General features: G+C 63.1%; 60 protein-coding genes (2 of these 60 cut by a window edge). 12 read left to right on the top strand and 48 right to left on the bottom strand.

The features are described from left to right. Both AC0L3S_RS21720 and AC0L3S_RS21725 read left to right on the top strand, forming a co-directional pair. A protein-coding gene (locus AC0L3S_RS21720; protein WP_473281168.1) for an OprO/OprP family phosphate-selective porin crosses the window boundary here: on the top strand, positions 1–4 show its final stretch. The gene continues 1,610 nt to the left of window position 1, outside the view; only the last 4 of its 1,614 coding nucleotides appear in the window; its start codon lies beyond the left edge, outside the window; the stop codon is at positions 2–4. 81 nt (positions 5–85) lie between these two features. Continuing rightward, on the top strand, positions 86–1,099 hold the full coding sequence (locus AC0L3S_RS21725) for a zinc-binding alcohol dehydrogenase family protein (RefSeq protein ID WP_473263977.1): 1,014 nt from the start codon (positions 86–88) through the stop codon (positions 1,097–1,099). A gap of 3 nt (positions 1,100–1,102) precedes the next feature. Here AC0L3S_RS21725 and AC0L3S_RS21730 read toward each other — a convergent pair whose 3' ends face one another. The 35 genes from AC0L3S_RS21730 to rpsL form a co-directional block, all read right to left on the bottom strand. After that, entirely contained in the window at positions 1,103–2,431 is a 1,329-nt protein-coding gene (locus AC0L3S_RS21730) for a chloride channel protein (protein WP_473281170.1), read from the bottom strand. 56 nt (positions 2,432–2,487) lie between these two features. Continuing rightward, the gene (locus AC0L3S_RS21735; RefSeq protein ID WP_473281172.1) at positions 2,488–2,784 is read right to left on the bottom strand and encodes a DUF1330 domain-containing protein; all 297 of its coding nucleotides are present in this window, start codon (positions 2,782–2,784) and stop codon (positions 2,488–2,490) included. Between the two features lie 9 nt (positions 2,785–2,793). Then, positions 2,794–3,582, bottom strand: a complete 789-nt coding sequence (locus AC0L3S_RS21740; protein ID WP_473263980.1) for an SDR family NAD(P)-dependent oxidoreductase — start codon at positions 3,580–3,582, stop codon at positions 2,794–2,796. 80 nt (positions 3,583–3,662) lie between these two features. Beyond that, entirely contained in the window at positions 3,663–4,502 is an 840-nt protein-coding gene (locus AC0L3S_RS21745) for a c-type cytochrome (protein ID WP_473263981.1), read from the bottom strand. A gap of 119 nt (positions 4,503–4,621) precedes the next feature. Continuing rightward, entirely contained in the window at positions 4,622–5,038 is a 417-nt protein-coding gene (gene rplQ / locus AC0L3S_RS21750; protein ID WP_456769435.1) for a 50S ribosomal protein L17, read from the bottom strand. Between the two features lie 121 nt (positions 5,039–5,159). Then, the gene (locus AC0L3S_RS21755; RefSeq protein ID WP_007603046.1) at positions 5,160–6,191 is read right to left on the bottom strand and encodes a DNA-directed RNA polymerase subunit alpha; all 1,032 of its coding nucleotides are present in this window, start codon (positions 6,189–6,191) and stop codon (positions 5,160–5,162) included. 111 nt (positions 6,192–6,302) lie between these two features. Beyond that, positions 6,303–6,692 (bottom strand): 30S ribosomal protein S11, encoded by a 390-nt coding sequence (gene rpsK / locus AC0L3S_RS21760; RefSeq protein WP_007603045.1) that lies wholly within the window; start codon positions 6,690–6,692, stop codon positions 6,303–6,305. Positions 6,693–6,815: 123 nt separating this feature from the next. Continuing rightward, positions 6,816–7,184 carry a 30S ribosomal protein S13 gene (gene rpsM / locus AC0L3S_RS21765; RefSeq protein WP_007611599.1) on the bottom strand — a complete coding sequence of 123 codons (369 nt, stop codon included), beginning with the start codon at positions 7,182–7,184 and terminating at the stop codon, positions 6,816–6,818. A 187-nt stretch (positions 7,185–7,371) separates the two neighbouring features. Then, positions 7,372–8,253: an adenylate kinase gene (locus AC0L3S_RS21770; protein ID WP_473281174.1), complete on the bottom strand. Its 882-nt coding sequence runs from the start codon at positions 8,251–8,253 to the stop codon at positions 7,372–7,374. A 279-nt stretch (positions 8,254–8,532) separates the two neighbouring features. Continuing rightward, positions 8,533–9,864 carry a preprotein translocase subunit SecY gene (gene secY, locus AC0L3S_RS21775; RefSeq protein ID WP_027518585.1) on the bottom strand — a complete coding sequence of 444 codons (1,332 nt, stop codon included), beginning with the start codon at positions 9,862–9,864 and terminating at the stop codon, positions 8,533–8,535. A 152-nt stretch (positions 9,865–10,016) separates the two neighbouring features. Then, positions 10,017–10,502 (bottom strand): 50S ribosomal protein L15, encoded by a 486-nt coding sequence (gene rplO, locus AC0L3S_RS21780; RefSeq protein ID WP_473281176.1) that lies wholly within the window; start codon positions 10,500–10,502, stop codon positions 10,017–10,019. Positions 10,503–10,575: 73 nt separating this feature from the next. Beyond that, complete coding sequence (gene rpmD, locus AC0L3S_RS21785) at positions 10,576–10,782, bottom strand: 50S ribosomal protein L30 (RefSeq protein WP_211399432.1); 207 nt, start codon at positions 10,780–10,782, stop codon at positions 10,576–10,578. A 25-nt stretch (positions 10,783–10,807) separates the two neighbouring features. Beyond that, the gene (rpsE, locus tag AC0L3S_RS21790; protein ID WP_007603037.1) at positions 10,808–11,395 is read right to left on the bottom strand and encodes a 30S ribosomal protein S5; all 588 of its coding nucleotides are present in this window, start codon (positions 11,393–11,395) and stop codon (positions 10,808–10,810) included. Between the two features lie 47 nt (positions 11,396–11,442). Next, entirely contained in the window at positions 11,443–11,805 is a 363-nt protein-coding gene (gene rplR / locus AC0L3S_RS21795) for a 50S ribosomal protein L18 (protein ID WP_007603036.1), read from the bottom strand. Positions 11,806–11,816: 11 nt separating this feature from the next. Next, a complete protein-coding gene (rplF, locus tag AC0L3S_RS21800; RefSeq protein WP_007603035.1) occupies positions 11,817–12,350 on the bottom strand; it encodes a 50S ribosomal protein L6 in 534 nt (177 codons plus the stop codon). A gap of 16 nt (positions 12,351–12,366) precedes the next feature. Continuing rightward, entirely contained in the window at positions 12,367–12,765 is a 399-nt protein-coding gene (rpsH, locus tag AC0L3S_RS21805; protein WP_007603034.1) for a 30S ribosomal protein S8, read from the bottom strand. Positions 12,766–12,779: 14 nt separating this feature from the next. Beyond that, complete coding sequence (gene rpsN, locus AC0L3S_RS21810) at positions 12,780–13,085, bottom strand: 30S ribosomal protein S14 (RefSeq protein ID WP_473263983.1); 306 nt, start codon at positions 13,083–13,085, stop codon at positions 12,780–12,782. Positions 13,086–13,131: 46 nt separating this feature from the next. Next, positions 13,132–13,689 (bottom strand): 50S ribosomal protein L5, encoded by a 558-nt coding sequence (rplE, locus tag AC0L3S_RS21815; protein WP_007603032.1) that lies wholly within the window; start codon positions 13,687–13,689, stop codon positions 13,132–13,134. Then, positions 13,682–13,996: a 50S ribosomal protein L24 gene (gene rplX, locus AC0L3S_RS21820; RefSeq protein ID WP_007603031.1), complete on the bottom strand. Its 315-nt coding sequence runs from the start codon at positions 13,994–13,996 to the stop codon at positions 13,682–13,684. Before rplX ends, rplE begins: the two co-directional genes overlap by 8 nt. Continuing rightward, a complete protein-coding gene (rplN, locus tag AC0L3S_RS21825; protein ID WP_007603030.1) occupies positions 13,996–14,364 on the bottom strand; it encodes a 50S ribosomal protein L14 in 369 nt (122 codons plus the stop codon). Before rplN ends, rplX begins: the two co-directional genes overlap by 1 nt. 83 nt (positions 14,365–14,447) lie before the next feature. Further along, positions 14,448–14,696 (bottom strand): 30S ribosomal protein S17, encoded by a 249-nt coding sequence (gene rpsQ, locus AC0L3S_RS21830; RefSeq protein ID WP_007603028.1) that lies wholly within the window; start codon positions 14,694–14,696, stop codon positions 14,448–14,450. 13 nt (positions 14,697–14,709) lie between these two features. Further along, complete coding sequence (rpmC, locus tag AC0L3S_RS21835) at positions 14,710–14,916, bottom strand: 50S ribosomal protein L29 (RefSeq protein ID WP_007603026.1); 207 nt, start codon at positions 14,914–14,916, stop codon at positions 14,710–14,712. A 5-nt stretch (positions 14,917–14,921) separates the two neighbouring features. Next, entirely contained in the window at positions 14,922–15,335 is a 414-nt protein-coding gene (gene rplP, locus AC0L3S_RS21840) for a 50S ribosomal protein L16 (RefSeq protein WP_007603024.1), read from the bottom strand. Between the two features lie 32 nt (positions 15,336–15,367). After that, complete coding sequence (rpsC, locus tag AC0L3S_RS21845; protein ID WP_247497528.1) at positions 15,368–16,093, bottom strand: 30S ribosomal protein S3; 726 nt, start codon at positions 16,091–16,093, stop codon at positions 15,368–15,370. 18 nt (positions 16,094–16,111) lie between these two features. Next, complete coding sequence (rplV, locus tag AC0L3S_RS21850; RefSeq protein WP_007603022.1) at positions 16,112–16,498, bottom strand: 50S ribosomal protein L22; 387 nt, start codon at positions 16,496–16,498, stop codon at positions 16,112–16,114. A gap of 10 nt (positions 16,499–16,508) precedes the next feature. Then, complete coding sequence (gene rpsS, locus AC0L3S_RS21855) at positions 16,509–16,787, bottom strand: 30S ribosomal protein S19 (RefSeq protein WP_007603021.1); 279 nt, start codon at positions 16,785–16,787, stop codon at positions 16,509–16,511. Positions 16,788–16,799: 12 nt separating this feature from the next. Then, positions 16,800–17,633, bottom strand: coding sequence for a 50S ribosomal protein L2 (rplB, locus tag AC0L3S_RS21860; protein WP_007603020.1), 834 nt, complete (start codon positions 17,631–17,633; stop codon positions 16,800–16,802). 12 nt (positions 17,634–17,645) lie between these two features. Next, entirely contained in the window at positions 17,646–17,948 is a 303-nt protein-coding gene (locus AC0L3S_RS21865; protein WP_007603019.1) for a 50S ribosomal protein L23, read from the bottom strand. Beyond that, positions 17,945–18,565 (bottom strand): 50S ribosomal protein L4, encoded by a 621-nt coding sequence (gene rplD / locus AC0L3S_RS21870; RefSeq protein ID WP_007603018.1) that lies wholly within the window; start codon positions 18,563–18,565, stop codon positions 17,945–17,947. The genes AC0L3S_RS21865 and rplD overlap by 4 nt, the downstream gene beginning before the upstream one ends. A gap of 1 nt (position 18,566) precedes the next feature. After that, positions 18,567–19,280: a 50S ribosomal protein L3 gene (gene rplC / locus AC0L3S_RS21875; protein WP_007603016.1), complete on the bottom strand. Its 714-nt coding sequence runs from the start codon at positions 19,278–19,280 to the stop codon at positions 18,567–18,569. A 53-nt stretch (positions 19,281–19,333) separates the two neighbouring features. Next, positions 19,334–19,642: a 30S ribosomal protein S10 gene (rpsJ, locus tag AC0L3S_RS21880; RefSeq protein ID WP_002712302.1), complete on the bottom strand. Its 309-nt coding sequence runs from the start codon at positions 19,640–19,642 to the stop codon at positions 19,334–19,336. Positions 19,643–19,724: 82 nt separating this feature from the next. Then, on the bottom strand, positions 19,725–20,915 hold the full coding sequence (gene tuf / locus AC0L3S_RS21885) for an elongation factor Tu (RefSeq protein WP_007603012.1): 1,191 nt from the start codon (positions 20,913–20,915) through the stop codon (positions 19,725–19,727). A gap of 40 nt (positions 20,916–20,955) precedes the next feature. Continuing rightward, the gene (gene fusA / locus AC0L3S_RS21890) at positions 20,956–23,028 is read right to left on the bottom strand and encodes an elongation factor G (protein WP_473263984.1); all 2,073 of its coding nucleotides are present in this window, start codon (positions 23,026–23,028) and stop codon (positions 20,956–20,958) included. Positions 23,029–23,058: 30 nt separating this feature from the next. Next, complete coding sequence (rpsG, locus tag AC0L3S_RS21895) at positions 23,059–23,529, bottom strand: 30S ribosomal protein S7 (RefSeq protein ID WP_007603009.1); 471 nt, start codon at positions 23,527–23,529, stop codon at positions 23,059–23,061. Between the two features lie 15 nt (positions 23,530–23,544). Further along, a complete protein-coding gene (gene rpsL, locus AC0L3S_RS21900) occupies positions 23,545–23,916 on the bottom strand; it encodes a 30S ribosomal protein S12 (RefSeq protein WP_007603006.1) in 372 nt (123 codons plus the stop codon). 642 nt (positions 23,917–24,558) lie between these two features. On the opposite strand from rpsL, the gene AC0L3S_RS21905 reads away from it, so the two are divergent. Continuing rightward, positions 24,559–25,797 (top strand): FAD-dependent oxidoreductase, encoded by a 1,239-nt coding sequence (locus tag AC0L3S_RS21905; RefSeq protein ID WP_473281178.1) that lies wholly within the window; start codon positions 24,559–24,561, stop codon positions 25,795–25,797. On the opposite strand, the gene AC0L3S_RS21910 is transcribed toward AC0L3S_RS21905, so the two are convergent. The 13 genes from AC0L3S_RS21910 to AC0L3S_RS21970 form a co-directional block, all read right to left on the bottom strand. Continuing rightward, entirely contained in the window at positions 25,725–27,746 is a 2,022-nt protein-coding gene (locus AC0L3S_RS21910; RefSeq protein WP_473281180.1) for an ABC transporter ATP-binding protein, read from the bottom strand. The two genes, AC0L3S_RS21905 and AC0L3S_RS21910, sit on opposite strands and share 73 nt — an antisense overlap. A gap of 132 nt (positions 27,747–27,878) precedes the next feature. After that, entirely contained in the window at positions 27,879–29,939 is a 2,061-nt protein-coding gene (locus tag AC0L3S_RS21915) for an FAD-dependent oxidoreductase (protein ID WP_473281182.1), read from the bottom strand. Between the two features lie 191 nt (positions 29,940–30,130). Beyond that, the gene (gene rpoC, locus AC0L3S_RS21920; protein ID WP_473263988.1) at positions 30,131–34,327 is read right to left on the bottom strand and encodes a DNA-directed RNA polymerase subunit beta'; all 4,197 of its coding nucleotides are present in this window, start codon (positions 34,325–34,327) and stop codon (positions 30,131–30,133) included. 128 nt (positions 34,328–34,455) lie between these two features. Continuing rightward, a complete protein-coding gene (gene rpoB, locus AC0L3S_RS21925; RefSeq protein ID WP_007602996.1) occupies positions 34,456–38,571 on the bottom strand; it encodes a DNA-directed RNA polymerase subunit beta in 4,116 nt (1,371 codons plus the stop codon). 483 nt (positions 38,572–39,054) lie between these two features. Continuing rightward, the gene (gene rplL, locus AC0L3S_RS21930) at positions 39,055–39,432 is read right to left on the bottom strand and encodes a 50S ribosomal protein L7/L12 (protein ID WP_007602994.1); all 378 of its coding nucleotides are present in this window, start codon (positions 39,430–39,432) and stop codon (positions 39,055–39,057) included. A 54-nt stretch (positions 39,433–39,486) separates the two neighbouring features. Continuing rightward, entirely contained in the window at positions 39,487–40,005 is a 519-nt protein-coding gene (gene rplJ / locus AC0L3S_RS21935) for a 50S ribosomal protein L10 (protein ID WP_275168107.1), read from the bottom strand. A 578-nt stretch (positions 40,006–40,583) separates the two neighbouring features. Further along, positions 40,584–41,531 (bottom strand): 2-hydroxyacid dehydrogenase, encoded by a 948-nt coding sequence (locus AC0L3S_RS21940; RefSeq protein WP_473281184.1) that lies wholly within the window; start codon positions 41,529–41,531, stop codon positions 40,584–40,586. Positions 41,532–41,621: 90 nt separating this feature from the next. Next, positions 41,622–42,314, bottom strand: coding sequence for a 50S ribosomal protein L1 (rplA, locus tag AC0L3S_RS21945; RefSeq protein ID WP_007602988.1), 693 nt, complete (start codon positions 42,312–42,314; stop codon positions 41,622–41,624). Positions 42,315–42,320: 6 nt separating this feature from the next. After that, a complete protein-coding gene (gene rplK, locus AC0L3S_RS21950; protein WP_007602986.1) occupies positions 42,321–42,749 on the bottom strand; it encodes a 50S ribosomal protein L11 in 429 nt (142 codons plus the stop codon). 130 nt (positions 42,750–42,879) lie between these two features. Then, on the bottom strand, positions 42,880–43,434 hold the full coding sequence (nusG, locus tag AC0L3S_RS21955) for a transcription termination/antitermination protein NusG (RefSeq protein WP_007602985.1): 555 nt from the start codon (positions 43,432–43,434) through the stop codon (positions 42,880–42,882). Next, complete coding sequence (secE, locus tag AC0L3S_RS21960) at positions 43,434–43,625, bottom strand: preprotein translocase subunit SecE (protein WP_007611620.1); 192 nt, start codon at positions 43,623–43,625, stop codon at positions 43,434–43,436. Before secE ends, nusG begins: the two co-directional genes overlap by 1 nt. Positions 43,626–43,999: 374 nt before the next feature. Further along, positions 44,000–45,268, bottom strand: coding sequence for a methyltransferase domain-containing protein (locus tag AC0L3S_RS21965; RefSeq protein ID WP_473263990.1), 1,269 nt, complete (start codon positions 45,266–45,268; stop codon positions 44,000–44,002). Between the two features lie 76 nt (positions 45,269–45,344). Next, positions 45,345–45,932 (bottom strand): SIS domain-containing protein, encoded by a 588-nt coding sequence (locus AC0L3S_RS21970; protein WP_473263991.1) that lies wholly within the window; start codon positions 45,930–45,932, stop codon positions 45,345–45,347. 161 nt (positions 45,933–46,093) lie between these two features. On the opposite strand from AC0L3S_RS21970, the gene AC0L3S_RS21975 reads away from it, so the two are divergent. From AC0L3S_RS21975 to AC0L3S_RS22015, 9 genes are all read left to right on the top strand, one after another. Further along, entirely contained in the window at positions 46,094–47,089 is a 996-nt protein-coding gene (locus tag AC0L3S_RS21975) for an SDR family oxidoreductase (RefSeq protein ID WP_473281186.1), read from the top strand. 116 nt (positions 47,090–47,205) lie between these two features. Next, entirely contained in the window at positions 47,206–48,777 is a 1,572-nt protein-coding gene (locus AC0L3S_RS21980; protein ID WP_473281187.1) for a PfkB family carbohydrate kinase, read from the top strand. A gap of 27 nt (positions 48,778–48,804) precedes the next feature. Beyond that, a complete protein-coding gene (locus tag AC0L3S_RS21985; RefSeq protein ID WP_473263994.1) occupies positions 48,805–49,806 on the top strand; it encodes an NAD-dependent epimerase/dehydratase family protein in 1,002 nt (333 codons plus the stop codon). A gap of 5 nt (positions 49,807–49,811) precedes the next feature. Then, on the top strand, positions 49,812–50,423 hold the full coding sequence (locus tag AC0L3S_RS21990) for an HAD family hydrolase (protein WP_473263995.1): 612 nt from the start codon (positions 49,812–49,814) through the stop codon (positions 50,421–50,423). Next, positions 50,420–51,448 carry an aminoglycoside phosphotransferase family protein gene (locus AC0L3S_RS21995; RefSeq protein ID WP_473281189.1) on the top strand — a complete coding sequence of 343 codons (1,029 nt, stop codon included), beginning with the start codon at positions 50,420–50,422 and terminating at the stop codon, positions 51,446–51,448. The genes AC0L3S_RS21990 and AC0L3S_RS21995 overlap by 4 nt, the downstream gene beginning before the upstream one ends. Continuing rightward, the gene (locus AC0L3S_RS22000) at positions 51,445–52,293 is read left to right on the top strand and encodes a transketolase (protein ID WP_473281191.1); all 849 of its coding nucleotides are present in this window, start codon (positions 51,445–51,447) and stop codon (positions 52,291–52,293) included. Before AC0L3S_RS21995 ends, AC0L3S_RS22000 begins: the two co-directional genes overlap by 4 nt. Positions 52,294–52,303: 10 nt before the next feature. Next, positions 52,304–53,263, top strand: a complete 960-nt coding sequence (locus AC0L3S_RS22005; RefSeq protein ID WP_473281193.1) for a transketolase family protein — start codon at positions 52,304–52,306, stop codon at positions 53,261–53,263. 8 nt (positions 53,264–53,271) lie between these two features. After that, complete coding sequence (locus AC0L3S_RS22010) at positions 53,272–54,378, top strand: DegT/DnrJ/EryC1/StrS family aminotransferase (protein WP_473281195.1); 1,107 nt, start codon at positions 53,272–53,274, stop codon at positions 54,376–54,378. Then, positions 54,368–55,067: the 5' portion of a DegT/DnrJ/EryC1/StrS family aminotransferase gene (locus tag AC0L3S_RS22015; protein WP_473281197.1), read on the top strand. The gene runs 419 nt beyond the window's last position; only the first 700 of its 1,119 coding nucleotides appear in the window; the start codon lies at positions 54,368–54,370; its stop codon lies beyond the right edge, outside the window. Before AC0L3S_RS22010 ends, AC0L3S_RS22015 begins: the two co-directional genes overlap by 11 nt.

Genomic DNA, 55,067 nt, shown 5'->3' on the forward strand with positions numbered 1-55,067 from the left:
CTAGGTCTCGCCTGTCGTCCCGGGGGCGCGCAAAAAACGCGAACCCGGGACCCAGCACCTGCAACACTTTCGAAGGAGACAAGCCATGAAGGCCGTCGGCTACAAGAAATCGCTTCCGATCGAGGATCAGGACGCGCTGTTCGATTTCGAGACCGCCAAGCCCGAACCCAAGGGCCGTGATATCCGCGTCGCCGTAAAGGCGATCTCGGCCAATCCGGTCGACTACAAGGTGCGCAAGCGCGCCGCCCCGCCCGAGGGCGAGACCAAGATTCTGGGCTATGACGCGGCAGGCGTGGTCGATGCCGTGGGGCCTGACGTCTCGCTGTTCAAGCCGGGCGATGAGGTATTTTACGCCGGCTCGATCCTGCGCCAGGGTACCAATTCCGAATTCCACCTTGTCGACGAGCGTATCGTCGGCAACAAGCCGAAGAGCCTGTCGTTCGCGCAGGCCGCCGCCCTTCCCCTCACCTCCATCACCGCCTGGGAGCTGTTGTTCGATCGGCTCGGTGCGGTGCCCGGCAAGAGTGTCGATCCGCGCACGCTCTTGATCACCGGCGGCGCCGGCGGCGTCGGCTCGATCCTGATCCAGCTCGCCCGCCGCCTCACCGGCCTCACGGTGGTCGCGACCGCGACGCGGCCGGAATCGCAAAAATGGTGCCTCGATCTCGGCGCGCATGCGGTGATCGACCACGGCCAACCGATGAAGGAGCAGATCGAGAAGCTCATGCTGCCGCCGGTCGCGCTGGTGGCGAGCCTCACCTTCACCGACCAGCACTACAAGAGCATTGCCGACTTCATGGCGCCGCAGGGCAGGTTCGGCCTGATCGACGATCCCCCGGAATTCACTGTGAGCGCGTTCAAGGGCAAGGCAATTTCGGTGCATTGGGAATCGATGTTCACGCGCTCCTCGTTCCAGACCGCCGACATGATCGCGCAGCATCATCTGCTCAATGACGTCGCCGACCTCATCGACAAGGGCGTGCTGCGCACGACGCTCGACCAGACCTTCGGCACGATCAACGCGGCCAATCTCAAGCGGGCCCACGCGCTGCTCGAGAGCGGCAAGTCGCGCGGCAAGATCGTGCTGGAGGGGTGGTAGGTCTTAGCTCGAAGCGGGCGCCGCATTCGTCTCAGGCGGACGCGTCGCCCGCTCGATAAAGCCCTTGGCGAGCGCGTGGTAGATCCCCTCCTTGCAGATCATCCGCGATGTGGCATGTGCAATCAGGGCGGCGGCCATCAACGGCACCACCATGGCGTGGTTGTCGGTCATCTCGGTCACGATGACGAAAGCGGTGATCGGCGCCTGCACCACACCGGCAAAATACGAGACCATGCCGAGCAGCATGATCGCGCCGAGCGGAGCGTCGTGGAAGAAGGACGCGATATTGCTGCCGAGGCCGGCCCCAACGGCGAGTGACGGCGAAAAGATTCCGCCGGGTATGCCACTGATTGCCGCGAAGGTGGTGGCGAGAAGCTTGAGGATGCCGAAGTCCTGCGGCAGCGGTGCGCCCTGCTCCAGGGCCGTCTTTACCTGCTGGTAGCCTGTGCCATAGATCGTATCGCCGGAGACGATGCCGCAGATCGCGACTGCGAAGCCGCACACGAGCGCAAACCACAACGGGTGGCGCTTGACCGAACGCCCTAGCGGATGGGCGAAGCCGCGCGCCATCACGATGACGATACGGCTGAAGACGCCGCCGGCCACGCCACCAACCACGCCACACACCGGAACCGCCAGCCAGTCGGCACCGGGGGCTAGCGACATCGCACTGCTGCCGAAATAGGCGTAATTGCCCATCAGCGCGAGCGAGGTCAGACCGGCCGCGATCACCGCTGCGATGATGAGACTGCTGGTACGTGTCTCGAAAGCACGGCTCATCTCCTCGATGCCGAAGACGATCCCCGCCAGCGGCGTGTTGAAGGCGGCCGCGACGCCGGCGGCCGCGCCGGCCAGGATCAATCCGGGCTGGCGGCGTGGCGAGACGCGTCCGAGCGCGAACATGATGGAAGCGCCGACTTGAACGCTCGGTCCTTCCCGGCCGACGGAGCCACCGCATAGCAGGCCGAACAAGGTGAGGATCACCTTTCCGATCGCGATTCGGATCGAGACCAGGCTCTCGCGCGCCGCCTGGTCGGTCAGATGCCGCGCGGCGATCGCCTGGGGAATGCCGCTGCCCTGTGCGTTCGGGAACAGCCGGGTGGTCAGATAGGCCGAAAGCATGAAGCCGAGAGGTGTCACCGCCAGCACGGCGTAGCGCGACTTGGCCAACACCAGCGCGAAGGCGTGCTGGGCCAGATCGGCGAGCTGGGCCAGCACCACCGCCGCGGCGCCCACCCCGATCCCACCGAGCACGAAGATTGCCCGCCGCTGCCATCGCGCGGATGTCAGCCTGAACAGGCGTTTGTGGCGGGTCGACAGGGGCCAGAGCATGAAGCCGAGGTTTAGCCGGTCCCGCCGCGAATTGAAGGGCTTATCGAGCAGACCAGCTAGACTGGAACCACGCCCTCGACGAACATCAAGCGTCGCTCCAGCGCCGTCTGCTGCAGCTTCAGCGCTTCGGCGTATTCCGCCGACGCGTACCATTCCTGCGCCCGCGCCATCGATGGGAACTCCACGACGATGATGGTCTTGGGCGGCGGGCCGCCCTCCACCACCTCAGTGGCGCCGCCGCGCACGAGATAGCGGCCGCCATATTGCGCGATGGTTGCCGCGGCCAACGTGCGATAGGCCTCAATCGCGGCTCTGTCGCGTACCTCGACCTCGGAGATCACATAGGCCGACATGCGCAGGCCTCAGGCAATCGTGTTGACGATGCCGCCTTCCGCGCGCAGCGCCGCACCGTTGGTCGCGGAGGCTTCCTTCGAAGCTGCATAGACCACCATGTTGGCGATCTCGTCGACGCTGGCAAAGCGCTGGAGCAGCGAGCTTGGGCGATGCTGCTTGACGAAATTGGCCGCGGCCTCATCGACCGACTGGCCGTTCTGCTTGGCAAGATCCTTCACGAACGTCTCGACACCTTCCGACATTGTCGGGCCTGGCAGCACGGAATTGACGGTGACGCCTGTGCCGCGTGTGAGCTGCGCCAGGCCGCGCGCGACCGAGAGCTGCGCCGTCTTGCTCATGCCGTAGTGGATCATCTCGACGGGAATGTTGAGCCCGGACTCCGAGGAGATGAAGACGATTCGGCCCCAGTTGCGCTTGAGCATGCCCTTCATGTACGCGCGCGAGAGGCGCACGCCGCTCATCACATTGACCTCGAAAAAGCGGCTCCAGTCCTCATCCGGAATGTCGAAGAAGTCCTTCGGCTCGAAGATGCCGGCATTGTTGATGAGGATGTCGACGTCTGGCAGCGCCGCGGTAAGCGCCTTGCAGCCGGCAGCGGTCGAGACATCGGCGGCGATGCCGCGGACCTTTCCGCCCGCTCCCTCCAGCTTGCGCACGGCCGCATCGACCTTGTCCTGGCCGCGTCCGTTGATCACGACGCTCGCACCCGAGCCGGCAAGGCCTCTGGCGATGGCGTGGCCGATGCCGGCGGTCGAGCCGGTCACGAGGGCGGTCTTTCCGGAAAGGTCGATCTTCATGCTATGTCTCCATTAGAGCTGACGGAGATATCGTGAGCTGCAAGGGCGCGTGCAATCGCTCCTCACCGACGCGTGAGGATTCAGTTGTGAGGCGGAAGCGTCCTGAGAAACGCGACGATGGCATCGAGATCCTGGGCCGTCATGCTGGCATAGGCAGCATAGGCCATCGGCGGCTTCAGTTTGTGGCCGTCGCGTGCAATGCCTTGTGTAATCGCACGTTTGATTTCGTCGTCGCTCCACCCGCCGATGCCCGCGGCTGTATCCGCGGTGATGTTGGGAGAGACGGATTCACCCCACGGCCCCTTGAACGTCCGACCGCCCTTGCCGCTTGCTCCGGCGAAATCGTGCACGGCGGACGGGCCGTCCGGCGTGTGGCATTCCAGGCAATGGGCGATGGTCAGGAGATAGCGCCCACGCGCGAGCTTGTCGGACAGCTCAGCCTCGCTCGCTTGCTTGCCGGCGTAGGTCGGCATCTCCGGCTTCAGCATGATGCGGTACTCCGGCGCCGGCGTCTCGTGATGCACCGACGGCACCGAGTGCAAATAAGCTGCGAGCGCGTCGAGATCGCGGGTGGTGAGCACGGTGTAGAACGCGGTCGGCATGATCGGCGCGACCCTGGTTCCGTTCGGCCTGACGCCGCTGACGAGAAACCGCCTCAGCTCCGCGTCGGTCCAATTGCCGATGCCGGTGTCCTTGTCCGGTGTGATGTTGGAGCCAGAGACCTTGAAGGCGGGCTCGTCAAAAACCTGGCTGCCGCCGGAGAGCGCGCGAGAGAGATCGAGCCCTTGCGGCCCTCGCGGCGTGTGGCAGTTGTGGCAAACCATCACGCTGTTGACGAGATAGGCGCCGCGCTCGACCAGCGTCTCGCCAGAGGCCGGCGACATCAGCAGCGCCAGCGCAATCCCTGACACAATCCTCATCGAGAGCCCCCCGGCCGGAATCGCGTTCAACGAAACGATGCGCGGTATGAGATGCAGCCGCGCCATACAAAAAAGCGGCGCCCGAAGGCGCCGCTTTCTGAAACTCTCCGCCAGTCGGATTACGCCGCCTCGGCTTCCTTTTCCTGCACCGGGCCGGAGTCCTGGCCCTTGGCATCGACGTCGCGATCGACGAACTCGATCACGGCCATCGGGGCGTTGTCGCCGTAGCGGAAGCCGGCCTTGATGATGCGGGTGTAGCCACCCTGGCGATCCTTGTAGCGGGGCGCGAGCGTGTCGAACAGCTTCCTGACCTGATCCTTGTCGCGCATCTCGGAGATGGCCTGGCGACGCATGGACAGGCCGCCCTTCTTGCCGAGGGTGATCAGCTTCTCGACGATCGGACGCAATTCCTTCGCCTTCGGCAGCGTGGTGACGATCTGCTCGTGCTTGATCAGCGCGGCGCACATGTTCGCGAACATCGCGCGGCGATGCTCGGCGGTGCGGTTGAGCTTGCGATGAACCTTGCCGTGACGCATTTTATCTATTCCTTGAATTTCATTCGTCGCGACGGTTCGTCGGACCAGTTGCTCAGGTGGGCTGCCTGCGTTCGCCCGCTAAGGCGCGATGAATTCGCGCCTCAGCCTGTCGTCGTTCGGATCAGTAGTGATCCTCGAAGCGCTTGGCGAGCTCGTCGATGTTCTCCGGCGGCCAGCCCGGCACTTCCATGCCGAGGTGCAGACCCATCTGGGCCAGCACTTCCTTGATCTCGTTCAGCGACTTGCGGCCGAAGTTCGGAGTGCGGAGCATTTCCGCTTCGCTCTTCTGCACGAGGTCGCCGATGTAGACGATGTTGTCGTTCTTCAAGCAGTTGGCCGAACGCACCGACAGCTCGAGCTCGTCCACCTTCTTGAGGAAGGCCGGGTTGAAGGCGAGGTCGGGGATGATCTCCTGGGCGACTTCCTTGCGCGGCTCTTCGAAGTTGACGAACACGTTGAGCTGATCCTGCAGGATGCGCGCAGCGTAGGCCACGGAATCATCCGGCGTCAGCGCGCCGTTGGTCTCGATCGTCATGGTCAGCTTGTCGTAGTCGAGGATCTGGCCCTCGCGGGTGTTCTCGACCTTGTAGGAGACCTTGCGGACCGGCGAGTACAGGCTGTCGACCGGGATCAGGCCGATCGGCGCGTCCTCGGGACGGTTGCGCTCGGCGGGCACGTAGCCCTTGCCGGTTGCGACCGTGAACTCCATGCGGATCTCGGCGCCCTCGTCGAGCGTGCAGATCTGCAGGTCGGGATTGAGCACGACGACGTCGCCCACGGTCTGGATGTCGCCAGCGGTGACGACGCCCGGGCCGGACTTCTTGACGACCATGCGCTTGGGGCCTTCGCCCTGCATCTTGATCGAGATGTCCTTGATGTTGAGCACGATGTCGGTGACGTCCTCACGGACGCCCGCGATCGAGGAGAACTCGTGCAGCACGCCGTCGATGTGCACCGACTGCACCGCCGCGCCCTGGAGCGAGGACAGCAGGATGCGGCGCAGCGCGTTGCCGAGCGTCTGGCCGAAACCGCGCTCGAGCGGCTCGGCGACGATGGTCGCGAAACGGGTCGGATCGCTGCCGGGCTGTACCTGCAGCTTGTTCGGCCGAATCAGTTCTTGCCAATTTTTCTGGATCGTCACTGTTTCACCCATACAGGCCAGTCAGACTGCTGTTGCAGGCACTGGCGTTGGAGAAAGGCCGCAGATCATTTCCACGGCTTTGCAAAAAGTAATCGCGGGCGCCAATGCGCCCGCAATCTGGTATCAAACGCGCCGACGCTTGCGGGGACGGCAACCGTTGTGCGGGATCGTGGTCACGTCGCGGATCGAGGTGACGGTGAAGCCCGCAGCCTGGAGCGCCCGAAGCGCCGATTCGCGGCCCGAACCGGGACCGGCGACTTCGACTTCCAGCGTGCGCATGCCGTGCTCCTGCGCCTTCTTGGACACGTCCTCGGCGGCAACCTGTGCGGCATACGGGGTCGACTTGCGCGAGCCCTTGAAGCCCATCGTGCCGGCGGAGGACCAGGCAATCGTGTTGCCCTGCGCGTCGGTGATGGTGATGGTCGTGTTGTTGAACGACGAGTTCACGTGCGCGACGCCGGAGGCGATGTTCTTGCGCTCACGACGACGAACGCGGGTGGCTTCCTTGCCCATAGACTACCTTTCCTGAAGATCTCAAACGCCGCCGTAATGCCAGCGGCTACACCTGTGGAACGAAAGGCGTGTGGCGAACGGGTCATCCCCGGGCCGCCACACGCCGTGATTGGATGCGAAAACTTACTTCTTCTTGCCGGCGATGGCCTTGGCCGGACCCTTGCGCGTACGCGCATTGGTGTGGGTACGCTGGCCACGCACCGGCAGACCGCGACGATGGCGCAGGCCGCGGTAGCAGCCGAGGTCCATCAGACGCTTGATGTTGATGCCAACCTCACGACGCAAATCGCCCTCGACGAGATAGTCGCGGTCGATCACTTCGCGGATCTGAAGCACTTCGGCGTCGCTGAGCTGATTGACCCGACGATCGTCTGGGATCTTGACCTTCTCCATGATCTCACCGGCGATCTTCTGACCGATGCCATGGATGTACTGGAGCGCGATCAGCACGCGCTTGTTGGTCGGGATGTTCACGCCGGCAATACGGGCCACGGCCTTCTCTCCTGTCGCCGATCCCTCGTCAGGAATCGTGCTTTAAGTGCTTGGTTTCTCGGGCAGGTGTTCACAAACGCGAACACGACGCCCACCCCTGGTCTTCCTGGGGCCCGGCATCGTTTGAAACTATCCGACTTGGATGCGGGGCTTATTAGGGGATTCAGGGGGCTTTCGTCAACCGCTGCTAGCGCTTAGCTCGCTTTTTCGTGACCTTTTTTGCGGCTCTTTTGGCACCTTTCTTGACAGCCTTCCTGGCGGTCTTTTTGGCTGCCTTCTTCTTCCCCGCCTCCTTGGCGGCTTTCTTGACGATTCTCTTGCCTGCCTTCGTAGCCTTCTTGGCCACCTTCTTGGATTTGGCGGCCTTTTTGGCCGTCTTCGCGGGCTTTTTGGCCGATTTCTTCGCCGCCTTGGCCTTTCTGGCCGGGGCCGCCTTTGTCGCACCCCGGGCGTGCGTCTTGCCATGCGTCTTGGGCTCGACCGCCCCGAGCGCCAGGAGCTGGCGATGGATGGCGCGGGTGACCTCGTCGATGGCCATCATACCATCGATGGTCGAGAGCTTCCGCCGCTCGGAATAGTAGTGAATCAGCGGTTCCGTCTGGCTGCGGTAGCTGGCTAACCGCTTGGTCAGGACTTCCGGGGTGTCGTCGAGCCGGACCTCCTCCCCCCGCTCGCGCATCTGGGCGACGCGAGTCTCGACGCGGTTCAGCAGCGCGCTCTCGTTAACGCGGAGCTCGATCACGGCGTCGAGCTTGAGGTGCTTGTGCTTGAGCAGCTCATCCAGCGCCTCGGCCTGCGGCACGGTCCGCGGGAAACCATCGAGGATGAAACCGTTTTTTGCATCCGGCTGATCGATCCGATCGGAGATGATTCCGACCACGACATCGTCTGGCACGAGACCGCCGCTGGCCATGATCTCCTTGGCCTTGAGCCCGACCGGCGTTCCGGCCGCCACCGCTGCACGCAACATCTCGCCGGTCGAGAGCTGGACGATGCCATAGCGCTGCACCAGCAGCTGCGCCTGGGTGCCCTTGCCCGATCCCGGTGGCCCCAGAAGTATAATTCTCATCGGCGTACGCCCCCCGATTGGTGCGCGATACGTCGCGCGCCTGTGTTTTGAAGTCCAGTTACAGTGCAAATCATAATCAGCGCCGCACCGCTACCCATATCATAGGGGAGCAAATGGCCGGACGCCAAGAAGCCTTTGAGATCAGTGCTTGGAGATCAGTGCTTGCACGACGGTAAGAGCGACTCCGCCGAGGCGACCGAATGGCCGGCTCGCCGTCCGCGCGCGCTGCACGCGCAGCGATTCGGCGGAGCAATCGCGCCGCCCGAGAGGACGCCGCGCTTAACGGCGGCGGCCGCGCAGCTTTGATTTCCGAATCAAGCCTTCGTACTGATGCGCCAGGAGATAGCCCTGCACCTGCGCCACCGTGTCCATGGTGACGCTGACGACGATCAGCAGCGACGTGCCGCCGAAGTAGAACGGCACCGACGCGTAGGAGATCAGGATTTCCGGGATCAAGCAGACGATCGCGAGATAGACCGCGCCGAGCACGGTGATGCGCGACAGCACGTAGTCGATATATTCCGCGGTACGCTCGCCGGGACGGATGCCCGGAATGAAGCCGCCGTGCTTCTTCAGATTGTCCGCGGTCTCGGTCGGATTGAACACGATCGCGGTGTAGAAGAAGGCGAAGAACACGATCAGCGCCAGATACATGATCAGGAACAGCGGACGGCCGTGGCCGAGCTGGGTGTTGATCCACTGGAACCATTCCGGTCCGCTGCCCGCGTTGAAGTTCGCAACCGTGGTCGGCAGCAGCAGCAGCGAGGACGCGAAGATCGGCGGGATCACGCCCGAGGTGTTGAGCTTGAGCGGCAGATGCGAGGACTGCCCCTCGAACATCTTGTTGCCGACTTGGCGCTTCGGATACTGGATCAAGAGCCGCCGCTGGGCGCGCTCCACGAACACGATGAAGGCGATCACGGCGACCGCCATGACGATGACGACCAGAATCAGGCCGGTCGACATCGCACCCTGACGGCCGAGCTCGAGCATGTTGGCGAGCGCCGCGGGCAGCTCGGCGACGATGCCGGAGAGAATGATCAGGGAAATGCCGTTGCCGATGCCGCGCGAGGTGATCTGCTCGCCCAGCCACATCAGGAACATGGTGCCCCCGGTCAGCGTGATCGCCGTGGACAGACGGAAGAACATGCCGGGGTCGCTGACGACGTTGCCGGCGCCTTCGAGGCCCACCGCGATGCCGTAGGACTGGAACGCCGCCAGGATCACCGTGAGATAGCGGGTGTACTGGTTCAGCAGCTTGCGGCCGGACTCGCCCTCCTTTTTCAGCGCCTCGAGCTGCGGCGAGACGGTGGTCAGGAGCTGGATGATGATGGAGGCCGAGATGTACGGCATGATGTTCAGCGCAAAGATCGCCATGCGGTGAATGCCGCCGCCGGCGAACATGTTGAACATGCCGAGGATGCCGCCCGCCTGCGAGCGGAACACCTGCTCCCAGATGTTGGGATCGATGCCCGGCAGCGGGATGTAGGTCCCGAGCCGATAAACGAGCAGCGCCCCCAGGGTGAACCAGATGCGCTTCTTCAGTTCGTCGGCCTTGGCAAACGCACCGAAATTGAGATTGGCTGCCAGTTGTTCCGCTGCAGAGGCCATCTTGGACTTTCTCCCGCCGCTTTTTGCGCCGTCATGCCCGCGGCCGGGCTACATTATACCGGACACCGGACATTATCTGGGGCTACGGCTTCGATAAGTCCATCGTCCCGCGTGCGTAAAGGCCCGCGAGCCGCGGGCCGATGACGCAGTTGTTACGCCGCCTCGCCTTCTTCCTTGGCAGGCGCGAGGATCTTCACCGAGCCGCCGGCCTTCTCGACTGCCGCGATCGCGGTCTTCGAGGCGCCGTGCACTTCGATGTTGAGCTTGGCCTTGAACTCGCCGCGGCCGAGCAGCCGCAGGCCACCCTTGGCGCGGCGCAGCACGCCGGCCTTGACCAGGGATTCGACGTTCACGACGCTGCCGGCGTCGATCTTCTTGGCATCGACCGCGTCTTGGAGCCGGTCGAGATTGATCTCGGCGAACTCGACGCGGAAGATGCTGTTGAAGCCGCGCTTGGGCAGACGGCGATGCAAGGGCATCTGGCCGCCTTCGAAACCCTTGATGCGCACGCCCGAACGCGCGGTCTGGCCCTTGCCACCGCGGCCGGCCTGCTTGCCCTTGCCCGAACCAATGCCGCGGCCGACACGCATACGCTTCTTGCGCGAGCCGGCATTGTCGGCGATATCGCTGAGCTTCATCGCCCTGCTCCTTGTTTCTTGCGCATGACCTTCACCGAAAACGGGTCTCCGCTTCGGGATGGTGCGCCTTTGCTTACTTCTCGTCGACGATGCGAACGAGATGGTGAACCTTCAAGATCATGCCACGGACCGCCGGGGTGTCCGGCAGTTCGCTGGTGCGGCCGATCTTGTTGAGCTTGAGGCCGATCAGCGTCGAACGCTGCGAGTGATGGCGGCGGATCGCGCTGCCGGTCTGCTCGAGTTTGATCGTCTTTGCGGTCGTAACGGCACTCTTGGCCATGGGCGTCTACTCCGAAAAGCTTCCGTTATTCGGCAACCGCCTCGGCGTCGCCACCGATACGGCGGGACTGGAGGGTGGACACCTTGATATTGCGGCGGGCAGCGACCGAGCGCGGTGAATCCTGATGCTTCAGCGCATCGAAGGTCGCGCGAACCATGTTGTACGGGTTCGACGAGCCGATCGACTTCGCAACCACGTCCTGGACGCCGAGCGTCTCGAACACGGCGCGCATCGGACCGCCAGCGATGATGCCGGTACCGGCCGGAGCTGCGCGCAGGTAAACACGGCCGGCGCCGTGACGGCCCGCGATGTCGTGATGCAGCGTACGCCCCTCGCGCAACGACACGCGGGTCAGGTTGCGCTTGGCGGATTCGGTTGCCTTGCGGATCGCCTCGGGCACTTCGCGCGCCTTGCCGTGACCGAAGCCGGCGCGGCCCTTCTGGTCGCCGATCACGACCAGCGCTGCGAAACCGAAGCGCTTGCCGCCCTTGACGACCTTGGCGACGCGATTGATGTGGACGAGCTTGTCGACGAACTCGCTGTCGCGCTCTTCCCTGCGTTCACGTCCGCCGCCGCGTTGATCGCGTCCACCACGTTGTTCGCGTTCTGCCATGGTTTTTCCAGTCCTTCAGAGGCTTACGCCTCAATCCTCAAATTCTGTTAGAAGCTCAGCCCGCTCTCACGCGCCGCGTCGGCGAGAGCCTTGACGCGCCCGTGATAGAGATAGCTGCCGCGATCGAACACGACTTCCTTGACACCCTTCTCGGCGGCGCGCTCGGCCAGCAGCTTGCCGACCGCCTTCGCCGCATCGATGTCGGCGCCGGTCTTGCCGCCATCGCGCATCGACTTCTCGAGCGACGAGGCAGAGGCCAGCGTCTCGCCCTTCAGGTCGTCGATGACCTGGGCGTAGATGTGCTTGGACGAGCGGAACACCGACAGGCGCGGACGGCCGCCACCCGAGCGGCGCAGCTTCAGTCGTACACTGCGCTTGCGCCGGGCATTCGTAACCTTGGCTTTCGACATGACCGGCTCCGTTACTTCTTCTTGCCTTCCTTGCGGAAGATGAATTCGCCAACATACTTCACGCCCTTGCCCTTATAGGGCTCCGGCGGACGATAGGAGCGAATCTCGGCGGCGACCTGGCCGACGCGCTGAATGTCGCTGCCGGTCACCGTGATCTCGGTCGGCTTCGGCACGGTGATCGTGATCCCCTCCGGGATCGCGTAGACCACGTCGTGGCTGTAGCCGAGCGCGAGCTGCAGGTTCTTGCCCTGCAGCGCAGCGCGGTAACCGACGCCGGTGATTTCGAGCTTCTTCTCGAAACCCTTGGTGACGCCTTCGACCAGATTCGCGACCTGGGCGCGAGCGGTCCCGTACAGGGCTCGCGCACGGTTGGTCTCGACCCGCGGGTTCACCTTGACCTGGCCGTTGTCGAGCTTCACCTCGACGTCGTTATGGACGACGAACTGAAGCTGGCCCTTCGGCCCCTTCATCTTGACGGTCTGCCCGTCGACGGTCGCGGTCACACCCGACGGCACCGCTACCGGCCTTTTGCCAACACGTGACATGGATCAAAAATCCTTCTCAGAACACCGTGAAGAGAACTTCGCCGCCCACGTTCGCTTCACGCGCACTGTGGTCGGCCATGATTCCCTTCGGCGTCGACAACACCGAAATGCCGAGTCCGTTATTGACCCGCGGCAGGTTCTTCACCGAGGCGTACACGCGACGCCCGGGCTTGGAGACACGCTCGATCTCGCGGATAACGGGCTCGCCGTCGAAATACTTCAGCTCGATCTCGATCTCGCTACGGCCCGAGGAGTGCTCGAGCGTGGCGTAACCGCGGATGTAGCCTTCGCTCTTCAGCACCTCGAGGACGTTCTCGCGCATCTTCGAACCAGGCGTGGAGACCTTGTTCTTGGAACGCATCTGCGCGTTACGGATGCGGGTGATCAGATCGCTGATTGGATCGTGCGTAGACATTTAAACGACCCTCCTTACCAGCTGGACTTCACGAGGCCCGGGACCATGCCCCGGGAGCCAAGGTCGCGCAGCGCGATACGGGACAGCTTGTTCTTGCGGTAGTTCGAGCGCGGGCGGCCCGTCAGCTCGCAACGCAGACGGATGCGGGTCGCCGACGAATTGCGCGGCATTTCCGCCAGCTTCAGGGTCGCGGCGAACCGCTCCTCCATCGGCAGCGTCTTGTCGGCGATGATCGCCTTCAACCGCTCGCGCTTCGGGGCGGCGTTCTTCGCCATCCGCTTGCGCCGGTTGTTCTTCTCGATTGAACTCTTCTTTGCCATGCTTGGCTCCTGGGTATCCGCGTTTGAGAGGCTTTAGGTCAGCGTCTCACTGCCGGAACGGGAAATTGAAAGCGGTCAACAAGGCCCTCGCCTCGTCGTCGGTCTTGGCCGTGGTGCAGACGGTGATGTCCATACCGCGGGATTCCGTGACCTTGTCGAAGTCGATCTCGGGGAAAATGATGTGTTCCTTGAGGCCGAGCGAGTAGTTGCCACGGCCGTCGAAGCTCTTCGGGTTCAAGCCGCGGAAGTCGCGGACGCGCGGCAGCGCGACCGTCACCAGGCGATCGATGAACTCGTACATGCGGGCCTTGCGCAGCGTGACTTTGCAGCCGATCGGCTGGTTCTCACGCAACTTGAAGGTCGCGATCGCGATGCGCGAATAGGTCACGATCGCCTTCTGGCCGGCGATCTGGGTCAATTCCGCAGCGGCGTTCTCGGCCTTCTTGCGGTCGTTGACGGAATCGCCAACGCCCATGTTCAGCACGACCTTGTCCAGGCGCGGAACCTGCATGACGTTCTCATAACCGAACTTCTCGGTCATTTCCGTCCGGATCTTCGCGTCGTATTCCGCGCGCAGGCGCGGCGTGTAAGCGGCCTCAGCCATCGATCTCAGCTCCCGAGCTCTTGGCGATGCGGACCTTCTTGCCGTCCGCCAGAATCTTGAATCCGACGCGGGTCGGCTTCCCGTCCTTGCCGACATACGCGATGTTGGACAGTTGGATCGGCGACTCTTTCGAGATGATGCCGCCCTCCTGGGCCTGCGTCTGCTTCTGGTGACGCTTGACCATGTTGATGCCGCGCACCAGCGCCGTACCGGCGTCGGGACGCACTTCGAACACCTCGCCGGTGCGGCCCTTGTCGCGGCCGGTCAGCACGACGACCTTATCGCCCTTGCGGATCTTCGCAGCCATCACAGCACCTCCGGCGCGAGCGAGATGATCTTCATGTGGTTCTTGGCGCGCAGCTCGCGCGGCACGGGCCCGAAGATACGGGTACCGACCGGCTCGGACTGATTGTTGATCAGAACGGCGGCGTTGCGGTCGAAGCGGATGACCGAACCGTCGGCGCGGCGGATGTCCTTGCGGACGCGCACCACGACGGCCTTCATCACGTCGCCCTTCTTCACCTTGCCACGCGGAATCGCTTCCTTGATCGAGACAACGATGATGTCGCCGATCGTGGCGTAGCGGCGCTTGGAGCCCCCGAGCACCTTGATACACATGACACGGCGTGCGCCAGAATTATCGGCCACGTCGAGGTTGGTCTGCATCTGAATCATTGATGCACCTCGTCCTCTTCTATTTGCGCCAGCCCAGCCGGCGCTCAACATTTCCCTGAAGTCAGTCGGCTAAAGCCAACAGATCAGGCGCTTTTCTTGTGTTCGCCCCGGATCACGACCCAGCGCTTCAACTTCGAAATCGGCTTCGATTCCTCGATCCACACCATGTCGCCCGGCTTGAACTCGTTGCTCTCGTCGTGCGCGTGGTAGTTCTTCGAACGGCGGATCGTCTTCTTGTAGATCGGGTGCGTAAAGCGGCGATCGACGCGCACCACGATGGTCTTGGCTTGCTTGTCGCTGACGACCACGCCCTGCAAAGTACGTTTCGGCATCTTCGTAAGCCTCTTACTTCTTCTTCGCGCGCGTCTGCGCGGCGACGGTCTTGATCCGGGCGATGTCACGGCGAGCCTCGCGCAGGCGCGAGGTGTTCTCGAGCTGCCCGGTGGCGCGCTGGAAGCGCAGGTTGAAGCGTTCCTTCTTCAGGTTCAGGATGGCGTCATCCTGCTGATCGGGGCTCAACGCGCGGATGTCTTCGATTTTCATCTGGGCCATGGCCATTACTCCGCAATGCGCTCGACGAAGCGCGTCTTGATCGGCAGCTTGGCTGCCGCCAGGGTCAGCGCTTCACGCGCCGTCTGGGTGTTGACGCCGTCGATCTCGAACAGCACCCGGCCCGGCTTGACGCGCGCGACCCACAATTCCGGCGCCCCCTTGCCGGAACCCATGCGGACTTCGGCGGGCTTCTTCGACACGGGAACGTCGGGGAAAATGCGGATCCAGACGCGGCCGGCGCGCTTCATGTGGCGGGTCAGTGCGCGGCGAGCGGCTTCGATCTGGCGCGCGGTGACGCGCTCAGGCTCGGTTGCCTTCAGACCGAACTGGCCGAACGCCAACGTCGCGCCCGAAGACGCAACGCCGTGGATACGGCCCTTATGCGCCTTCCGGAACTTCGTTTTCTTAGGTTGCATCATGGCTTCAAGCCCTCAAATTCTCTGTGCTGGCGTCAGGCTGCAGCGTTGTCCCGGCGCTGCCGGCCGCCGCGATCGCCGCCGCCACCAGTCTCGCCTTCGGCCATTCTCTTGTCCTGGGCCATCGGATCGTGCTCGAGGATCTCGCCCTTGAAGATCCAGACCTTGACACCGCAGGTGCCGAAGGTCGTGAACGCGGTCGCAACGCCGTAGTCGATGTCTGCGCGCAGCGTGTGCAGCGGCACGCGACCTTCGCGGTACCACTCCATGCGCGCGATTTCCGCACCGCCCAGACGTCCCGAGCAGTTGATGCGGATGCCTTCCGCGCCGAGACGCATCGCCGACTGGACGGCGCGCTTCATGGCGCGGCGGAACGCCACGCGGCGCTCCAGCTGCTGCGCGATCGACTCGGCCACCAGCGTCGCATCGAGCTCCGGCTTGCGGATCTCGACGATGTTGATGACGACGTCGGACGAGGTGATGTCCGCGACCTTCTTGCGCAGCTTGTCGATGTCGGCGCCCTTCTTGCCGATCACCACGCCCGGACGAGCCGAGTGGATGGTGACGCGGCACTTCTTGTGCGGACGCTCGATCACGATGCGGGCGACGGCCGCCTGCTTGAGCTCCTTGTGCAGGATCTCGCGGATCTTGACGTCCTCATGCAGCAGCTTGCCGTATTCCTGCTTGCCCGCGAACCAGCGGGAATCCCAGGTCCGGTTGATGCCAAGACGCAGACCGATCGGATTGATCTTTTGACCCATCGTGTTCTCCTGCGTCCCTTAAGCCGCTGCTGCGGCTTCGACCTGACGAACGATGATCGTCAGCTGTGAAAATGGTTTGTAGACACGGCCCGAGCGGCCACGCCCGCGGGCGGCAAAGCGCTTCATCACGAGGCCGTTGCCGACGAAGGCCTGGGCCACGACGAGATCGTCGACGTCGAGGTCGTGGTTGTTCTCGGCGTTGGCAATAGCCGATTCCAGGCACTTCTTCACGTCAACCGCGATCCGCTTGCGCGAAAACTGCAGGTCGGCGAGCGCAGCAGCCGCCTTCCGGCCGCGAATGAGCTGGGCGACCAGGTTGAGCTTCTGCGGGCTCACCCGCAGCATCCGGGCGACCGCCTTGGCCTCGTTCTCGGCGAGGCTCCGTTCGCGCTTAGGTTTGCTCATCGTTTAATCCTCAAGCCTTCTTGGCTTTCTTGTCCCCGGAGTGGCCATGGAAGGTACGGGTCGGCGAGAACTCGCCGAACTTGTGACCGACCATTTCCTCGTTGACGGCCACCGGCACGTGCTTCTGACCGTTGTAGACGCCGAAGGTCAGGCCGACGAATTGCGGCAGGATCGTCGAGCGACGGCTCCAGATCTTGATGACGTCGTGACGGCCGGACGAGCGCGCGGCATCTGCCTTCTTGAGCAGAGAACCCTCGACGAACGGGCCTTTCCAGACTGAACGAACCATGTCCGGCGTTCCTTACTTCTTCCGCTTGTGGCGGCTTAGGAGAATGAATTTGTTGGTCGACTTGTTCGAGCGGGTCTTCTTGCCCTTGGTCGGCTTGCCCCACGGAGTAACCGGGTGGCGACCGCCCGAGGTACGACCTTCACCACCGCCGTGCGGATGGTCGATGGGGTTCATCGAAACGCCGCGGTTGTGCGGTTTGCGGCCCAGCCAACGGTTGCGGCCGGCCTTGCCGATCGACGTGTTCATGTGATCCGGGTTCGACACCGCGCCGATCGTGGCGCGGCAACGGCCGTGCACCAGGCGCTGTTCGCCCGAGTTCAGGCGGACGATCACGTAGTCCTGGTCGCGACCGACGAGCTGGGCATAGGTGCCCGCGGAACGGGCGAGCTGGCCGCCCTTCCCGATCTTGACCTCGATGTTGTGGATGATCGTGCCGACCGGCATGTTGCCGAGCGGCATGACATTGCCCGGCTTCACGTCGACGTAGTTGCCGGCGACGACGGAATCACCGACGGCCAGGCGCTGCGGCGCCAGGATATAGGCCTGGGTGCCGTCTTCGTACTTGACCAGCGCGATGAACGCGGTGCGGTTCGGATCATATTCCAGCCGCTCGACCGTCGCGGGTGCATCGACCTTGTCGCGCTTGAAATCGACGGTACGCAACGTCCGCTTGTGGCCACCACCGCGGAATCGCACGGTGATGCGGCCGGTGTTGTTGCGGCCGCCAGAGGAGTGCTTGCCTTCGGTGAGCGCCTTGACCGGCTTGCCCTTGTAGAGGGCCGAACGATCGACCATGACCAGCTGGCGCTGGCCCGGCGTCGTGGGATTGAATGTCTTCAGTGCCATCGTCGTACGACCTTACAGACCGGTGGTCACGTCGATCCGGTGACCCTCTTCGAGAGTCACGATCGCGCGCTTGGAGTTCGACTGCGAGCCGAGATTGCCGCGGAAGATCTTGGTCTTGCCCTTGCGGACCAGCGTGTTGACGCTCTTGACCTTGACGTCGAACAACTTCTCGATCGCTTCCTTGATCTGCGGCTTGGTCGCCTTCGCGGCCACCTTGAACAGCACCTTGTTGTGCTCCGAGGCAATCGTGGCCTTTTCGGTCACGACCGGCGACAGGATCACGTCGTAATGGCGAGGCTCGATGTTCTTCGTCATTTGAAGCGCGCCTCCAGCGCATCGATGGCGGCCTTGGTCAGAACAAGCTTCCGACGGCGCAGGATGTCATAGACGTTGATGCCCTGGATCGGCAGCACGTCCATGTTCGGGATGTTGCGGGCCGCAGCGGCGAAGCCGTTGTTGAGCTCGGCGCCGTCGATGATCAGCGCGTTGGTCAAGCCCAGACCGGAGAAATGACCGAGCAGCGCCTTGGTCTTAGCAGCTTCCAGCGCGGCCTTGTCGATCACGATGAGATCGCCGTCCTTGGCCTTGGCCGAGAGCGCATGCTTGAGGGCGAGCGCACGGACCTTCTTCGGCAGGTCGGTGGCGTGCGAACGCACCACCGGACCGAAGGCACGGCCGCCGCCGCGGAACTGCGGCACGCGGGCCGAGCCGTGACGAGCACCACCGGTACCCTTCTGCTTGTACATCTTCTTGCCGGTGCGCCAGATCTCGGCGCGGCCCTTGGCCTTGTGCGTACCGGCCTGGCGCTTGTTGAGCTGCCACTGCACGCAACGTGCAATGATGTCCTGGCGCGGCTCGAGGCCGAAAATGGTATCGGAAAGCTGGACCGAGCCGGCTTCCTTACCTTCGAGGGTCGTGACCTTCAATTCCATCTCACGCCTCCTGCGCAGCCGGAGCAGCGTCCGCTTCGCCAGCAACCTTGAACTTGCCGGGCTTCGGAGCTTCCTTCGGCAGCGGCTTCTTGACGGCGTCGCGCACGCGGATCCAGCCGCCCTTGGAGCCGGGAACGGCGCCTTCGACGAGGATCAGACCGCGCTCGACATCGAGCTGGACGACCCGAAGGTTGAGCGTGGTGATGCGGTCAACGCCCATGTGACCGGGCATCTTCTTGTTCTTCCAGGTCTTGCCCGGGTCCTGACGGCCACCGGTCGAACCGATCGAACGATGCGAGACCGAGACGCCGTGAGTGGCGCGCAGACCGCCGAAGTTCCAGCGCTTCATGCCGCCGGCAAAACCCTTGCCGACCGAGGTGCCGGTGACGTCGACGAACTGACCGACGACAAAGTGGTCGGCCAGGATCTCGGCACCGACGGGGATCATCTGATCCGCGGAGACGCGGAATTCCTCGACCTGCCGCTTCGGTTCGACCTTGGCGACCGCGAACTGGCCGCGCTCCGCCTTGGGCATGTACACGGTCTTGCGGCTGCCAGAACCAAGCTGGAGCGCGACATAACCGTTTTTCTCTTCGGTGCGGTGGCCTACGACCTGGCAATTGCCGAGCTTCAGCACGGTCACGGGGATATGTTCACCGGCCTCTGTAAAGACCCGCGTCATCCCGACCTTTTGTGCGATCACTCCGGAGCGCATCGGCGTGCTTCCTGTTCTTTCTGTCCGCTAGTGGCGAACGTGATCCAAAAATCTTAGAGCTTGATCTCGACGTCGACACCAGCGGCCAGGTCGAGCTTCATCAAAGCATCGACGGTCTGCGGGGTCGGATCGACGATGTCGAGCAGGCGCTTGTGAGTGCGCATCTCGAACTGCTCGCGGCTCTTCTTGTCGACGTGCGGCGAACGGTTGACGGTGAACTTCTCGATGCGGGTGGGCAGCGGAATGGGTCCGCGGACCTGCGCGCCGGTGCGCTTCGCCGTGTTCACGATCTCGCGGGTCGACGTATCGAGGATACGATGGTCGAACGCCTTGAGACGGATGCGAATGTTTTGGCCGTTCATTGCCGTGGTCTTTCTTCAGTGGGGTGGCGAATAGCGAATAGCGAATGTCACATTCGCTATTCGCCGATCCCTATTCTCGTAATTACTCGATGATCGAGGCGACGACGCCGGCGCCGACGGTGCGGCCACCTTCGCGGATCGCGAAGCGGAGCTTCTCTTCCATCGCGATCGGCACGATCAGGTGCACTTCCATCGCGATGTTGTCGCCCGGCATCACCATCTCGGTACCTTCCGGCAGATGCACGACACCGGTCACGTCGGTGGTGCGGAAGTAGAACTGCGGACGGTAGTTGGTGAAGAACGGGGTGTGGCGGCCACCCTCTTCCTTGGTGAGGATGTAGGCCTCAGCCTTGAACTTGGTGTGCGGCTTGACCGAACCCGGCTTGCACAGCACCTGGCCGCGCTCGACGTCCTCGCGCTTGGTACCACGAAGCAGCGCACCGATGTTGTCGCCGGCCTGGCCCTGATCGAGCAGCTTGCGGAACATTTCGACGCCGGTAACCGTAGTCTTCTGCGTGGCGCGCAGACCGACGATCTCGATTTCCTCGCCGACCTTGACGATACCGCGCTCGACACGGCCGGTCACGACGGTGCCACGGCCCGAGATCGAGAACACGTCTTCGACCGGCATCAGGAACGGCAGGTCGACCGGACGCTCCGGCTGCGGAATGTAGGCGTCGACCTGCTTCATCAGCTCGAGGATCGCCTCATGGCCGAGGGTCTTGTCGGAATCTTCGAGGGCGGCGAGCGCCGAGCCCTTGATGATCGGGATGGTGTCGCCCGGGAATTCGTACTTCGAGAGCAGCTCGCGAACCTCGAGCTCGACCAGCTCGAGCAGTTCCGGATCGTCGACCATGTCGCACTTGTTGAGGAACACGACGAGCGCGGGAACGCCGACCTGGCGGGCGAGCAGGATGTGCTCGCGGGTCTGCGGCATCGGACCGTCAGCGGCCGACACGACCAGGATCGCACCGTCCATCTGGGCGGCGCCGGTGATCATGTTCTTCACGTAGTCGGCGTGGCCGGGGCAGTCGACGTGCGCGTAGTGGCGGTTCTTGGTCTCGTATTCGACGTGCGCCGTCGAGATCGTGATGCCGCGCGCCTTCTCTTCCGGCGCCTTGTCGATCTGGTCGTACGCCGTGAACGTCGCACCGCCGGCTTCGGCGAGGACCTTGGTGATCGCCGCGGTCAGCGACGTCTTGCCATGGTCGACGTGACCGATGGTGCCGATATTGCAGTGCGGCTTGTTACGTTCAAACTTTGCTTTGGCCATTTGACTCTCCGTTCAATCGTCAGTTCGAGACCGACGACAATCAGGCAAACTTCTTCTGGACTTCTGCCGACACGTTGGCCGGCGCTTCTGCGTAGTGGTCGAACTGCATGGTGAAGGTTGCGCGACCCTGGCTCATCGAGCGAAGGTTATTCACGTAACCGAACATGTTCATGAGCGGCACCATCGCATTGATGACGTTGGCATTGCCGCGCATGTCCTGACCCTGGATCTGACCGCGCCGGGAATTCAGGTCGCCGATGACCGAGCCGGTGTAATCTTCCGGGGTCACCACTTCGACCTTCATGATCGGCTCGAGCAGGACGGACTTGCCCTTCTGCAAGGCTTCGCGGAATGCAGCGCGCGAAGCGATTTCGAAGGCGAGCGCCGACGAGTCGACGTCGTGATACTTGCCATCGACGAGCTGAACCTTGACGTCGACCACGGGGAAGCCCGCGACGACACCAGAGCCCATCACGCTGTTGAGGCCCTTTTCGACGCCGGGGATGTATTCCTTCGGAACCGCACCGCCGACGATCTTGGACTCGAACTCGTAACCCTTGCCGGGCTCGTTCGGCTCGACCACGATCGACACTTCCGCGAACTGACCGGTACCGCCGGTCTGCTTCTTGTGGGTGTACTTGACCTCGGCCCGCTTGGTGACGCGCTCACGGAACGCCACTTGCGGCGCGCCGATGTTGGCATCGACCTTGTAGGTGCGGCGAAGAATGTCGACCTTGATGTCGAGATGGAGTTCGCCCATTCCCTTGAGGATGGTCTGGCCGGACTCCTGGTCGGTCGACACGCGGAAGGACGGATCCTCCGCAGCGAGCTTCGCCAGCGCCACGCCGAGCTTTTCCTGGTCGGCCTTGGACTTGGGCTCGATCGCGATCTCGATGACCGGCTCGGGGAATTCCATCTTTTCGAGGATCACCGCCTTGTCGGGATCGCACAGCGTGTCACCGGTGCGCGCTTCCTTCAGGCCAGCCAGTGCAACGATGTCGCCGGCATAGGCTTCCTTGATGTCTTCGCGGTTGTTCGCATGCATCAGCAACATGCGGCCGATGCGCTCCTTGCGGTCGCGCGTCGAATTGATGACGCCGGTACCCGACAGCAGCGTGCCGGAATAGATGCGACAGAAGGTGATGGTGCCGACGAACGGGTCGTCCATGATCTTGAACGCCAATAGAGCCAGCGGCTCCTTGTCGTCCGGGCGGCGAACGACCTCGTTGCCGTCTTCATCGACGCCCTTGATCGCGGGAACGTCAACCGGCGACGGCAGATAATCCACGACTGCGTCGAGCAAAGGCTGCACGCCCTTGTTCTTGAACGCCGAGCCGCACAATACTGGGAAGAACGCGCCAGTCAGCACGGCCTTGCGGATCAAGCGCTTCAACGTCGCCTGATCGGGCTCCTTGCCGTCGAGGTAAGCGGCGAGAACGTCGTCGTCGAGCTCGACGGCGGCTTCCAACAGCTTCTCGCGATATTCCTTGGCCTTCTCGACCATGTCTTCGGGAATATCGATGTCAACGAACTTGGCGTCGAGCTTCTCTTCTTCCCAGACCACGCCCTTCATGCGGACGAGATCGACCAGGCCCTTGAAGTTGTTCTCGGAGCCGATCGGAAGCTGGATCGCGATCGGCTTTGCGCCGAGGCGGTCGACGATATCCTGCATGCACTTGTAGAAGTCAGCGCCGGTCTTATCCATCTTGTTGGCGAAGACGATGCGCGGAACCTTGTACTTGTCGCCCTGGCGCCAGACCGTCTCGGTCTGGGGCTCGACGCCCTGGTTCGAGTCGAGCACGCACACGGCGCCGTCGAGCACGCGCAGGCTGCGCTCGACTTCGATGGTGAAGTCGACGTGGCCGGGAGTGTCGATGATGTTGAGGCGCTTGCCTTCCCAGAACGCGGTGGTCGCGGCCGACGTGATCGTAATGCCGCGCTCCTGCTCCTGCTCCATCCAGTCCATCGTCGCGGCACCTTCGTGCACTTCGCCGATTTTGTGGCTCTTGCCGGTGTAGTAGAGGATGCGCTCGGTGGTCGTGGTCTTGCCGGCATCGATATGCGCCATGATACCGAAGTTACGGTAGTTCTCTATGGCATGAACGCGGGGCATGGAGTGTTCCTTAGATTCCGTGTGTCGCCGTTACCAGCGATAGTGCGAGAAGGCGCGGTTGGCTTCCGCCATCCGGTGCACGTCTTCGCGCTTCTTGACGGCGTTACCCCGGTTGTTCGACGCGTCCAGGAGCTCCGCAGAGAGCCGCTCGGTCATCGTCTTCTCGTTGCGATCGCGCGCAGCCGAGATCAGCCAGCGAATGCCCAGCGCCTGACGGCGCACCGAGCGAACCTCGACCGGAACCTGATAGGTCGCGCCGCCGACGCGGCGGGAGCGCACTTCGATCGTCGGCATGACGTTCTCGAGTGCCTGCTCGAACACGCCGAGCGGATTCTGCTTGGTCTTGCTTTCGATGAGGCCGAACGCGCCGTAGACGATACCTTCGGCGACCGACTTCTTTCCGGCGTACATCACCGAATTCATGAACTTCGTGACGATGATGTTCCCGAACTTCGGATCGGGAAGGACTTCGCGCTTTTCGGCAGAATGGCGACGAGACATGGACCTGGTTCCCGCTTACTTCGGACGCTTGGCGCCGTACTTCGAACGGCGCTGCTTACGGTTCTTGACGCCCTGGGTATCCAGAACGCCGCGGAGGATGTGGTAGCGCACGCCGGGCAAATCCTTGACGCGACCGCCGCGGATCATGACCACCGAATGCTCCTGGAGGTTATGGCCCTCACCGGGGATGTAGCCGATCACCTCGAAGCCGTTGGTCAGGCGCACCTTGGCAACCTTACGAAGCGCCGAGTTCGGCTTCTTCGGGGTCGTGGTGTAAACGCGCGTGCAAACACCGCGCTTCTGCGGCGACTGCTGCAGCGCCGGCACCTTCTTGCGCGACTTCTGCACTTCCCGCGGTTGAGCGATCAGCTGGTTGATCGTCGGCATCCTGGCATTACCCTTTGTGTTCTGCCGCGGCCCGTCACCGGGTCCGCAAATTCTTTCGAGCTACCCGCCCGACGAGGCCGCCTTCCGCGGAACAATCCGCACAAAGCGAAATCGCGCCAACCACCCATCAACGGGCGGAAAGCGCTTCGACGCCACAGAGGACCGCAGTAGTTGGACCGGTCAGCTTGAAGCTGCAGCCCGCGCACCGAGGTCATGCATCCGAATTCGATCTCGAGAGAACATGCTCACGAGACCTAAAATCGCACTGGCATTGCCTAGCTATGATCGACAGCGTTTGAGCGGCATTCGTCGAGGTTGGTGCCCGTCCTGAAGATCCCCAGGGGGATCAAACGGGTGGCCCGTTCCGACGTTGGCGATGCTCACCGCCTGTCGTTAAGTGAGGGGGTTCTATAAGTGGGAGTCGGTCAAGTCAAGGCGAAACGTCAGTCAGAAGCGCTTCCCGCGCCTGCCGAAATCGCTTCCCGGGCCGCTCGCTGCACCTTCGCGAGACGGAAACGAAGGGCGCGTTCCGCCACCGCGAATCCTATTTATACCCGGATTAAATATACTTTTATAACCATTGGCTAAGGCTTTCTTTCCTGTTGGAGCCCCAATGTGCCGCCTTGGGCAGAGATTGGCGCCATGCGGTACACCGACATTGCCATTATCGGCGGGGGATTGTCCGGCTCGACCGCCGCCGCGATGCTCGGCCGTAGCGGCATTTCGACCATCCTGATCGATCCGCATGAGAGCTATTCGGCGGATTTTCGAGTCGAAAAACTCAGCGGCCACGTGCAGGTCGGACGATTCCAGCAGACGGGAATCGCCGAATCGGTGCTGCGGCGCGCGACCTTTGTTGGTGAGAACTGGATTGCGCGCTTCGGCCGTCTTCTCGACAAGGCGCCAAGCCGGCAGTTCAACATCCTCTATGATTCCCTCGTCAACGCTGTCCGCGACGAAATTCCTGCCGGCGTCGAGCGCATCTGCGCCAAGGCCGTCTCGGTCGAGACAAGCGCGGAGCGGCAGAAGGTCACTCTCTCCAACGACGGGATGGTTTCCGCCCGGCTGGTCGTGCTCGCCAACGGCCTCAACGTCGGCCTGCGCCACCAGCTGGGAATCGCCCGAAAGATCGTCAGTGCCTGCCATTCGATTTCCATCGGCTTCGACGTGGTGCCCGCGGGACGGGCCTCGTTCGACTTCCCGGCGCTGACCTATTTCTCGGAACGGCCGAGCGACCGCATCCCCTACCTCACGCTTTTTCCGATCGGGACGCGGATGCGCGCCAATCTGTTCGTTTACCGCAGCTTCGACGATCCCTGGCTGGGTGAGCTGCGCCGCGCGCCCGCCGAGACGTTGAATGCCGCGCTGCCACGGCTCAAGCGGATCACCGGACCATTCGACATTCCGGGTGAGCTGAAGATCCGCCCGGTCGATCTCTATGTGAACGATGCAAGCGGCCAACCCGGCCTCGTGCTGGTGGGCGACGCCTTCTCGACCTCCTGCCCCGCCGCCGGCACCGGCTGCGACAAGGTGTTCACCGATGTCGAGCGCCTCTGCAACCTCTACATCCCGCAGTGGCTGGCCTCCGACGGGATGGACACAAGCAAGATCGCCGCCTTCTACGCAGATCCGGTCAAGCGGGCCTGCGACGATTGGTCGGCGGCGAAGGCGTTCGACTTCCGCTCGGTCTCGATTGCGACGAGCCCCTATTGGACGGCGCAACGCTGGGCACGCTTCATTGCCTGGTCTATTCAGGGGCTATTGCGGCCGCTGGGAGGAGCCTTCGATCTGGAGCCGAACTTCCTCGGTCACTCCTCCTCATCGTCCTCGTCGAGATCGTCTTCATCCTCGTCGTCATCGTCTCTGTCCTCGTCGACGTGAGCCGGCGCGCCATGCGGTTGGTGGATCTGGTCGTTCCACAGCTTGCGATAGGTGCCGTTCCTGGCGAGCAGCTCGGCATGCGAGCCGCGCTCGATCGCCCTGCCCCCTGAAATCACGATGATCTCGTCCATCTCGACCACCGAGGTCAGGCGGTGGGTCGACCAGATCATGGTGCGGCCCTTGGCAACCTTCAGCAGCGTTCGGTTGATCGCGGCTTCCGTGGTCTGGTCGAGCGCCGAAGTGGCTTCGTCCAGCAGCAGCACGGAGGGATTACGGATGACCGCGCGCGCGATCGCGATGCGCTGGCGCTGGCCGCCCGACAAGGTATCGCCGCGCTCGCCCACCGGCGTGTCGTATCGCTGCGGCAGGCTCATGATGTAGCGGTGGATCTCGGCCTTCTTGGCCGCCTCCTCCACCTCCTCGTCGGTCGCGCCCTCCTTGCCGAGCCGGATGTTCTCCCGGATCGACATGTTGAACAGCATGTTCTCCTGGAACACCACCGCCATGCTCCGGCGCAGCGAATCCAGCGTCACCTTGCGAACGTCGACGCCGTCGATGGTGACGCGGCCCTCGTCCGGCACATAGAGCCGCAGGATCAGATTCAACAGCGTGCTCTTGCCCGAACCCGACGGACCGACGATGGCAATTCGCTTGCCGACATTGAGCTTGAGGCTGAGATTGTCCAGCACCGGCGTCTGGCTGCCTTCGTACTGGAACGTCACGTGGTCGAAGGTGATGTCGTTGGTGATGCGGGGCAGATCGGGCGCGCCGGCACGATCGGCGCTGCGCGTGGGCTCGTCGAGCAGCTCCTGCATGTGACGAATCGCGGCTGCCGAGGAGATCGACACGGGAATGAAATGCATCACATGGGCGATGTTGTAGGACACCTCCCAGAACGCGCTCTCGAAGGTGACGAAGGTGCCGATGGTGATCTGACCCTTTGTCGCCAGATATGCGCCGATCGCCAGCACGACGAGATGCAAGAGCAGCACCGAGATGGTGACCGTCCGCTCCACCATGGTCGACAGGAACGCCGCCGAGGCCATCTTGTTTCGCGTCTCGTCGTTGCGGAACTTGAAGAAGCCGAACATCCGGCGTTGCAGGCTGAACGCCTTGATCACGGCCTGCGCCGCCACGTTCTCCTGTACCATGCCGAGCAGCGCGGACTCATTGAGCTTTTGCTCGTAATTCGCCTGAACGGCCTTCGGCGTGAGCATGCGGGGACCGATCAGCGTGATCGGGAACACCAGCAGCGCAACCGCCGCGAGCTGCCAGTTCAAGAACACCATCAGGATGATGCCCGCGATCAACTCCAGGAACGGCAGTGCGGCGCTGTTGGCGAAGGTCTTGACCGAGCCCTCGAAGGCCGCGAGGTCGACGGAGAAGCGCGACAGGATCTCGCCGCGCTTGGTGCGGCCGAAATAGGCAGCCGGCAGATCCTGGACGTGCTCGAACAGCCGCTTGCGGACGTCGGAGATGATGCAGGCCGCGAGCCTCGCATCCCAGCGTTCGTACCAGACCGCGACGATCGAGGTGAAGATGCCCGCAACTGCGAGCACGCCGAGGATCTTGTACAGCGCCTGGAAATCCTCCTCGCCGAGCGCGTCGTCGATCAGGTACTTCAGGCTGAGCGGCATGATCACGTTGAATAGCGTCTCGACGAAGACGCCGAACGCCACGAACGACAGCATCTGCTTGTAGTTGACCAGGAAGGGTTTGACGAAGCCCAGGATGGTCGCGAGCGCGCCGGCGGCCTCGCGCGCGGTAAAGACGACAAGGTCCTCGTCCTCATCGTCGTCATCGAGCTCCAGCCCGCCATCCTCCTCGTCTTCATCGTCCTCGTCGTCTTCGAGATCCGGCTTGGCGGCAGGGACAAGCTTGTCGTCGAGCTCGGCCGCCTCTTCCGCGGCGAGCTTCTGTTTGTCGGGCGGGAGGTGCTTGGACGCCATGAAACCAACCGTTGCTGACGGCCGGCATGACCGCAGAGAAAGCAGGAAATAGCGGAAACCGCTATTGCACCGATTCTATGCGATCAGGATGAATTCGGCAAAACAATTGGCGAAGGCGCCTGCTTCAGGCGGCTAATCGTCTTCCTCGTCCTCGACCTTGTCGAAAAAGGAATAGCGCAGGGAATCGGCGTCGGCGTACCACTGGCCCGGGCCCTTGTTGGCGGCGAGCGTCGCCTCCCAGAGCGCGTCGGTGCAATCCTTGCGGTGCATCGACAGCTCGAAGCCGTTGCCAAAGAACAGTTCGGACCATTCCCACCAGGTGCCGAGCTTCTTGACCCCGCGCAGAAGGTCGTAGCGGTCGATCAGTGCCGGCGCCATGTCCGAGGTGACCGAGCCGAACACGAGCCCGGTCTTGACCACACGGTTCAGCTCCCTGATCGCACGGACCACCTGCTTCGGGGAAACGTGGCAGAGGCTGGTCTCGAACACGAAGTCGAACGCACCGTCCTTGAACGGCATGTCGGTGATCGAACCGAGCTTGTTGTACTTCTTCAGTGCCTTCGGCGTTCTGGCGTGAATGGTGCGGTTGTTCTCGATGCCCCAGGCATCGATGCCGCGATCGCGCAGCGCGCCGACAAGCTCGCCGCTGGCCGAGCCCGCGATCAAGAGCTTCGTGCCTTTGGTTTTGCCCCAGACGATGCCGATCAGTTTTGTGAGATAGTCGGGATCGGTGAAGTGTTGCCACACTTCGCTGTAGGGACCCTGGCCGCGATAATTGTCGAAATAATCGCGATCGATCTTGTCCGAGAGCGGCTTGTCGTCCTGCGAACGCTCGCGGCGCAGGCGCATCATCTCGGTCAAGATGATGTCGGTCGCCGCGTCCGAGGAATCGAGCAGGCCGTTCAGCGTCGAGTCGAACAGATAGTCACCGACCACCACGATTCCAGGATGTTCCTTCGGCTCGGGGCGGTGATTGGTCATGACGTCGCGCACGGGCAAGCCGCCCGGAATCGCGTTCACCGACGACAGCCAGCGGTGGATCTTGCCTTCCATGAAATGCGAGCGAGCATCGCCGAGCGATGCCGGCAGTGATTTCAGCGCGGCATCGATCAACTCCTGGTCGGAGAGATTCGCAAAGGCCAGCGCGTCGGAGCCCGGAATCAGCCAGTTCAGCACGCCGTGCTTGCCCACATCATGGCGCGCGCCCTCGTTATAGACGCAGCAACCGCCAAAGGCTTCCGACATGAACCAGGCGCCGGCGATCTTGTCGCCCCAGAACGGCGTGTCGAACAGAATCGAGACACGCAAATAGTGCGCAGGACGGTCGAAGTACGAGACGTGCTTGACCATCGACTTGCGGAGCTGTTCGCCCTCCCAGCCGACGGTCCCGAGCCAGGAATGCGGCAGGCACATCAGCACCAGATCGAAGTCTCGCGTCTCCGGTCCCTTGCCGTTCATCATCTTGAGCTGATAGCGGCCGGTCGGCGCCTTGCCGACCGTGAGGATTCGGTGATTGAGCTGGATGTCGGCATTGACCTCCGACTGGAGGCACTCGATGAGCTGCTCGTTGCCGTTCTGGATGGAATAGAGGCCGATATAGCCGTCGACATCCATCAGGTAGTTCTTGAGCGCGTTGAGCCCGTTGGTGTTGTGGCTCTCGGTCGCGAGATCCGAGCGCGCCATCACCTTGAAGAATCGCTTTGCGGTCTCGTCCTCGACTTCCTCGTCGAGCACCTGTTCGGCGGTCTTGTAGGCCCAGGGATTCTCGTTGTCGTGCGCGCCGACGCCCTCGTAATACTCGATCGGCGTCATCGCGTCGGCGCAGCGCTTACGAAACGCCTCGATCGCGGCCGCGGTCTTGTTCCCGTATTTGCGGCGCATGCCCGCGACGTCGTTGAGGAGCTCGCCGCCGAACTGCACCTGCTCGGCATCCATCGGAATGGTCTGCAAGCCGAAATGCTGGATCAACTCGCGCAACGGATCCGGCCCGGTCATCGAGTAGTCGTAGATCTCGGCAACCCCGGCCTCGTACATCGCGGGCGCAGAATCGAATTTGCGCGTGACGATCTTGCCGCCGAGCCGGTCGGATGCCTCGTAGATGGTGACGCGGCAGAGATCGCCGAGCTTGCGCTTCAGGTACCAAGCGCTCATCAGCCCGCCGGGGCCGCCGCCTACGATTGCGAGATCAAGCATGAGAATTCCGTGGTCTCCGGCCCGCCCCCTTCACGGGACCACCGGTCTAAGCTCTCCTAGCAGAAGCGCTTTTGCGCCTGAAGGAAAGATGAACAAAGGTTGATCCTGCACCGCAACAGGGAAACAAAGCAGCAAAAAGGCCGGCTTGCGCCGGCCTTTTCAGTGTCCTCGGTATTCCTACGGATGAACGATTATTCCGCAGGTGGCAGCGCCATCGGCTCCACTTCCGGCGCCGGCGGCACGACGGCCGCCTGCTTCTCGCGCTCGTCGAGGATCATCTTGTCGCGCTTCACGGCGACTTCGCGGATCTTCGCCATGGAGGCGCCGGTGCCTGCCGGGATCAGCCGGCCGACGATGACGTTCTCCTTGAGGCCTTCGAGCGGATCGACCTTGCCGTTGACCGCCGCTTCCGTGAGGACGCGAGTGGTCTCCTGGAACGAGGCCGCCGAGAAGAAGGAGCGGGTCTGAAGGCTCGCCTTGGTGATGCCGAGCAGAACCGGCGTCCCCGTGGCGATCTTCTTGCCCTCTTCCTTGGCCTTGGCGTTGATCTGGTCGAACTCGATCTTGTCGATCTGCTCGCCCGAGATCATGTCCGTGTCGCCCTGGTCGGTGACTTCCACCTTCTGGAGCATCTGACGGACGATCACCTCGATGTGCTTGTCGTTGATGAGCACGCCCTGGAGCCGATAGACCTCCTGGATCTCGTTGACCAGATAGGCCGCGAGTTCCTCGATGCCCTTGACCGCCAGAATGTCGTGCGGCGCCGGATTGCCTTCCACGATGAAGTCGCCCTTTTCGACGACGTCGCCGTCCTGAAGGTGGATGTGCTTGCCCTTCGGGATCAGGTACTCGCGCGCCTCGTCGGTCTTGTCCATCGGCTCGATCGAGATGCGACGCTTGTTCTTGTAGTCGCGCCCAAACCGGATAGTGCCCGCGATTTCGGCGATGATCGCCGCATCCTTCGGACGCCGAGCCTCGAACAGTTCCGCCACCCGCGGCAGACCGCCGGTGATGTCGCGCGTCTTGGCGCTTTCGGTCGAGACACGGGCGAGAATGTCGCCCGCCTGGACCTTGGCTCCGACGTCGACCGACAGAATGCCGTCGACCGACAGCATGTAGCGAGCATCGCCGCCACGGGCGAGCTTGAGCACCTTGCCGTCCTTGCCCTTGATCACGATGGCAGGACGCAGGTCCCCGCCGCCGCGCATCGAGCGCCAGTCGATGACCACGCGCTTGGCAATACCGGTGGCCTCGTCGAGCGTTTCCGAGATCGACTGTCCCTCGACCAGATCCTCGAAGCCGATGGTGCCTTCGACCTCGGTGAGGAGCGGACGGGTGTAGGGATCCCATTCGACGATACGCTGGCCGCGCTTGACCATGTCGCCCTCGTCGACGTGCAGGCGCGACCCGTACTGAATACGGTGCGTCGCACGCTCGGTGCCGTCGGCATCGACGATCGCGATCACCATGTTGCGAACCATCGCGACCAGGTGGCCTTCGCTGTTGCGGGCGATGGCCTTGTTCCGGATCACGATCTTGCCGTCGAAGTTGGATTCGACGAAAGATTGCTCGTTCAGCTGTGCCGCACCACCGATGTGGAAGGTGCGCATGGTGAGCTGGGTGCCAGGCTCGCCGATCGACTGCGCCGCAATGACGCCGACCGCTTCGCCGTGGTTGACCGGCGTGCCGCGAGCGAGATCGCGGCCGTAGCACTTGCCGCAGATGCCGTTGACGAGTTCGCAGGTCAGCGCCGAGCGGATCTTCACCTCCTGGACGCCGCCCTGCTGGATGGCATCCAGATGGCTCTCTTCCATCAGCGTACCGCGCTTGAAGATCACCTTGCCCGTGCTGTCACGCACGTCTTCGCAGGCCGTGCGTCCGAGGATGCGCGAGCCGAGCGAAGCGACCACGGTGCCGGCATCGACGATGGCGCGCATCTTGATGCCGAGCTTGGTGCCGCAATCGTCCTGCGTGATGATGCAGTCCTGCGCGACGTCGACGAGACGACGGGTCAGGTAGCCGGAGTTCGCGGTCTTCAACGCGGTGTCCGCGAGGCCCTTGCGGGCGCCGTGGGTCGAGTTGAAGTACTCGAGCACCGAGAGGCCTTCCTTGAAGTTCGAGATGATCGGCGTCTCGATGATCTCACCCGACGGTTTGGCCATGAGGCCGCGCATGCCGGCGAGCTGGCGCATCTGGGCCGGCGAACCGCGGGCACCGGAGTGAGCCATCATGTAGATCGAGTTGATGTCGGCATCCGCCCCGCTCGCCGTCTTCTTGGTCGAGGAGATCTCCTTCATCATCGCCTTGGCGATTTCTTCCGTGGCCTTCGACCAGGCGTCGACGACCTTGTTGTACTTCTCGCCATGGGTGATCAGACCGTCGTTGTACTGCTGCTCGAAATCCTTCGCCAGCGTACGGGTGGTGTCGACGATCTTCCACTTGGAGTGCGGCACGACCATGTCGTCCTTGCCGAACGAGATGCCGGCCTTGAACGCGTTGTAGAAGCCGAGCGCCATGATGCGGTCGCAGAAGATCACCGTCTCCTTCTGACCGCAGTGGCGGTAGACCTGGTCGATCACGCCGGAGATCTCGCGCTTGGTCATCAGCTTGTTGATGATCTCGTACGGAACACGCGGGTTCTTCGGCAGCAAATTGCCCAGCATGACGCGGCCAGCGGTGGTCTCGATCCAGCGCTTGGAGATCTTGCCGGTATCGTCGATGCCTTCCCACCGGTACTTGATCTTGGTGTGGAGGTGGATGACCTTCGCGTGCAGCGCGTGTTCGAGCTCCGCCATCTCGCCGAAGATCTTGCCCTCGCCGGGCAGGCCTTCGCGCATGATGGAGACGTAATAGAGACCGAGCACGATGTCCTGCGACGGCACGATGATCGGCTGGCCGTTCGCCGGATGCAGGATGTTGTTGGTCGACATCATCAGGACGCGCGCTTCCAGCTGCGCTTCCAGCGACAGCGGGACGTGCACGGCCATCTGGTCGCCGTCGAAGTCGGCGTTGAACGCGGCGCAGACCAGCGGGTGGAGCTGGATCGCCTTGCCCTCGATCAGCACGGGCTCGAACGCCTGGATGCCGAGGCGATGCAGCGTCGGTGCGCGGTTGAGCAGCACGGGATGCTCACGAATGACCTCGTCCAGGATGTCCCAGACCTCGGGCCGCTCCTTCTCGACCAGCTTCTTGGCCTGCTTCACGGTGGTGGACAGGCCCTTGGCGTCAAGCCGCGAGTAGATGAACGGCTTGAACAGCTCGAGCGCCATCTTCTTCGGCAGGCCGCACTGATGCAGGCGCAGCTCGGGACCGACCACGATCACCGAACGGCCCGAATAGTCGACGCGCTTGCCGAGCAGGTTCTGACGGAACCGGCCCTGCTTGCCCTTGAGCATGTCGGCGAGCGACTTCAGCGGACGCTTGTTGGCACCCGTGATGACGCGGCCGCGGCGGCCGTTGTCGAACAGCGCGTCGACGGCCTCCTGAAGCATGCGCTTCTCGTTGCGGATGATGATGTCCGGCGCGCGCAGCTCCATCAGCCGCTTCAAGCGGTTGTTGCGGTTGATGACGCGGCGATAGAGGTCGTTGAGGTCCGAGGTCGCGAAGCGGCCGCCGTCCAGCGGCACCAGCGGACGCAGGTCCGGCGGAATCACCGGGACCACGGTCATGATCATCCATTCCGGCTTGTTGCCGGAGTGGCGGAACGCTTCCACGATCTTCAGGCGCTTGGCGAGCTTCTTGTGCTTGATGTCGGAGTCGGTCTCCTGCATCTCCGCGCGCAAGGTCAGCTCGAGCTTCTCGAGATCCATGCCCTTGAGCAGCTCGCGGATCGCTTCCGCGCCGATCATGGCGGTGAAGGAATCCTGGCCGTATTCGTCCTGCGCCTTCAGGTACTCGTCTTCCGACAAGAGCTGACGGTCCTTCAGCGCGGTGAGGCCCGGCTCGAGCACGACGTAATATTCGAAGTAGAGGATCCGCTCGAGATCCTTCAACGTCATGTCGAGCAGGAGGCCGATGCGCGAGGGCAGCGACTTCAGGAACCAGATGTGGGCGACGGGAGCTGCGAGCTCGATATGGCCCATGCGCTCGCGCCGGACGCGCGACAGCGTGACCTCGACCGAGCACTTCTCGCAGATGATGCCCTTGTACTTCATGCGCTTGTACTTGCCGCACAAGCACTCGTAGTCCTTGATCGGCCCGAAGATGCGGGCGCAGAACAGGCCGTCGCGTTCGGGCTTGAAGGTACGGTAGTTGATGGTTTCCGGCTTCTTGATCTCGCCGTACGACCAGGACAGAATCTTCTCGGGGCTCGCGATCGAGATCCGGATCTGGTCGAAGACCTGAGCCGGCGTCGTCGGATTAAAGAGATTCATAATTTCTTGGTTCATCGTCTTCTCCTCGCGTGCCGGTCGCCTCCGGCAGCAAATTCGAAAATCACTATGCGGGGCGCCCTGCCCTCGCGATTCCTGGACTGGGCGCCGATGCCCGGCCGTTCAGGCCGGGCATGAGGGTCGTATTACTCGGCCGCTTCCGCCGTCCCCGGTCCGACCTTGGAATTGTGCAAGTCGACGTTGAGGCCGAGCGAGCGCATTTCCTTGACCAGCACGTTGAACGATTCCGGAATACCGGCCTCGAAGGTGTCATCGCCACGCACGATCGCCTCGTACACTTTGGTACGGCCGGCGACGTCGTCCGACTTCACGGTCAGCATCTCCTGGAGCGTGTACGCGGCGCCGTAAGCCTCGAGCGCCCACACTTCCATTTCGCCGAAACGCTGGCCGCCGAACTGCGCCTTGCCGCCCAGCGGCTGCTGGGTAACGAGCGAGTACGGACCGATCGAACGCGCGTGGATCTTGTCGTCGACGAGATGGTGCAGCTTGAGCATGTAGATGTAGCCCACCGTCACCTTGCGGTCGAAAGCATCGCCGGTGCGGCCGTCATAGACGGTCGACTGGCCCGAAGCGTCGAGACCGGCAAGCTTCAGCATCTCCTCGATGTCGGCTTCCTTGGCGCCGTCGAACACCGGCGTCGCGATCGGAACGCCGCGGCTCAGATTGTGGCCGAGCTCGATCAACTCGTTGTCGTTGAGCGACTTGATCGTCTCGTCCTCGCCATAGACCTTCTTCAAGGTTTCCTTCAGCGGCCGGATGTCCTGCTTCGACAAATAGGCATCGACCGTCTGGCCGATACGCTTGCCGAGGCCGGCACAGGCCCAGCCGAGATGGGTCTCGAGGATCTGTCCGACGTTCATGCGCGAGGGCACGCCGAGCGGATTGAGCACGATGTCGGCATGCGTACCGTCTTCGAGGAACGGCATGTCCTCGATCGGCACGATCTTCGACACCACGCCCTTGTTGCCGTGGCGGCCGGCCATCTTGTCGCCGGGCTGGATCTTGCGCTTCACCGCGACGAAGACCTTGACCATCTTCATCACGCCGGGCGGCAATTCGTCACCGCGCTGAAGCTTTTCGACCTTGTCGAGGAAGCGCTGTTCCAGCCCCTTCTTCGACTCGTCGTACTGCTTCCGCATGGCCTCGATCTCGGCCATCAGCTTGTCGTTCGGCGAAGCGAACAGCCACCACTGCGACTTCGGGTACTCCTCGAGCACCGCACGGGTGATCTTGGTGTCCTTCTTGAAGCCCTTCGGACCGGCGATGCCCTGCCGTCCCTCGAGCAGCTCGGCAAGACGGTTGTAGACGTTGCGGTCCAGGATCGCCTGCTCGTCGTCGCGGTCCTTGGCCAGACGCTCGATCTCTTCCCGCTCGATCGCCAGCGCACGCTCGTCCTTGTCGACGCCGTGCCGGTTGAACACGCGCACTTCGACGATGGTGCCCTGCACGCCCGGAGGAACGCGCAGCGAGGTGTCGCGAACGTCGGAAGCCTTTTCGCCGAAGATGGCGCGCAGGAGCTTTTCCTCCGGCGTCATCGGGCTTTCGCCCTTCGGCGTGATCTTGCCGACCAGGATGTCGCCGGCGCGCACTTCCGCGCCGATGTACACGATGCCGGCTTCGTCGAGGTTCTTCAGCGCTTCTTCCGACACGTTCGGAATGTCGCGGGTGATTTCCTCGGGTCCGAGCTTGGTGTCGCGGGCCATCACCTCGAATTCTTCGATATGAATTGAGGTGAACACGTCTTCCTTCACGATCCGCTCGGAGAGCAGGATCGAGTCTTCGAAGTTGTAGCCGTTCCACGGCATGAACGCGACGAGCACGTTCCGGCCGAGCGCGAGCTCGCCGAGATCGGTCGACGGACCGTCGGCGATGATGTCGCCCTTCTTGACGATATCGCCGACCTTCACCAGCGGACGCTGGTTGATGCAGGTCGATTGGTTGGAGCGCTGGTACTTCATCAGCCGGTAGATATCGACGCCCGACTTGGTCGGATCGAGATCTTCCGTGGCGCGGATGACGACGCGGGTTGCGTCGATCTGGTCGATCACGCCCGAACGGCGCGCCGCGATCGCAGCACCCGAGTCACGCGCAACCACGCCTTCCATGCCGGTGCCGACGAACGGCGCTTCGGCGCGAACCAGCGGCACCGCCTGGCGCTGCATGTTCGAGCCCATCAGCGCGCGGTTGGCGTCGTCGTTCTCGAGGAACGGGATCAGCGCGGCCGCGACCGAAACGAGCTGCTTCGGCGACACGTCCATGTAGTCGACTTTGTCCGGGGTCACCGGCAAGACTTCGCCGGCGTGACGGCAGACCACGAGATCTTCGGTGAAGCGGCCCTTCGGATCGAGCGGCACGTTGGCCTGCGCGACCGTGTAGCGGCCCTCTTCCATCGCCGAGAGGTACACGACCTCGTCGGTGACGCGACCGTCCTTGACTTTGCGGTAAGGCGTCTCGACGAAGCCGTACTTGTTCACGCGCGCGAAGGTCGCGAGCGAGTTGATCAGGCCGATGTTCGGACCTTCCGGCGTCTCGATCGGGCAGATGCGGCCGTAATGCGTCGGATGCACGTCGCGCACCTCGAAGCCGGCGCGCTCGCGGGTCAGACCGCCCGGTCCAAGGGCCGACAGGCGGCGCTTGTGGGTGATCTCCGACAGCGGGTTGGTCTGGTCCATGAACTGCGAGAGCTGCGAGGAGCCGAAGAACTCGCGCACGGCGGCGGCCGCCGGCTTCGCGTTGATCAGGTCCTGCGGCATGACCGTGTCGATGTCGACCGAAGACATGCGCTCCTTGATCGCGCGCTCCATGCGGAGCAAGCCGATGCGGTACTGGTTCTCCATGAGCTCGCCGACCGAACGCACACGGCGGTTGCCGAGATGGTCGATGTCGTCGATCTCGCCCTTGCCGTCGCGCAGATCCACCAGAGTCTTGATGACGGAGAGGATGTCTTCCTTGCGCAGCGTGCGCTGGGTGTCGGGCGCATCGAGGTCGAGGCGCATGTTCATCTTGACGCGGCCGACCGCCGAGAGGTCGTAGCGCTCGGCGTCGAAGAACAGCGACTGGAACATCGCCTGCGCCGAATCCAGCGTCGGCGGCTCCCCGGGACGCATCACGCGGTAGATGTCGAACAGCGCGTCCTCACGCGTCATGTTCTTGTCGGCCGAGAGCGTGTTGCGGATGTAGGCGCCGACATTGACGTGGTCGATGTCGAGCAGCGGCAGTTCCTTGTAGCCCTGCTCGTTGAGAGCCTTCATCGACTTGTCGGTGATCTCTTCACCGGCTTCGGCGTGGATCTCGCCGGTCTTGGGATTGACGAGGTCCTCGGCGATGTAGTTGCCGACGAGCTCGGCATCCGAGAGGCGCAGCGCCTTCAGACCCTTCTCCTGCATCTGACGCGCACCGCGCACGGTGAGCTTCTTGCCGGCTTCGAGCACGACCTTGCCGGTATCGGCGTCGATCAGGTCGTTGATGGTCGAGTAGCCGCGGAAACGATTGGCGTCAAACGGAACGCGCCAGCCCTCCTTGATCCGCTTGTACTGGATCTTCTTGTAGAAGGTACTGAGGATCGCCTCGCCGTCGAGGCCGAGCGCGAACATCAGCGACGTCACCGGAAGCTTGCGGCGACGGTCGATACGCGCATAGACGATGTCCTTGGCGTCGAACTCGATGTCGAGCCAGGAGCCGCGATACGGGATCACGCGGGCGGCGAACAGCAGCTTGCCCGACGAATGAGTCTTGCCCTTGTCGTGGTCGAAGAACACGCCCGGCGAACGATGCATCTGCGAGACGATGACGCGCTCGGTGCCGTTGACGATGAAGGTGCCGTTCATCGTCATGAGCGGGATGTCGCCCATGTAGACGTCCTGCTCCTTGATGTCCTTGACCGACTTCGCGCCGGTTTCCTCGTCGATATCGAACACGATGAGGCGCAGCGTCACCTTGAGGGGAGCCGCGAAGGTCATGCCGCGCTGGCGGCACTCGTCGACGTCGTATTTCGGCGGCTCGAACTCGTAGCGGACGAATTCCAGCATCGAGGTGCCCGAGAAGTCGGAGATCGGGAACACCGAGCGGAACACCGCCTGCAAGCCCTCGTCCGACCGCCCGCCCTGGGGCTCGTCGACCATCAGGAACTGGTCATAGGACGCCTTCTGAACCTCGATGAGGTTCGGCATCTCGGCCACTTCCTTGATGTGTCCGAAGAACTTGCGAACGCGTTTGCGACCGGTGAATGTCTGCTGCGCCATCGTGGCCTCTCATTTTCGTCGCCCGATTTGGGCGCGCCCTCCGGAACGCAGCGACCGCCGCTCCCCGGGTTGAATTTTTCGAACCCGTCTTGGGGGCCGGAGACTCAGTTTCAGGCAGGAATGTCCTGAATCTGTTCTTCAGACCTTCAAAACGCAAAACGACGCGCGGGGCGCAGGAGCGCGCCCGCCCGTCACAACCATCCTCTTCACGGACTGCAAAAGCCCGAAATAGCTTGCTCTCCCAACGGCTTACAGGGAAATGCGGCATCCCTGCCCACCGCGCTTTCGTGCTGCCGACCCGATATGGGGCGACATTAGTGCAGATTCGAGGGCTAAGCCCTCAAATCCCCACACTTTTTCGTGTTCGGCCTGCGTCGGGTCGTTCCGTCGCACGCCTTTTGCATCTGGCCCACCCTTTCGAGGAGTGGACCGAGATCCCGGCTGCGATGATGCTCACCGGGATCTCGTGCCAGTAAGCGATGCTTACTTGAGCTCGACCTTCGCGCCAGCCTTCTCGAGCTGGGCCTTGAGCTTCTCGGCTTCGTCCTTGTTCACGCCTTCCTTGACAGGCTTCGGCGCGCCCTCAACGAGGTCCTTTGCTTCCTTCAGGCCCAGGCCGGTGATGGCGCGGACTTCCTTGATGACCTCGATCTTCTTGTCGCCGGCGGCGGCAAGAACGACCGTGAACTCGGTCTTCTCTTCGGCCGGAGCGGCGGCAGCGCCACCACCAGCCGGGCCGGCCACGGCGACAGCCGCGGCAGCCGAAACGCCCCACTTCTCTTCGAGGAGCTTCGCGAGTTCGGCAGCTTCGAGCACGGTGAGGCTCGAGAGGTCGTCAACGATCTTCTGCAGGTCAGCCATTGTTCAGTTTCCTTGAATGTAAGTCTGGTTCGGGTTTGAGTTTTGCGAAGGGCGTCAGGCCGCTTCGCCCTTTGAGGCATAAGCCTGGATGACGCGCGCGAGCTTGCCCGCGGGCGCGTTGGCGAGCTGAGCGATCTTGGTCGCCGGGGCCACAAGCAGGCCGACGATCTTGGCGCGCAGTTCGTCAAGCGACGGCAGCGAGGCAAGTGCCTTCACGCCGTCGACATTCAGGACGGTCTTTCCCATCGAGCCACCAATGATGACGAACTTTTCGTTCGCCTTGGCGAATTCGATGGCGACCTTTGGCGCCGCTACCGGATCGTCCGAAGTGGCGATCACGGTCGGTCCCTTCAGCATGGGGCCGATGGCAACGACGTCAGTGCCTTCAAGAGCAATTTTGGCGAGACGGTTCTTCGAGACCTTCACCGAGGCGCCAGCCTGCTTCATCTGCATGCGCAGCTTCTGCATCTGGGCAACGGTCAGGCCGGAATATTGGGCAACGACCGCGACGCTCGTGGTCTTGAAGACCCCATTGAGCTGTTCGACCGCTTCCTTTTTTGCCGCTCGTTCCACAGCAAGCTCTTTCCGGTTGGCGGTCATCGCAAAAGCGGGACCGCCGGGTTGCACCCATCGTCCCGCCCAAACCTGAACCTCAGGGCCAAACCCATCGGACACGCCGGGCAAGACGACAATTCAAAGCCTGCCCTCCGGGAGCCCGTTAGAGCCCACGGCGTGTCGAGGTCCGAACCAAACCCATTCCGCAACCGACCCCAAGGTGGTCACGAAGTGAAATCCGGTCTTCACCCGTCTATGCAGGCCATGCGATTAAGCCGTTGAGAAATCGAAATTCCCCGCGGGCGCCTGCAGTCTTGGACAGGACAAGGTCAGCCGGCGAACCGCCCGACCTCTGCCCGCATCCCACACCCGACGAATTTCCCTCCTTTTCCAGCCAATCCTCACGGACGTCCTGAAAAGGAATGATCTCCATCGCTTGTTTTTCGGAATGCGTGCACGAACGCGCCAGCCAAGGCCGGTGCGTCCGGAAGCGGTTCTTTAACCGCTCGGAGCCTGCTTGCCAAGAGCAAAATTCACACCAGTTCCAATCCGTTGCCGCAGGCGCTTGACCCGGGCCGACAAGGGCCGATTCAGGCTCATTTGACCGCGTAAGGCAACCTCTTGCCCGCGAAAAACGCCGTCAGGTTCGCCAACACGCAGTTCTGCATGGCGACGTGCGATTCGAGGGTATGGCCGCCGATATGGGGGGCGAACACCGCGTTGGGCAGCGCCGTCAACGCGTCCGGGGCATGCGGTTCCTGGTCGTAGACGTCGAGACCGGCGCCGGCGATGGTCTTCTCGGTGAGCGCCACCACCAGGGCTTTCTCGTCGATCACCGAGCCGCGGGAGATGTTGACGACATAGCCGTCTGCGCCGAGGCGCTTGAGGATATCGGCGCTGACGGCATGCTGGGTCTCGGCTCCTGCCCGGACCGCGATCATCAGCACGCTGCACCAGTCGGCGAGCGCCTCCAGCGTCGGAAAATATTGATAGGGCAGATCGTATTTGCTGCGGCTGAAATAGCCGATTTCGCTCTCGAAGGCGGCGCAGCGCGCCGCGATCTTGCGGCCGATCTCGCCCATGCCGTAGACGCCGATGCGGCGGCCCGGCATCCCGGCCTGCGGGCGCATCATCGGCGAGGGCTTTGACGCGGCCCAATCGCCGCTTCGGACGTACTGGTCGGCAACCAGGATTCGCCGCGTCGTCGCGAGCATCAGGGTCATCGCGATGTCGGCGACCGAGGCCGCATTGGCGCCCGGGCTGTGTCCGACCGCGATGTCGCGGGCAACGGCGGCCTTCAGGTCAACACCGTCATACCCGGTGCCGTAGCAGACGATGGCGCCGAGCTTCGGAAACAGGTCCATCGCCTCCGCGCCCAGCGGCGTGCCGCCGGCGGTGAGCACCGCGCGGATGCCGCCGAGCTCGTCGGCCGAAAACACCTCGCGCGCAGGCTTGCCGGCCGTGTCGAGCAGCTCGAACCGCTCGGCGAAGCGCGCCATCATCGTCTTGGGAAAGCGCGAGTAGATCAGGACCTTGTCAGTCATTATTCTTGTTTCCGGTGAACGCCGTCACAAACGACGAGGGGCGGAATCGGTTGCCCAATTCCGCCCCTCGCCTCATGTCATTTTCAAACCTTAGCCGAGAATGGTGCCCGGCTCGACCTTCACGCCGGGGCCCATCGACGAGGACACCGCAACGCGCTGGATGTAGGTGCCCTTGGAACCGGCGGGCTTGGCCTTGGAGACAGCGTCCGCCAGAGCCTTGATGTTCTCGACCAGTTTTTCCTCGGTGAACGAGGCCTTGCCGACGCCAGCCTGCAGGATGCCGGCCTTCTCGACGCGAAACTCGACCGAGCCGCCCTTGGCACCCTTCACCGCACCGGTGACGTCCATGGTCACGGTGCCGATCTTCGGGTTCGGCATCAGGCCGCGCGGGCCGAGCACCTTACCGAGACGGCCGACCAGCGGCATCATGTCGGGGGTTGCGATACAGCGGTCGAAATCGATCGTGCCGTTCTGCACCTTCTCGACCAGGTCCTCGGCGCCGACGACGTCGGCACCCGCAGCCTTGGCCTCGTCGGCCTTGGCGCCACGGGCGAACACGCCAACGCGGAGCGTACGGCCGGTGCCGTTCGGCAAGGTCACGACACCGCGGACCATCTGGTCGGCGTGACGCGGATCGACGCCGAGATTGATCGCGACCTCGATGGTCTCGTCGAACTTCGCTTTCGCGCGTTCCTTGACCATCTTGATGGCGTCCGCGAGCGGGTAAAGCTTTTCGCGATCAATACCTTCGCGGGCTTTGTTCAAACGCTTTCCGATTGCCATGAGCCCTTACCCCGCCACTTCCAGACCCATCGAACGGGCAGAGCCCTCGACCATCTTCATGGCCGACTCGATCGAGTCGCAATTGAGATCCTTCATCTTCTTCTCGGCGATCTCGCGCACCTGCGCTTTGGTCACCGCACCCGCCTTGTCACGGCCTGGCGCCTTGGAGCCGGACTGGATTTTGGCAGCCTGCTTGAGGAAGAAGGACATCGGCGGCGTCTTCATCTCGAACGTGAACGAACGATCGGCGTAGATCGTGATCACGACGGGAATCGGGGTATTCTTCTCTTCCTTCTGGGTCTGGGCGTTGAACGCCTTGCAGAACTCCATGATGTTGAGACCGCGCTGACCGAGCGCGGGACCGATCGGGGGCGAAGGATTCGCCGCACCGGCCGGGACCTGAAGCTTCAGGTATCCGGTCACTTTCTTTGCCATGTATCACTCCTGTTGGGCCGGCCTGGGCCGGCGGTTTCAGGTTCGTGGTCTGGGTCGGATGCGGCTGGCAACCGCCCTCTCCCTCCCACGGCCTCTTGTTGCGCGAGACCGAAGCCCCACGCCTACCCGATCAGACCTTCTCGACCTGACCGAATTCCAGTTCGACCGGCGTGGCGCGGCCGAAGATCGACACGGCGACCTTCACGCGCGAGCGCGCCTCGTCGATTTCCTCGACCACACCCGAGAACGAGGCAAACGGGCCATCGGCCACGCGCACGTTCTCGCCGATCTCGAACGACACCGACGCCTTCGGCCGCTCCACGCCCTCCTGGACCTGGTGCAGAATGCGCATGGCCTCGGCTTCCGAGATCGGCATTGGCTTGTTCTCGGCGCCGAGGAAGCCGGTCACCTTCGGCGTGTTCTTGATCAGATGAAACGCCTCGTCGGTCAGCTTCATCTTCACCAGCACGTAACCCGGGAAGAACTTGCGCTCGGCGTCGATCTTGCGGCCGCGGCGCACTTCCGTGACCTTCTCGGTCGGAACCAGCACCAGCTCGAACAGCTCCTCGAGCCCGCGCTGCTTGGCCTGCTCGCGGATCGATTCGGCGACCTTCTTCTCGAAGTTCGAATAGGCGTGGACGATGTACCAGCGCTTGTCAGACAATTGAGCCGTTGCTGTTGCCATCAGTGAATGCCCAGAAGGAAGGTGATGAGGTAACGGATGATCTGGTCGGCGGCGAAGAAGAAGATCGAGGCCACGGCGACCATGACGAACACCATGATAGTGGTGATCGTGGTCTCGCGGCGGGTCGGCCAGGTGACCTTGGCGGTCTCCGAGCGCACTTCCTGCAAGAACTTGAACGGGCTGACTGCCATCGTTTGATGTCCAACGTCCGTCGACAGACGCGAATGAATTTCAGGGATCCGAACAGCCGCCGTTGGCCCAGCCCTCTGTCTCGAAGGATGAGCCGGAAACCGGGCTCGATTGTTCGGGGATTTCAAAGCCGCGCCGGAGATCCGCGTCTAACGGGCCGGCTGCGAGTGCGGGGTATCTACTGCGGATGGGACCAAAGGTCAAGATAGAGAGGGCCGGCGCGGGTAAAACGACCTCCGCGGGCGACCGACCAGAGATCAGGCCGATCAAGGGCTTATCCGCCGCCTGCAATGCGCCGTCCCAAGGCCGCAGCCGGTTCCTTGCAGGATGACACCGCCGGGCCCCTCACCTGCCGCCCCTTTAGCGCTTCTCAAGGTCAGCCGGCCTGGTCGATCGTCGAAATGCCCGGCAACGGCACAACGAACTTTCCGCCCTCGGCGAAATAGCCGGCATGCTTGGCCCGGATCGGGTCCACGTAGCGCCAGGCAAAGACGACGACGAACGCTGGCTTGCGCTCGTAAAGGGCGGCGGGCGGCAGAATCGGGATGTCGTACCCCGGGCCGGCCATCACGTTCCCCTTCTTGGGGTCGTCGTCCACCAGGAAGTCGATCTTGTTCTCCAGGCCGAACTGCGGCAGCAGGGTCGTGGTACCGACCGAGACGCCGTAGCCGGCCACGAGCTGGCCGCGCGCATGGGCGGCATCGGCCATCGCGACCAGCTCGTCGCGGATGGCGGCGATCCTCTTCGCATAGGGCACATAGTAGGCTGGCCGGTCGACGCCGAGCCGGTCTTCCTCGGCGATGAAGCGCGCGACTTCCGCGGACGACTTCTTCGCGCCGCCGGCACGCTGCACCGTCACCCGGATCGAGCCGCCCTTGGTCTCGATGTGCTGGACGTCGATCACTTCCATGCCGAGTCGCGCGAAGAAGCGCGTCAGCGGCTTGATGTTAAAATACGACAGATGCTCGTGGTAGACGGTGTCGAGAAGGTTCTTCTCGGTGACGTCGACGCCATACTGCGTTTCGAAAACGAACAGCCCGTCCGGCGCAAGCACGTCGCGAACTCCGATGACCAGCGGGTCGAGATTGTCGACATTGGCGATCATGTTGTTGGCGATCACGACACCGGCCGCGCCGTGGCTTTGCAGGATGCGGCGACCGATGGCATCGGTGAAGAAATCGCCGATGGTCTCGATCCCCGCTTCCGTCGCACGCCGTGCGATGTCGACGGCGGGATCGACGCCCAGCACCCGCATGCCGCGCTCCCTAAAGAAACCGAGCAGCGATCCGTCGTTGCTGCCGAGCTCGACGACCAGCGAGCCAGGCGCGATGGCGAACCTGCTGACGACGTCGTTGGCATAGCCTGCAAAGTGCTCCCGCAAGCCAAGCGAGAGCGAGGTGGTATAAACGTAATTTCGGTACTGGATCTCCGGATTGCCGACATGGAGAATCTGCAGATGGCCACAGTCCGCGCACAGGTGCAGCGCCATCGGCACCGCGGCCCGAAAGACCGGATCGTCGACGCTTGCATCCGGCACCTGGAAGTTCGGCGTGCCAATGGGCATGCCGGCCATCGGGACGACAAGCTCTTGCTTGTCCGAATGACAGAGGCGGCAGGTATGACGGACGTAGAACAGGTTTTTCATCGTAGGACCGTAAGACGGAGACATGCGAACAGGTGAGGCAATCTCACCCTGTGGTGATCAGATCGACGGCACCGCCTCAGGACGCCGGATATTCCGCGCGACCGATGATGAGGTCGATCGCGGCCATCATCCAGAACTGATGCGTGGTCTCGACGATGTTGTAACTGCGGCTGTCGACGTAATAATTGACGTCGCCGAGATTGCGCAGCGGATTCTCCGCGTTCATGCCCGACAGCGTGATCACATCGAGCTTCATCGCCCGCGCCTGCGCGACCGCATTGAGAATGTTCTTCGAGCGTCCCGACGAGCTGATCGCGACGAGGCAGTCGCCGGCGCGGGCGCTCAGCCTCACGGCATGCGCGAGCCAGTCCTCGAAACCGTAATCATTGGCAAGGCACGACATCATGCTGGCATCGCTGAAGCAGAGTGCGGGCACCGATGCGTTCTTCGCCAGATCGATTGCGAGATGGGAAGCGATCCCGGCCGAGCCGCCATTGCCGATGAAGATGACGCGGCCGCCCTGCTCGCGCGCGCGCAACCAGGCCGTGCGGGTGACGGAAATCCTGGCGAAAACCCCGTCGTCAATTGCCGTCGCGCGATGGAGGCGCCCTACGTAGTCGTCAAGGAAAGCCTTGTGATCGGGATCGACGGACTCGGCAGGCATGGGCTCGCGGCTCGACGGCGACATGACGCCCTGATACCGGCTATCACCAGCGATTGCAAAGCTATATTACCATCGAAGTCGACCAACAGCCGATTCGGTTTCCACCTTCACTCAACATTGGCGGGCCTATTTCGCTGGGCATTCGCATCACGGATGTTCCTATGAAATGCATCGTTACCGGTGGCGCGGGCTTCATCGGCAGTCACCTCGTCGACCGCCTCCTCGACGACGGCCATGAGGTCGTCGCGCTCGACAATTTCGTGATCGGACGCCCCGAAAATCTGTCCTCGCGCGTCGATCCTGATCGACTGAAGATCGTGCGGGCCGACGTCACCGAACTCGAATCGATCAAGCCGCATTTCGACGGCATCGACTGGGTGTTTCATCTCGCCGCGCTGGCCGACATCGTCCCCTCGATCGAGTCCCCGATCCCGTATCACCGCGCCAATGTCGACGGCACGGTGAACGTTCTCGAGGCTGCACGGCAGGCCGGCGTCAGCCGCTTCGTTTATGCCGCGTCGTCCTCCTGCTACGGAATTCCCGACGTCTATCCGACGCCGGAAGGCGCCGAGATCCGGCCGATGTATCCCTATGCCCTCACCAAGAATCTCGGCGAGCAGTGCGTCATGCACTGGTGCCAGGTCTACAAGCTGCCCGCGGTCGCGCTGCGCCTGTTCAACGTGTACGGGCCGCGCCATCGCACCACGGGCACCTACGGCGCCGTGTTCGGCGTGTTCATGGCGCAGAAGCTCGCCGGCAAGCCCTTCACGGTGGTCGGCGACGGCGAGCAGACCCGCGACTTCACCTTCGTCAGTGACGTCGCCGATGCTTTCGTGACCGCCGCGCGCTCCGAGGTCACGAACGAAAGTTTCAACGTCGGCTCCGACAACACCTACAGTGTCAACCGGCTGGTCGAGCTTCTCCGCGGCGACAAGGTCCACATTCCCAAGCGTCCCGGCGAGCCCGATTGCACCTATGCCGACATCACCAAGATCAAGCAGATCCTGAAATGGGCGCCGAAGGTAAATTTTGAGGACGGGGTCGCGACGATGCTGAAGTCGATGGATCAGTATAAGGACGCCCCCCTGTGGACGGTGGACAAGATCGCGGACGCCACGAAGGACTGGTTCAAATATCTGGGAGACAACAACGACTAGGCGTCCGGCGCGCCGCAGAAGGCAAGCCAGTGAACAGGTTCGCCAGGTATCGTTACCGCGAATCGTTCAATCCCGGGCCGCCCGGCTGAGGCCGGCTGGCGCTTTAGGTTATTCACATGGGCTATATTCCGACCGACAATCCCGCGTTGAACGACCAACTGGCGGAGCACGAAAAGATCAAGACAATCGAGGAACTGGGCGAGATCGCGCGCTCCGCGCAAGCGCGGGGCCGGAAGGTTGCACTCTGCCACGGCGTCTTCGACCTCGTGCATCTCGGCCATATCAGACACATCCAGGCGGCGCGCAACGAGGGCGACGTCGTCATGGTCACGATCACCGCCGACCGTTACGTCAACAAGGGACCCGGTCGGCCGATCTTCCCCGAAAACATGCGGGCCGAGATGCTGGCCTCGCTCGCGACCGTCGATTGGGTCGGCATCAATCACACCTCCAGCGCCGAGCCGATCCTGGACACGGTGCGGCCGGACATCTATGTGAAGGGGTCCGACTATGAAAACCCCGAAGACGACGTAACCGGCAAGATCCGGACCGAGCGCGACGCCGTCGAGCGTCACGGCGGGCGCATCGTGTTCACGCGCGACGTGACATTCAGCTCCTCGTCGCTGGTGAACCGGTATTTCGACATCTACGATCCTCCCCTCCGCGACTACCTGCAAAAGGTCCGTGAAGGCGGCGGCGCCGATCGCCTGCTGAAGCTGATCGACAAGGTGCAGGACATGCACGTCGTGCTGGTCGGCGACACCATCATCGACGAATACCAGTACGTCACGGCGCTCGGAAAGGCCTCGAAGGAAAACATCGTCGCCACGCTGTTCAAGAACGGCGAGCAATTTGCCGGCGGCGTCATTGCCGCGGCGAATCATGTCGCGAGCTTCTGCAGGTCAGTGGAGGTCGTCACGACGCTGGGTGGCAACGACTACCCTGAGGAGTTCGTTCGGGCGCATGTCCGCCCGAACGTCACGTTGACGCCAATCCGCCTTCAGGGCCGTCCGACGACCCGCAAATCGCGGTACGTCGAGCTGGGATATCTGCACAAGCTGTTCGAAGTCTACACCATGGACGACACGCCGCTCGACGAGGCCGATCGGAAGGAGATCGACCGCATCACGACGGAGCGCGTGCGTGGCGCGGACGTAGTGATCGCCACGGATTTCGGTCACGGCATGATCGCGTCGAGCACGATCGACGCCCTGATCGCCAACTCCAAGTTCCTGGCAGTTAATGCCCAGAGCAACAGCGGCAATCACGGCTACAACCTGATCACGAGATATCCGCGGGCGGACTACATCTGCATCGACGCGCCGGAGGCGCGTCTGGCTGCAAGCGACAAGTTCAGCGACATCGCGTCCGTGATCGAGGCCGGCCTGCACGGCAAGATCGACTGCGACAACATGATCATCACGCACGGCTCCTTCGGCTGCTACCCCTTCTCGTCGAAAACCGGCGTCGCGCGCGTCCCCGCATTCACCAAGACCGTCGTCGATACCGTCGGCGCGGGCGACGCCTTCCTGACGATCACCGCGCCTTTGGTTGCCGCCGGCGGCAATATCGAGGACGTCGCCTTCATCGGCAACGCAGCCGGCGCGATCAAGGTCGGAATCGTCGGCCACCGCAGTTCGGTCGAGAAGGTGCCGCTGGTCAAGTTCGTCACCGCGTTGTTGAAGTAGCGCGACGCCAGATACTGGAGAACGACAGTGATTGGTCGAAAATGGAATGTGATGGTCACCGGGGGGGCAGGCTATGTGGGTAGCGTGCTGGTCCCCCAGTTGCTCGCTGCGGGCCACAAGGTCACCGTGCTCGACCTGTTCATGTATGGCGAGGACGTGTTCGATGCTGTCCGCAACAACCCCAATTTGCGCCTGATCAAGGGTGACATCCGTGACGAAGCCGCGATCAACGAGGCCCTGCGCGGCAACAACGCCGTGATCCACCTCGCCTGCATCTCCAACGACCCGTCGTTCGAGCTGGACCCGGGGCTCGGCAAGTCCATCAACTACGACTGCTTCCGGCCGATGGTGCGCGCCGCCAAGAAGGCGGGCATCAAGCGCTTCATCTATGCCTCATCGTCCAGCGTCTACGGCATCAAGGACGAAGCCGAGGTGACCGAGGACCTGTCCTGCGAGCCGCTCACGGACTACTCGAAATTCAAGGCGATGTGCGAGACCGACCTTGCCGACGAAGCCGCGTCCGGATTCGTCGCCTGCACGGTTCGCCCCGCCACCGTCTGCGGCTACGCACCTCGGCAGCGGCTCGACGTCGTCGTCAACATCCTGACCAATCTCGCGGTCAACAACGGCCGCATCCGTGTGTTCGGCGGAACGCAGCGCCGGCCCAATTTGCACATCGACGACATGTCAGCGGCCTATCTGTTCCTGCTCCAGCAGGATGACGCAAAGATCGACGGCAAGACCTACAATATCGGCTACGAGAACCACTCGCTGATGAAGATCGCCGATATCGTCAAGTCGGTGGTAGGCAGCAATGTCGACGTCGTCGTCGAGCCGACCGACGATCTCCGCTCCTACCACGTCTCCTCGGAGAAGATCCGGCGCGAGCTCGGCTTTGCGCCGTCCCACACGATCGAGCAGGCCGTGTCCGGCCTCGTTGACGCTTTCAAGGCCGGCCACCTGCCGAACTCGCTCGACGATCCCCGGTACTTCAACATCAAGATGATGCAGAACATCAGCCTGAAGTGAGCGGCGTGCGGATCGGCATCGATTTCGACAACACGATCATCTGCTACGATAAGGTCTTTGCCGCCGTCGCACGTCAGCGTGGGCTGGTGCCGGAAGGGTGGGAGGGGCTGAAGACCGACCTACGGGATCATCTCCGGTCCCGCGCGGGCGGCGAACTCGCCTGGCAAGGACTGCAAGGCTTCGTCTACGGCAAGGGAATTGGCGGCGCCGAAATCTATCCGGGCGTGCGGGAATTCCTGGCGGCGTGCAAGCGGGCCGGCTCGAAGGTCTGCATCGTCAGCCACAAGACCCGATTCGGTCATCAGGACCCCGACCGCACCGACCTGCGCGACGCGGCGCGCGGCTGGCTGTGGGGAGCCAGCCTGATCGACGCTGCGGATGCGGCGCTGACCACCGGCGACGTCTATTTCGAGAACACACTGGCCGCCAAGGTCGAGAGGCTCGAGAGCCTGAAGCTCGACGTTTTCATCGACGATCTCGTCGACGTCTTCGAGCAACCGCATTTTCCGAAGGCCACGCGATCGATCCTGTTCACGCGGTCGCAGCCTCCCCACCCCGAACACTGCAAGCCGATAGCGACATGGGCCGATATCCGCCGCGAGGTGTTTGCAGCATGAGCGAGACCGACATCACCGCGCCGGATGCGATGGCGATCGGCAGCCGCCTGGCCGGTGCGCGTGTCGCGTTCGCCCAGCCGGCACGGTCCGGCGGCAACAACAGGGTGTTTCGGCTGGAGATGGCGGAGGGACCGCCCCTCGCCCTCAAGCATTATCCGTCCGACGGACGCGATCGCCTGGGACAGGAATATGATGCGCTCTCGTTCCTGGCGCGTCATGGCATCATGTCGACACCGCAGCCGGTCGCGAAGGACGCAGATGCGTTCTGCGCGCTGTACCAATGGTTCGACGGCGAGGCCGCGGTGCTGCGCCCCCGAAGCGACGATGCCGATCAGCTCGCCGATTTTCTCATCGGGCTGCAGAAGCTGCGCGACGCCGAAGGCGCGCAGACTTTGCGGAACGCCTCCGCCAGCATCTTTTCGCCGGAAGCGGCCATCGCCCAGTACGAGCAGCGCCTGGACGCATTGAGGCGAGCTTCGGAAGATCATCCCGACCTGCGGGCGTTCCTCGAAGGCAGCCTGGTTCCCAGCACCGACGTCGCGATTCGGCAGCTCCGCCGGCGCTACGCGGAACTAGGTCGGGATCCCGCAGCGGACCTTGCGCCCACCCATCGCGCGCTGAGTCCGTCCGATTTCGGACTGCACAACGCTCTGCGCGCAGAAGACGGGCGCTTGCGATTCATCGACTTCGAATATTTTGGCTGGGACGATCCGGTGAAACTCGTGTCCGACGCCGCCATTCACCCCGGCAGCAACCTGCCGGAAGCGAGCGCGAATCGCTTGATCGAACGGCTGTCGCGCGCCTTCGAGGCGAGCGATGACGCGTTTGCGATCCGACGGGACGTACTGCATCCTGTGTTCAAGGGAATCTGGTGCCTGATTGTCCTGAACGCCTATTTGCCGGACAGCCGCTCCCGGCGCGCAATGGCTGCGCAAGGTAGCGATGTTAGGATCCGCCTCGCCGGTCAGTTCGACAAAGCCCGCCGGCTTCACCAGACGATTCGCCGCACCCATTTACCCGAGTGACCCAGATCTCACCCCACGCTGAAGCCGCCCTCACCTGCACGCTGGATGAGCGCAGCCTCTATCTGCGCCGCCTGGTGCTCGGTTCTGTCCGCTCCGCGGGGCGCGGACATGTCGGTCCGGCGTTGTCGCTGATCGAGATGGTCCGCGTACTCTATGACGACGTGCTGCGGATCGATCCGAACAACCCGCGCGATCCGGCCCGCGACCGCGCGATCCTCAGCAAGGGACACGGGTGTCTGGCACTCTATGCGCTGTTGGCCGATCGCGGATTCTTTCCGCTGTCGGAGCTGGACGGTTTCTGCGGCCCCGACAGCATTTTGGGCGGACATCCCGAATACGGAATGGTACCGGGGGTCGAGGCCTCGACCGGCGCGCTCGGACACGGCCTGTCGATCGGTGTCGGCCTGGCGCTCGCCGCCCGCATGCGCGAGCGGACCTACCGCACCTTCGTCCTTCTTGGCGACGGCGAGATCAACGAGGGATCGGTGTGGGAAGCTGCCATGGGCGCGGCCAAGCACGGGCTCGACAATCTTGTCGCGCTGATCGACTACAACAAGCTGCAGAGCTACGGGCCCACCGATTACGTCCTGCCGCTGGAACCGCTCGCGGACAAATGGCGCAGCTTCGGCTTTGCCGTGCAGGAGCTCAACGGTCACGACGTCGGCGCCCTGCGCACCGTCCTGAAGCAGGTCCCGGCCGTTCCGGGAAAACCGACCGCGATCATTTGCCATACCGTCAAGGGCAAGGGTCTGCCGGCCGCGGAATCCAACGCCGATTGGCATCATAAGAACAAGCTCACCGACGGCGAGCTCGACGCCATCCGCGTCGCCGTTGGGGATTTTTGATCGGCTCCTCATGCGCAACACCGCGATGAACATGATCCACAAGCTCGCCGCGGGCGATGAGCGTGTGCTCTACATCGGCTCCGATCCCGGCGCAGGTACCTTGCGCGCGATGAGCAAGGAGTTTCCCAAGCGCCACCTGATCGAAGGCATTTCGGAAGCGCACATCATCGGCATGTCGGCCGGTCTCGCGATGGAAGGCTTCGTGCCCTACGTCAACACTATCGCGACATTCCTCACCCGCCGCTGCTACGAGCAGGTCGCCGTCGATCTCTGCCTGCACAATCTGCCGGTGCGGCTGATCGCCAATGGCGGCGGGCTGGTTTACGCGCCGCTCGGCCCCACTCACCAAGCGATCGAGGACATCGCCATCATGCGGGCGCTGCCGAACATGACGGTGGTCTGCCCGTGCGACGCCGACGAGGCGGCGCGCATGATTGAACAGACGCTGGACTGGAAGGGACCGATCTACATCCGGCTCGGCAAAGGTGGCGACGCAATCGTCTCGAAGCCGGAGCACGGCTTCGAGATCGGCAAGGCCATCCTGATGCGGCCGCCCGGCGACGTCGTCATGGTCACGACAGGCATCATGCTGCAGCGCGCACTCGCTGCGGCCGACCTGCTGGCAGCGCAAGGCATTCGCGCCGGCATCCTGCACATGCACACCGTCAAGCCGCTCGACACCGAGACGCTGCTGCAGGCGGCGCGCGGGATCCGCCTGCTCGTGACGCTCGAGGAGCACGTGCCCTCCGGTGGCCTCGGCAGCGCGGTCGCGGAGGCGCTGATCGACAAGCTCGGCTCCGGCCTTCCCCCAATGCTGCGGTTGTCGCTGCCGGACCGCTTCATGCACAATTACGGATCGCAGGACTCGCTGCTGAAGAAGCACGGACTGTCCCCCGACGCCATTACGACCTCGATCGCGCGCGCGCTCCCCGCCTCGCACACCTCCTCTCCTCAACTTCATTCCACCTGACGGGCCCCATGCACGACGTTCGATATTCCTATCTGCTCGAGCAATTCTCCGACCCGGCACCGATCCTGGCCGAGATCGGCCGACTGGTGGCGACGGGTGACTTCACCCTGGGGAAACCGGTCGCGGAATTCGAACGGCGCTTTGCCGAGCTAATCGGCGTGCGTCACGCCATCGGCGTCGGATCGGGCACCGACGCGCTCAAGCTGCCGCTCAAGGCGCTCGGCGTCGGCCATGGCGACGAGGTCATCACGGCCGCGAACACCTTCATCGCCACCGTCGGCGCCATCGCCGAGACCGGCGCGACGCCGGTGCTGGTCGACTGCGACGACTCCTTCTGCATGAACGTCGACTACGTCGAAGCCGCGATCACGGAGATGACCAAGGCGATCATGCCGGTTCAGTTGACGGGGGAGGTCACCGACATGGGCAAGCTGATGGCGATCGCACAGCGTCGCAACATTCCCGTGGTCGAGGATTCCTGCCAGGGCATCCTGTCGGAGTTCGCGGGAAAACGGTCCGGCACCCACGGTATCGCAGCCGGCTTCTCCCTGCATCCGCTCAAGAACCTCAACGTCTGGGGCGATGCCGGCGTCGTCGTCACCAACGACGAGGGGATGAACGAGCGGCTTCGCCTGATCCGCAACCACGGCATGAAGAATCGCGACGAGATCGCGATCCTCGGCTGCAATTCGCGGCTCGATTCCCTCCAGGCAGTCGTCGGCAACTGGCTGATCGGCCAGACCAGCGAGATCACGCGCCGTCGGATCGAGAACGCGGCCTATTACGATTCGGGCCTTGCCGGCCTGCCCGGCCTGCGCATTCCGCCGCGCCGCCCAAACGTGAAGCACGTCTACCATCTCTACATGGTGTTCGCCGAGCGCCGCGACGAGCTCTACAAACATTGCCTGGACAATGGCATCGAAGCGAAGATCCACTATCCCATCCCGCTGTATCAGCAGGAAGGCCTCAAACACCTCGGCTACGCGCCGGGCACCTTCCCGGTCACCGACCGCCATGCCCGGGAAGTCATCAGCTTCCCCGTCGACCAGCATCTGACACGGGCGCAGCAGGACCGCGTCATCGAGATCGTTCGGACGTTCTGCCATGGACGCTGACACCGGCCGCCGGCGCATCGGCTACGTCAATCTTCCCGCACAATTCGAGGAAGAGCGCGTTGAGATCATGCAGGCGGTCGAGGGCGTGTTCCGGCGCGGCGATTTCATCGGCGGCGCGGCCGTTGCGAAGCTCGAAGAGGAGCTCGCCACCTGTCTCGGTTCGCCGCATGTGGTGACGCTGAATTCCGGCACCGATGCGCTGATCCTTTCGTTGAGGGCGCTCAACATCGGTCCTGGGGACGAGGTGATCACCCCGCCGAATTCGTTCGTGGCATCGACCGCCGCTATCATCGCCGTCGGCGCCAGGCCCGTGTTTGCGGACGTGCTGCCGGACCAGAATATCGATCCCGCTGCAGTCGAGGCCGCCGTCACCTCGCGGACCAGGGCGATCATGCCGGTGCACCTGACCGGGCGCATGGCCGACATGAACCCGCTGATGGCAATCGCGGCCAAGCACGCTCTCGCCGTGATCGAGGACAGCGCGCAGGCCGTCGGCTCGACCTATGACGGGCGGATGAGCGGAACCATCGGAACGTTCGGCTGCTTCTCCGCCCACCCGCTGAAGAACCTCAATGCCGCGGGCGATGCCGGCTTCGTCGTCACCGCCGACGCCGAACTTGCCGCGAAAATTCGCCGCCTGCGCAATCACGGTCTGATCAATCGCAGTGACGTTCAGGAATGGGGCATCG

This window comes from Bradyrhizobium sp. Ken01, from assembly GCF_055807355.1.

What these genes read in the sequence shown, in the direction of transcription:
- rplD (WP_007603018.1), bottom strand. Translation starts at nt 18,565, where the DNA reads ATGGAATTGAAGGTCACGACCCTCGAAGGTAAGGAAGCCGGCTCGGTC.
- AC0L3S_RS21730 (WP_473281170.1), bottom strand. Translation starts at nt 2,431, where the DNA reads ATGCTCTGGCCCCTGTCGACCCGCCACAAACGCCTGTTCAGGCTGACA.
- rpmD (WP_211399432.1), bottom strand. Translation starts at nt 10,782, where the DNA reads ATGGCCAAGAGTGCCGTTACGACCGCAAAGACGATCAAACTCGAGCAG.
- rplN (WP_007603030.1), bottom strand. Translation starts at nt 14,364, where the DNA reads ATGATTCAGATGCAGACCAACCTCGACGTGGCCGATAATTCTGGCGCA.
- AC0L3S_RS21970 (WP_473263991.1), bottom strand. Translation starts at nt 45,932, where the DNA reads ATGCCTGCCGAGTCCGTCGATCCCGATCACAAGGCTTTCCTTGACGAC.
- AC0L3S_RS21735 (WP_473281172.1), bottom strand. Translation starts at nt 2,784, where the DNA reads ATGTCGGCCTATGTGATCTCCGAGGTCGAGGTACGCGACAGAGCCGCG.
- rplV (WP_007603022.1), bottom strand. Translation starts at nt 16,498, where the DNA reads ATGAGCAAACCTAAGCGCGAACGGAGCCTCGCCGAGAACGAGGCCAAG.
- rplB (WP_007603020.1), bottom strand. Translation starts at nt 17,633, where the DNA reads ATGGCACTGAAGACATTCAATCCCACGACGCCGGGCCAGCGCCAGCTG.
- rplX (WP_007603031.1), bottom strand. Translation starts at nt 13,996, where the DNA reads ATGGCTGCGAAGATCCGCAAGGGCGATAAGGTCGTCGTGCTGACCGGC.
- rpoC (WP_473263988.1), bottom strand. Translation starts at nt 34,327, where the DNA reads ATGAACCAAGAAATTATGAATCTCTTTAATCCGACGACGCCGGCTCAG.
- AC0L3S_RS22005 (WP_473281193.1), top strand. Translation starts at nt 52,304, where the DNA reads ATGCGCAACACCGCGATGAACATGATCCACAAGCTCGCCGCGGGCGAT.
- AC0L3S_RS21975 (WP_473281186.1), top strand. Translation starts at nt 46,094, where the DNA reads ATGAAATGCATCGTTACCGGTGGCGCGGGCTTCATCGGCAGTCACCTC.
- rpsK (WP_007603045.1), bottom strand. Translation starts at nt 6,692, where the DNA reads ATGGGCAAGGAAGCCACCCGCGTTCGTCGTCGTGAGCGCAAGAACATC.
- rpoB (WP_007602996.1), bottom strand. Translation starts at nt 38,571, where the DNA reads ATGGCGCAGCAGACATTCACCGGTCGCAAACGCGTTCGCAAGTTCTTC.
- rpsE (WP_007603037.1), bottom strand. Translation starts at nt 11,395, where the DNA reads ATGGCAGAACGCGAACAACGTGGTGGACGCGATCAACGCGGCGGCGGA.
- rplP (WP_007603024.1), bottom strand. Translation starts at nt 15,335, where the DNA reads ATGATGCAACCTAAGAAAACGAAGTTCCGGAAGGCGCATAAGGGCCGT.
- AC0L3S_RS21965 (WP_473263990.1), bottom strand. Translation starts at nt 45,268, where the DNA reads ATGAAAAACCTGTTCTACGTCCGTCATACCTGCCGCCTCTGTCATTCG.
- AC0L3S_RS21915 (WP_473281182.1), bottom strand. Translation starts at nt 29,939, where the DNA reads ATGCTTGATCTCGCAATCGTAGGCGGCGGCCCCGGCGGGCTGATGAGC.
- AC0L3S_RS21740 (WP_473263980.1), bottom strand. Translation starts at nt 3,582, where the DNA reads ATGAAGATCGACCTTTCCGGAAAGACCGCCCTCGTGACCGGCTCGACC.
- rpsG (WP_007603009.1), bottom strand. Translation starts at nt 23,529, where the DNA reads ATGTCTCGTCGCCATTCTGCCGAAAAGCGCGAAGTCCTTCCCGATCCG.
- AC0L3S_RS21980 (WP_473281187.1), top strand. Translation starts at nt 47,206, where the DNA reads ATGGGCTATATTCCGACCGACAATCCCGCGTTGAACGACCAACTGGCG.
- AC0L3S_RS21940 (WP_473281184.1), bottom strand. Translation starts at nt 41,531, where the DNA reads ATGACTGACAAGGTCCTGATCTACTCGCGCTTTCCCAAGACGATGATG.
- rplC (WP_007603016.1), bottom strand. Translation starts at nt 19,280, where the DNA reads ATGCGCTCCGGAGTGATCGCACAAAAGGTCGGGATGACGCGGGTCTTT.
- fusA (WP_473263984.1), bottom strand. Translation starts at nt 23,028, where the DNA reads ATGCCCCGCGTTCATGCCATAGAGAACTACCGTAACTTCGGTATCATG.
- nusG (WP_007602985.1), bottom strand. Translation starts at nt 43,434, where the DNA reads ATGGCAACAGCAACGGCTCAATTGTCTGACAAGCGCTGGTACATCGTC.
- rpsN (WP_473263983.1), bottom strand. Translation starts at nt 13,085, where the DNA reads ATGGCAAAGAAGAGTTCAATCGAGAAGAACAACCGGCGCAAGCGGATG.
- AC0L3S_RS21905 (WP_473281178.1), top strand. Translation starts at nt 24,559, where the DNA reads ATGCGGTACACCGACATTGCCATTATCGGCGGGGGATTGTCCGGCTCG.
- AC0L3S_RS21910 (WP_473281180.1), bottom strand. Translation starts at nt 27,746, where the DNA reads ATGGCGTCCAAGCACCTCCCGCCCGACAAACAGAAGCTCGCCGCGGAA.
- rplL (WP_007602994.1), bottom strand. Translation starts at nt 39,432, where the DNA reads ATGGCTGACCTGCAGAAGATCGTTGACGACCTCTCGAGCCTCACCGTG.
- AC0L3S_RS21865 (WP_007603019.1), bottom strand. Translation starts at nt 17,948, where the DNA reads ATGACGAAGAACATCGAGCCTCGCCATTACGACGTGATCCTGTCGCCG.
- rpsH (WP_007603034.1), bottom strand. Translation starts at nt 12,765, where the DNA reads ATGTCTACGCACGATCCAATCAGCGATCTGATCACCCGCATCCGTAAC.
- rplA (WP_007602988.1), bottom strand. Translation starts at nt 42,314, where the DNA reads ATGGCAATCGGAAAGCGTTTGAACAAAGCCCGCGAAGGTATTGATCGC.
- AC0L3S_RS22010 (WP_473281195.1), top strand. Translation starts at nt 53,272, where the DNA reads ATGCACGACGTTCGATATTCCTATCTGCTCGAGCAATTCTCCGACCCG.
- rplO (WP_473281176.1), bottom strand. Translation starts at nt 10,502, where the DNA reads ATGAAGCTCAGCGATATCGCCGACAATGCCGGCTCGCGCAAGAAGCGT.
- AC0L3S_RS21725 (WP_473263977.1), top strand. Translation starts at nt 86, where the DNA reads ATGAAGGCCGTCGGCTACAAGAAATCGCTTCCGATCGAGGATCAGGAC.
- AC0L3S_RS21770 (WP_473281174.1), bottom strand. Translation starts at nt 8,253, where the DNA reads ATGAGAATTATACTTCTGGGGCCACCGGGATCGGGCAAGGGCACCCAG.
- rplQ (WP_456769435.1), bottom strand. Translation starts at nt 5,038, where the DNA reads ATGCGTCACGGCAAGGTTCATCGCAAGCTCAACCGCACCGCCGAGCAT.
- rplF (WP_007603035.1), bottom strand. Translation starts at nt 12,350, where the DNA reads ATGTCACGTGTTGGCAAAAGGCCGGTAGCGGTGCCGTCGGGTGTGACC.
- AC0L3S_RS21745 (WP_473263981.1), bottom strand. Translation starts at nt 4,502, where the DNA reads ATGAGGATTGTGTCAGGGATTGCGCTGGCGCTGCTGATGTCGCCGGCC.
- tuf (WP_007603012.1), bottom strand. Translation starts at nt 20,915, where the DNA reads ATGGCCAAAGCAAAGTTTGAACGTAACAAGCCGCACTGCAATATCGGC.
- secE (WP_007611620.1), bottom strand. Translation starts at nt 43,625, where the DNA reads ATGGCAGTCAGCCCGTTCAAGTTCTTGCAGGAAGTGCGCTCGGAGACC.
- secY (WP_027518585.1), bottom strand. Translation starts at nt 9,864, where the DNA reads ATGGCCTCTGCAGCGGAACAACTGGCAGCCAATCTCAATTTCGGTGCG.
- AC0L3S_RS21755 (WP_007603046.1), bottom strand. Translation starts at nt 6,191, where the DNA reads ATGGGTGAAACAGTGACGATCCAGAAAAATTGGCAAGAACTGATTCGG.
- rpmC (WP_007603026.1), bottom strand. Translation starts at nt 14,916, where the DNA reads ATGGCCCAGATGAAAATCGAAGACATCCGCGCGTTGAGCCCCGATCAG.
- rplK (WP_007602986.1), bottom strand. Translation starts at nt 42,749, where the DNA reads ATGGCAAAGAAAGTGACCGGATACCTGAAGCTTCAGGTCCCGGCCGGT.
- rplE (WP_007603032.1), bottom strand. Translation starts at nt 13,689, where the DNA reads ATGGCTGAGGCCGCTTACACGCCGCGCCTGCGCGCGGAATACGACGCG.
- AC0L3S_RS21995 (WP_473281189.1), top strand. Translation starts at nt 50,420, where the DNA reads ATGAGCGAGACCGACATCACCGCGCCGGATGCGATGGCGATCGGCAGC.
- rpsL (WP_007603006.1), bottom strand. Translation starts at nt 23,916, where the DNA reads ATGCCGACGATCAACCAGCTGATCGCTCAACCGCGGGAAGTGCAGAAG.
- rpsJ (WP_002712302.1), bottom strand. Translation starts at nt 19,642, where the DNA reads ATGAACGGCCAAAACATTCGCATCCGTCTCAAGGCGTTCGACCATCGT.
- rpsS (WP_007603021.1), bottom strand. Translation starts at nt 16,787, where the DNA reads ATGGTTCGTTCAGTCTGGAAAGGCCCGTTCGTCGAGGGTTCTCTGCTC.
- rplR (WP_007603036.1), bottom strand. Translation starts at nt 11,805, where the DNA reads ATGTCGAAAGCCAAGGTTACGAATGCCCGGCGCAAGCGCAGTGTACGA.
- rpsC (WP_247497528.1), bottom strand. Translation starts at nt 16,093, where the DNA reads ATGGGTCAAAAGATCAATCCGATCGGTCTGCGTCTTGGCATCAACCGG.
- rpsQ (WP_007603028.1), bottom strand. Translation starts at nt 14,696, where the DNA reads ATGCCGAAACGTACTTTGCAGGGCGTGGTCGTCAGCGACAAGCAAGCC.